This window comes from Paenibacillus macerans (assembly GCF_050565405.1).
Lineage (GTDB): Bacteria > Bacillota > Bacilli > Paenibacillales > Paenibacillaceae > Fontibacillus > Fontibacillus macerans_B.
Map to the genome: position 1 here is coordinate 1 of NZ_JBNYYG010000001.1, position 57,671 is coordinate 57,671.

Consider the following 57,671-nt stretch of genomic DNA (forward strand, 5'->3'; position numbering starts at 1 on the left):
GATGAGTTGGCCGTCAGCTTATAGCCCATGGCTCCGCTCTCAACCCAATGTTCGCCTTCAATTCCCAGTTCGAACAAATCATGATCTCCGGCAAGGGAGGCTACGCCTCCGGGTCGGTCGCCGTCGCCCGCAACGCCCCCGGCGGGTACCGCACCGGGGAGGGCAAGGGCGCCCCGGGCTCGCGGCGGAAGAAGACGTCCGCGAGCGGGGTCTTCGTCGGCGCCCGCGAGGAGGGCGCCGGAGAGGCCGCCCCGGGCCGCAAGCGGGGCGGCGGCAAGGGCAAGAGCGGCGGCGGGAACGCCACCGCCGCGTTTGTCCGCAAGAAGAAAAAGTAATTAAAAGGGTATGACCCCGGTTCGGATGGGGGTCATACCCTTTTTGTTGGGTCGCTTCATGCAGAGGAGGTTCAGCAGCTCGGCTTTCCCGTGCTAAGTAGCGCGGTTATCGAAACGCAGCCCTACCGCAGGCCACGACAACTTCGCTTCCCAGCCCTAAATGTTGCACTTCATACAACATTTTCGCCTGAGTTCCGGTGGAATGGCCGAAATGTTGTATTTCGTGCAACAATTTCGAGTGAATCGGCCTCGCGGCGGCTGAAAAGTTGTACGTTTTACAACATTCTCGACTAAAACAGCCATGCACGGCAGAAATTGTTGTACAAAATGCAAGATTAGCTTGCACCCCATGAACACCCGCTGTTACTTTTGTACAAATATGCAGAAGGAGCAGCCTTAGCGATGAGCAACAACGGCGGTAGCGGCATTGAGAACAATGTTAGTATCACCAACAACGGCAACAGTATCTCCAACAACATCGAGAGTTATCACCAACAACGGCAAATAGTAGTATCAATAACGGTGATAGTAGCATCGACCGCCATTTAACTAGTTATAAAGCACGCATGATGTCATTCCGCAATGGTAGGGGGAACACAGCACAGCCCCTAAAAATCAGCCCGAAACGCCTGCTATCCCGTGATCGAAGCCGTTCCCGAAGCGGCGCCGGAGGCCAGGGCTTCGACTTCCAACTGGGCCAAGCGCTTAAGCAGCTTTTTCAGCATGACGGAGGCTTTGACCTGGAGCGGCAGGCTGTCGGCGATGCGAAGATCGTAAGCGCCGTCGGCGATGGCCTGCTTTAATTCGGCGACCGAATCGCAGGGGCGATGCAGTTCGTTATACAAGCTGCCGTACTGCAGGCATTGGTGGGTGTCGCTCCCGGCGGTCACCGGCTTGCCGAGCTCGGCGGCGAACCGCTCAACGTTGGCGCGATTGGCCTCGTTGCCGTATTCGTACATGTCTTTGGCGTTCAGATCAAAGGCATCCAGGCGACGGAGCTGATCCGGGTCCAGATGATGGAGCGGGGTCGATTCGCGGAACGGATGCGCCCCGATTTTGAGCAGCGGATAGTGTTCGGCCAGCGTCATGAGGTCGGGGAAAGGGATAAAGGATCCTTTTTCGGTATACCCCTCCAGTTCCCGTCGAACGGCTAAAATATGCTCTTTGCGCCCGATTAGCAGGATGTGGCCGGTTTCCCGGATATCCACTTCCATGCCGGGGAAAATGCGGAGCCGGCCGGCTTCGTAATATTCGCCATTGAAGGGATACAGGCGATCCAGGTTTTCGTAGACTTCATAAAAGTTGCGCGTATTGAAATGCTCGGTCAAAGCGAGGGCATTGAGCCCGTTCGCCGCGGCTTCCGCAATCATTTCTTCATAATAGGCCGGCGAGAAGTCGGCGGCCTTGGACAACTTGGCGTGGGTATGCAGGTCGATTCGCATAGAAACAACTCCTTGGTTGGCTTGATGAGTTAAGTAACCCTTGGTATCGGCGTAGGCCGGATGCCGTGGGGGGAATGGGTAAAATGGCGGCGGTTGGCCGGATGCCGGGAAGCATGCATGAAGAAGGCAGCCAATCGTCGAGCCGGTTGACCCGGCAGGTGAGGCGAGGGGAGACCGTGTACCTTTTACCCCCACCAAAACAAAGCCGCGACGTAAAGCGCCGATCCGCCCAGGAAGAGAAAATCTCGCCGCTGCAGCTTAAGATGGGACAGCTTGAGCTTCTTGGAGGCGGGATGGTTCATGCCGTAGGAGAATCCGCGCGTCTCCAGCGCCTCTACCGTGGTACGGGAGCGTTTGGCCGTAACCAGCATCAGCGGGAAAAAGGCGTACACCAGCAGCTTCAGGTAATACGCGCCAAGCCGCCAATACAATACGCCGCCCCGTTCGGGCGCTTTGCCGCGCAGCCGGTAGGACAGCAGGACGTTGCGGAACTCCTCGAACAACACCGGCAAAATGCGGTAGCCGTACGACAAGCTGAACGAAAATGCGGCCGGCACGCCGAGCGCCAGAAGGCCGTCGCTGATTTTTTCCGGATCCATGCCCGAAAATACGGTGATGCTGGCCAGCGATACGATCGACAGCTTGAGCGTCAGCTTGAGCAGCGGCAGCGCGGAGGAAATGTCCCCGCCAAAAAACAGCGAGATGATAAACAGCCACCCCACCTGCCCGATCAGGCCAAGACACAACACGATGATGATGAATGGCGTGACCCGGGACAACACGGTGGTGATGATCATGAACAGGCACATACCAGCCAAAATGACATAGCTGTCGATAAACCACGGGACGACGGCGAAAAACAGATACCAGATCAGCAGTCCCCGCGGGTCGAGCCGGGACAGGGAAGCGTGGCCGCTGCCGTAGGCCGTGTTCATCAGCTCGAGCTGGATGCGGTCGAGCGAGATTTTGTTAAACCAGTTGCGGACGAGCTGCATGCGGGTGAGTCTCCTTTCCGGTGATGATGCGGTGCAGGCGGTCGGCGAGCTTAGCCGGCGAACTGCACGGGGGCTGGAGGCCCAGGGCCGCGGATAGCTCCATGCTTTGCGTCAGCGCCAAGCCGGCGCGGCGGATCAGCTCCGGGCTGGAAAAGATTTGCGCCGCTGTCCCGTCAGCCAAAACCTTGCCTTCGTGCATGACGATCACGCGGGTAGCCCAGCGGTTCACGAGCTGCATATCATGCGTGGCGATGAGGACCGTGCGGACGTGTTGGTCCAACTCCTCCAGCGTGCCTAGCAGCTCTTCGCGCGTGGCCAGATCCAGGTTGGCCGTCGGTTCGTCGAGCAGCATGACCGCGGGCCGGATCGCCGCGCCGATCGCCAGCGATACGCGGCGCTGCTGGCCGCCGCTCAGCAGACGCGCGTCGCGGTCCTGCAGCGGCTCCAGCCGGAAGCTGCGCAGCATGCGTTCCGCGGTGGGTTCGGCATCCGGGTAGCGGCGCCGTTTCAGGCAATAGGCGATCTCTTTCCGCACGCTGTCTTCGATGAACATGTCCTCCGGGTTCTGGAAGACGAAGGCAACGTCCCGCGACAACTGCTCGAGGGAGACGCTGCGGGTATCCTGACCGAGAACGGCAACGCTGCCGGCAGACGGCTTGGCGATCCCGGCGATGAGCTTCAGCAGGGAGGATTTGCCCGCGCCGTTGTTGCCGACGAGCGCGATGCGCTCGCCTTCGCCGAGGCTCAGGTCGATCCCGTGCAGCACGGTCCGCTCGGCTTTGCGGATCGTGCGGTAGTTCAGCGATACGCCGCTGAACCGAATCGCGGGAGGCGGACCGGCATGCTCTTGTTCCTGTTCAAGCACGGCGGCGGGTTGATTTGCGTTGGCGCGGATGGAACCGGCGTTGCCCGTATTGGCGACGGCTCCAAACGGCAGGCTCGGAAGCTGCCGAGCAAAGTAAGGAATTGCGGCTTCGGTCGTAATCGGATAAGGGAGCCGGCGATGCTCCTTCTCGAAGTTAGCGAAGTCGCTATGCGTGTCAGCTTGCCGAATCGCATCGGCGGGGTTTGCGCTGCCCAGAGCGGCTACGCTCTGATCGGCGTCATCATCCTGCATGGCATCGCTTTGTTGCTGCATGGCCCACAGATAGGCCGCCGCCTGAGTAACCTCGGGCGGCTGAATGCCCAGCCGCTCCAGGTCGTCCAGGCTGTTCAGCGCCTCGGATACCGGGCGCTTCCACAGCACCCGGCCCTGTTCCAGCAGGCAAACGTCATGGCAGTAGTCGGCGATGAACTCGGCGTGATGCTCGATGACGATGACGGTTTTGCCGTAGTCTCGGTTAAGCTCCCGCAGTACTTCATACACCTGGCGGGCATGGCTCGGATCCAACTGGGACACCGGCTCGTCGACGATCAGGATGTCCGGGCCGAGCGACAGGGCCCCGGCCAGGGCGAGCAGATGCTTTTGTCCGCCGCTGAGCTCCCAGATGTACCGCTGCTGCAGATGAGTGAGGCCGCAGAGCTCCAAAGCGCGCAGGGCTCGGTCCTGGTAGTCGGGAAACCCGTAGTTCAGCGGAGCGAAGCAGGCTTCGTCCAGGACGGTGGGACGTACGAGTTGGTTGTCAAAGTCCTGATAGACGTAGCCGACTCGGCGGGAGAGTTGGGCGACGGTTTTTTGCGCGGTGGATTGGCCGTGAATGTGCACCTCGCCTTCGAAGTCGCCGGAATAATAATGCGGAATCAGCCCGTTGAACAGTTTGCACAACGTCGATTTGCCGGAGCCGTTGCCGCCGATGATAGCGGTGAAGGTTCCTTGTTCGATCGTCAGGGAGGCCTGATTCAGTACCGGATGCTCCGAACCCGGATAGGTAAAAGTGACGCCCGTGATTTCGATCGCGGGGGCAGGGGCTCCGTCAGGCCGGGACCGGGATAAAGAGGGCTGGCTAACGGATCGGATCGGGATTTGCAGGTCGGCCCGGGATGTCGGCCGGCTATCGGCCTGGGGCCGCGTTTGACCGGCCGGCCGGTCTTGCGTCGGCTTACGCATACGGCAGGTTCTCGGACTCGTCCCCGGCTTGGGCGTTACGCGCTCGTTTGGCCCGCATCGCGAGCAGGACGATGACGGCGACCACGGCGGCCGCCGCAATGCTCAGCCAGGTCGCCCCCGCGCCTAAGCGGTCGGCCAGTCCGCTGTCCCATTCGCCGATGTTCCAGTCCGTTTCGGACAGCGATTCCGCGCCGAAGGCGATCAGCGCCAACCCGATGGCGGTCAGGACCAGCTTGGGCGAAATGATGCCGGCCGCTTCGTATTTGGTGGTCTTTTCGCGCGGTTTGATGCCGAGGAGCGGTTCGATTTTTCCGTACAACCGGGGTACCAGGTAGAGGGTGGGCAGCAGGGCGAACAGGATGCCGGAGAAAAGCACGTCGTTCAGGAAGCTTGCGCCTTCGACGATCACGACGCTCTGCGCCAGACCCGGCACGGCTTCAAATTCTTCGACGCCGATCCATACTTTGCCGATGTCGACCAGGCTGCTGCACAGCTGATGGATGACGACGCCCGTGATGGCGGCGGTGCCGACTTGCCCGCGGTTTTGCGGGTTGCTGACCATCCGGCCGGCGACGTACATGGCGAACGAGAAGGTCAGGAATTTCTCCAGCTCGCCGAGACCGCCGAATTGCCCCAGCATCAGCTCGCCGAAAATAATCTCGCCCAGCGCCGCCCCGATCGCCGCATACAGCGGATGGAACAGCATGCAAAGCGTCAGCGGGATGAACGCGAAATATTCGACGGACAGTTCGATCGGCCCGATTCGAAATTCGGGGATCAGCTCGGTGAACATGTTGGACAATCCGTACAGGGACATGGACAAGACGAAGATCATCATTTTTTGCGAAGACGTGAGGGTGTACAGGGTCTTGCGATTCATGAAAGGGTGGCCTCCTTAAATATAGTGTTGGAGAGGTTTGCATCTAAAGTGTAGAGGCCGAGTATTAAGGGAAGCGGAGGTGTATGTCAACGGATTGTAATATTTTTTACATAGTGAAAATGATGTAATAAAATTTACATAACAAATCTTTGCTAGGATAGGATACGGGATAAGTAAAAACAAGGAGCTGGAGCCCATGCCGATCATCCGTAATCAAGTGTTTGCGAAAAAAGCGAAGTTTTCCGCCGGCCATCTAAAAATCGTCGATTTCATCGAGCGCCATCCGGATGAGGTATTGTTTATGACCGAGCAGGAAATGGCGGACCGGATCGGCACGAGCATTGCCACGGTGTCGCGATTTTGGCGGGCGGCGGGGTACGAGAACGGCAAGGATTTCCGGTTGAAGCTCCGCTTGGCCCTAGATAAGACTCCGGCGCATAAGCTGGAGGCGACCATCTCCCAACTGGACCCTTCCAGCCTGCCGTTGAAGATGCTGGAGCAAACGAACGTCCACATGCGGGAAACGGCGGAGCAGACGGACCCGGAGGAGTTGAAACGCGCCGCTTCGCTGATGGCGGGAGCCAGACGCATTTACGTGTATGCGCCTGGGCCGTCGGTGGCGCTTGGCGAGCTGCTCTTTTACCGTTTGTCGCGATTTGGCATGTCGGTGCGCATGATGGCGGCCAGCGGCCATGAGCTGCTGGAATCGCTCGCGCATGTGCAGCGGGAAGACGCCGTGTTGCTGTTCAATTTCACCCGTCTGCTGCCGGAAACCGAAGTGATCCTCGACTGCGCGAAACGGATCGGCTGCTCGGTCGTGATGGTGACCGACCGTGAGGAGTTCCGGTACGGGTCGCAGGCGGATGCCGCCTTCCACGTAAGCCGCGGCGACATGGGGGAGTTCCACTCGATGGTGACGCCGCTGTTGCTGATCGAACAGATGATTTTGAGCATCGGTCTTTTGAACAAGGAGAAGGTGCTGGCCAAGCTGGAATATTTGGGCGAGCTGCGGGCGAGGTATGCGGATAAGCTGCCGCGGGGGAAGGCGTGATTCATCCATGCCAGGCATGTTTCGGTTACTCCGGATACGCTGTACGTCCTTGCTTTTGACCGCCGGAGTTGGTACAATAAATGTCTGGTAAACTGCCCTGTGGGGCTTCAGGAGGAGGATGAAGAACATGGGTAAGAAAAGTGACGGTAAAGTGCTGGCGCAGAACAAAAAAGCTTCCCATGACTATTTCATCGAAGATACCTACGAAGCGGGCATGGTGCTGACCGGCACGGAGATCAAGTCGATTCGGAACGCCCGGGTGAATATCGGGGATGCGTTCGCAACGATCCGGAACGGCGAAATCCATATCCACAACATGCATATCAGCCCGTTCGAGCAAGGGAACCGGTACAATCCGCTCGACCCGACGCGGACGCGCAAGCTGTTGATGCATAAGGTGCAAATCAATAAGCTTCTTGGCTTGTCCAAGCAGGAGGGGTATTCGATCGTACCGCTCAAGATTTACATTCGCAACGGTTACGCGAAGCTGCTGCTGGGCCTGGGCAAAGGGAAGAAGCAATACGACAAGCGCGATACGGCCGCGAAACGTGATGCTCAGCGTGATATTCAGCGGGCGCTGCGCGAGAAGCAGAAGGTCGCAAGATAACACGTGGCGAATGAAGTTCCCAGTGTTTCCATCAAGTCCATAAACATCGAGTAACGCAAACATGGTATACTAATGAATGTAAGAGATGATCACGTTCCTGATATGGAGAAGGAAATGTGATAACGAACAACAGCAGGCCCTTGCAGGCTGCACCTTGATCCAACACCCTTTTATTTCGGGGGCGTTTTTGGATTCGACGGGGGTAGATCGAGCATGGGTAGCGGGTAGTGGGGACGCGTCCACTTCATCAACGCTAAAGCCAATTAAACGGCAAACAAAACAACAACTTAGCTTTCGCAGCTTAATAACCTGTGAGCTAGCTCTATCTCTGCATCGCCCATGTGCCGGGAATAGGGCCCAACTTTAGTGGGATACGCCGTCTGGTCTCCGCCTGGGGTCAACGGAAGAAGATAATCAGGCTGACCCGAAGGGAATCCGGTGACAGGGAGTCTCTAGGGTGACATCAAATCTGTCACTACACCCGTAGAAACCTATGTGGCGTTGCCTTCGGACAGGGGTTCGACTCCCCTCGCCTCCATTGTTAAAAACCACAACCGAATTCGGTTGTGGTTTTTTGCATTGTTCAGTTGATTGATGTGTACCATTCTCCAGGTAAGGCGCCATGGAGCTCTTTAGCATCCGCGAAGCATCGATCAAATCGTTTCTTTACATTTGCGGTACAACTGTTTGCCGTCCTGGCTCAAGCCGGTTGTTTTTTACCCATTTCTTGCTGTTCTCCCAAACGTGCCGGGTTAAACTATTCTGTGGTTCCACGAATGGGTACATTGTTCAAGCATCAGGCATTGTTTGTAATGCCCCGGGCCCGAGGCATACAGCCGGAAAACCATCCGGTCAGGTTTTAGTTATGTCAAAGGGTGTTCCGCAAGTACAAATATAAATGTTGTTTTCGGCAATATATTTAGACTTCCACAGCTTTTCGAATCAGTCTACTTCAGACTCCCTAAGTAAGTTTTATTCTGAACATAAAAAAAACAGTGGCAGCTAAGGACTTGAAAATAAGATCTCAGTAAGACGATGTGTAAACGGCGCGTGATTCCATATTAATTGGGTAAAATACAATAAACGCAACTGAGCAATGTCAGTTGCGTCCATTTACTTATCTTTACTGTATCAATTTGGTGCTGTTAATGTAGTTTCGATATTAATATCGCTCAAAGATACCGCATATCCACCAGCAGTCTCTTCATAAACTCCTACTTGAGTACCGGATGGGGAGTATTTTTTCCATTGCAACTTTCCGTTTGAATTAGCCGCAACCTGGTAGTTTGTTAAATAAACTGTTGTTTGGGGGTTTACTTTTTGAGTCGCCCCATACTTTATACCTTTCGTCCATCCTCTTTCCATACCCCATGAGCCGCCAATTTGAGCTGACATTTTTGTAAAAAACGGTACTTTAAACTCACCACTTACAGTAAGGTTAGTTGATACATTCCATTTTCCACTTTTGGTATCTTGTTGTTCATATTGGATAGATGCCTCAGCATTGGTACCGTTTACATAGCGGTATATTCCCATTTTATCATAATGCCAATCATATACTGGTTGAGCATTTGGCAAGTACGTATTAAATGTGTATGTGAAACCATCACTAGTGGGGGGCCCAAATGGAGTCACTCTTTGCGAAAGTGGGACAACTTCTTTGGTATTCCCGTTTAAATCCGTCTCCCAAGCCCTAACTTCAGGGATTGGAATTTTCTTGGAAATTTTCGAATCTGCCAACTCCTGAACTGTGCTAGGGATACTGTCTTGAGCGCTGACGATACCATTAGAGGCTGTCATTGTCAGTAGAGCAAGAGCAGCAACTGCAATCTTACGTTTAACCTTAAAGTCCAAAATAATCACCTCTCAATATTATTTACCTACAAATCCAATATATACCAATCTAGCAAATTATGCAACTACTTCAACATTATTTACTATAATATGTATCTAATATATGTAATACGGACTTTACTGCATTTTTTGTAGTTCTGTTATCTGCTTTTGTTTTTGCATTTTGAGTAACGGTAACGATTAGATTTTTATATGTGTACGTTGCCATATCATTTCTATTTGATAATTCAATATCGGCTCCGTCATCTCCAGAAGGGAACTCCCAAGAAACTAAGTTGTTACCCATATCCACTTCTGTATAAGCGAATCTCACATAAATCTGAATAGATTTATCCTTATTTTCAAATATGAATAGTTGTTGTGTAGGATTAAAATCATTCTTTCCACCTCCAAGAGTTATGGTATCTTTCTTATTAAATGTATATTCTCTTTCTATTAAAAAAATTGTTTGAAACGGTGGAATTAATGAGAAACCATCTATAACTATATTGCTTTGAAAATCCTCTAGGAATTTTGTGAAATCATCATAGTTGGGTACGCTTACGGTATCTATTGCTTTCTCGTTTGATGCTTCGGCTTGTGTTTTTTGTTCATTAGTGTCATCATTCCAACAAGCTGATAGAGAAATGGAAATCATCAAACAACCGATCAGTGATAACAGTATTTTTTTCATAACAATTACATCCTCCCAATTAATTTATTACTTTTACAATAATATATTCTATGAATGGAAGCAACTGGATTAATCAGATGAAAATATGCGAACAAGAATATACTCAAGCCGAATTGAAACGGTTGAAGAGGTTACTCAAAGAAAATAAACGTAAGACGACTACTGTCTTAATGCAATAGCAGAATGCGATGATTCGAAAACCACCCTATGAACATATCGCTAAGTTAGAATCAGAAAAGAAAGCTTGGATAAGCAAATTTCAGAAGAACAACTTTTACAAGTTTCACTGTCTGAGTCACAATCATGGACTTTTACAATAACCGACGAATTCACATGAGTTTATATGGCTACTCTCCTGTTGAATTTGCAGTAAAGTTGGAGAGAAACGAAGTGAATGCGTTTAAAATTGCCGTTTAGCTATGCCTAACTAAGGTTTCATCCTGAAGTGTCCAATATTCGGGGGCCTGGCCGTCTTTTGTTATGCTATGGTATCACCCTAACGATCCTGCTCTGCTTTGTGGGGATGTACAGCACGATGGGCTCCTTTCTTGGCAAACCGCCTTATTCGCTAGGCGAAATGGAGATCCTGGGCGTGCGTTCGCTTGGCATGCTCGTCATGGTTCTCTCTTTATTTGCCGGCCGCATCTGCCGTAGATGGGGGGTGCTGCCCGTACTGCGTACCGGATTAATCTTCTCGATTACGGCATTAATGCTGATGTCCTTTGTTCAGGAATTAGGGGTCTACATCGTCATGAGCGTGTTGTTCGTCGCCGGCATCGCCGTGGTCGTGCCTACGCTGATTTCCCTGATCGGAGAGATCGGAAGCGGGAATCGGGGGGTTGCAACCTCCCTATATACTTTCGTTTTGTTTGCCGGAGCGAGCGTAGGTCTGGTCCTTACGGCCTATTTGTTGGAAACCGGTCGGCACGCTTTGCCTTTTCAGGTGTTTGCGGGCATCCTGTCGTTCGCTTTGTTGTGTTCAATCTTTATTCAATATAGAAGAAACTAGGTGCGCTTGTCCCATACGCCCCATCCTTGCTTTTGACCGCCGGAGTTGGTACAATAAATGTCTGGTAATCTGCCCTGTGGGGCTTCAAGAGGAGGATGATGAACATGGGCAAGAAAAGTGACGGTAAAGTGCTGGCGCAGAACAAAAAAGCTTCCCATGACTATTTCATCGAAGATACCTACGAAGCGGGCATGGTGCTCACCGGCACGGAGATTAAGTCGATTCGGAATGCCCGGGTGAATATCGGGGATGCGTTCGCAACGATCCGGAACGGCGAAATCCATATCCACAACATGCATATCAGCCCGTTCGAGCAGGGGAACCGGTACAACCCGCTGGACCCGACGCGGACGCGCAAGCTGTTGATGCATAAGGTGCAGATTAACAAGCTGCTGGGCTTATCCAAGCAGGAAGGGTACTCGATCGTACCGCTCAAGATCTACATCCGCAACGGATATGCGAAGCTATTGCTTGGTCTGGGTAAAGGGAAAAAGCAATACGACAAACGCGACACCGCCGCGAAACGCGATGCACAGCGTGATATTCAGCGGGCGCTGCGCGAGAAGCAGAAGGTCGCAAGATAAGCAATTTTCAAGTTCCACGTTCCCTCTGTTTCCATCAAGTCCATAAACATCGAGTGACGCAAACGTGGTATACTAATTGATGTAAGAACAGATCACGTTCCTTATATGGAGAAGGAAATCGTGATGCGAACAAACAGCATGCCCATGCAGGCTGCACCTTGATCCAACCCCCTTTTTATTACGGGGGCGTTTTTGGATTCGACGGGGGTAGATCGAGCATGGGTAGCGGGTAGTGGGGACGCGTCCGCTTCATCAACGCTAAAGCCAATTAAACGGCAAACAAAACAACAACTTAGCTTTCGCAGCTTAATAACCTGTGAGCTAGCTCTATCCCTGCATCGCCCATGTGCCGGGAATAGGGCCCAACTTTAGTGGGATACGCCGTCTGGTCTCCGCCTGGGGTCAACGGAAGAAGATAATCAGGCTGACCCGAAGGGAATCCGGTGACAGGGAGTCTCTAGGGTGACATCAAAACTGTCACTACACCCGTAGAAACCTATGTGGCGTTGCCTTCGGACAGGGGTTCGACTCCCCTCGCCTCCATTGCTAAATTCCTGTATGTGACTCAGCCCTCAAATCATCTAGATGATTTGAGGGCTGAGTCATTATTTGATCAATAAATTCCCTAAAACACCTCAATGGGTCTGCCTTGTCTGCAGACCCATTGAGGTGTTTTTTGTTTTTTTATTTTAAGCTATCCTCTTCCGAATGAAGCCTTAGGAAAAGGAATCATAAAGTAAAACTCTGGATGTGGGAGCCGATGTGAAGCATTGCAAATCAAGCAACAAAATATCGAATGACTAAATCAAACATTAACATTAGCCAGGAGTTGATTCTGAACATCATCATAAAGAGGAGGAGTTGAGAACTCAACTTTCGCAGCATGAAATCGGCAAATAAGCCTTGATGTAGTTGGGTAAAGCAGCAATCCACTGCTGGAGTTGACGCTGAATGAGAGTCGAAAGTTTCTTCCCAGCTTTGGTGGCGATCTCTTGGATCAAATCGACCAGTTGCTGCAGGGCCAAGGCCCAGTCGAGCGTGCCGACTTCGTCGCAAAGCAAATAAAACAGACCACCGAACGAACGGGCATCCGTACTTTGCCGATGCTGCCAAGCGAGCAGAATATAGCGCGAAAACACAACGGTCGTGTGACTGATGAGCAAGTCGTACGAACGGCCTTGGAATTCCTTTTGCAGCCGCAGTAGCGATTTGGTGCACTTGAAGAATACCTCAATGTCCCAGCGCATCCGATAGATCCGGATGATGTCCGAGGCCGTCAAGCTGAGGTCGGTGGAAAGCAGCGCGAGCCACTCATTCTTCTTGGAACGATGACGAACGAACACCACCACTGCCGGGATACCAGGAGCAAGCGTGGTTCGGATAAGCCGAAGGATGTTGCGATTTTTTCCTTCCACACGCGGGGCCACGGCGTACAGTTCCTTCAGGCTGAGCCGCTGCCCGTTCATGAGATAACGCTTGTTGTCGTTTTTAACCATGCCGATGACATGCAGCCCGCGACGGAGGACTTCTTGAATGAGCGGCGCATGCGTAAACCAGCTATCCATCAAGACGTACGAGGCCGAGATACCGGCTTTTAGCGCACGATCCAGCATGGCTGAGATCACTTGCGGAGCCGAACAAAACGCTTCTTGCCGACGCTTGTAACCGTGGCTTCGTTTGTCGATCCCCTCTGCCATCCCTGTGATGCCGGACTTTGCTGAACTCAGCAGTGCAAAATCGACGGGGACAAACGAATGACCGTCCGACCAGCCCATGGTCAGCATACGGAAGCCTTTGTAGAAAGCCCCTGTGGCATGGTCTTTAAAGCGTGCCAGCATCTCCACAGCCTTGCTTCGGTTGCGTTCAAACATGGAATCGTCGAAGATGAAGGCTGTCTCCCGGTTGGACGAGGTCAGCGGTTCCATTCTGGCAATCGTTTCACCGCTGAGCGACAACAAAAACTGCCGCCAGGCATAGCCGCTATGATTCAAGAAGCGATAGACCGCGTCTTTACCCGGGAACCTTTCGCCTTTGCTGCTTTCCAAGAGACGGAACCAGTTCTTCTGGTGAAACAGCAGGACGAATACAAGGCGGAATAGATAGGCGCACGTGAAGCCGAATTTCTTTTTGAAACCCGCACCACGCAAGTGTTTGAGCACCTTTAGTTCCTGAAAAGCCGGTTTGATTTCGTTTGGCAGTTGATCGAGTGACGGTTGCTGGTTTATCATAGAGAAGACACCTCTTCTGTGTGGTAGTGATTGCTAGTCACCTTCACTTTACCAAACGAAGCGGTGTTTTTCTATTTTCGTCAAGGCAACAACCCATTCGACTTCAAACCTAAGCTACACGTACTGTTGAGCTGATTTTGGCTCTGCGAAAGTTGAGTTGAGAAGAAAACCTCAAATTAATTTGAAGAAAAATCTTTCTAAATTATGGTAGTATAGAATTGATTTGAGATACCACAATTATTTGCGTAGTTCAGAAATAAAACGTTATCTGAAATTACTTAAAGTATATAAAGAAAGAGAGTGATTTGTATGGCCAAATATATTGAATATCTTTGTACTTCAACTACAGCTTTTGTTGATAAAGAAATAGTTGTTAATTTTGATCAGGGAGAAATCACTGCGGTTAAAACGAAACTTTCAACTGAAGGAGATCAACCTAAAAGTGGTCTTGTTAGAATAACAGTTTATTTCAAAGAAACTATTGAATTCGATCAAGCCGAAGAGCTAGGTAACCATAAGGTGAAGCAGATTATCAATAGCTTAGTTTTTGTGAAAGGAAGTCAAATTAACGATCCTTACATTTTTAAAGAAAATATTAAACCCAATTCAACTATTGTTGCTAGGATGCAAGGAAGGTTTAGTATACAATCTGATTTTGGACAGGAAGAGATTGATGAGTTTGTTGAACTGACTAAAAACGAAAAAACGAATCATATCTATTACACCCTGTATAAACAATCAATGAACCATAATGATAATTTGGGTAAATTCATGTTTTTGTATAGCTTGTTAATAGTGATGATAGATGCAAAGAAACAGAAGGATGTAGATTCTTATATTATCTCAAATCACCCTGATGAAGAATTTAATCAGAGACAATCTACAAGAATGGTGAAGAGAGATGGAATTGAAACAAGAAGTGATGAATTAGAAACAAGATTTACTTGGCTCCGAAATCAATTAGGACATACTCAACAAGATAGCGAGATAACAGTTGTTATAAAGGAAATTAATGAATGCTGGAGAGATCTAGATCGTATAGTGAAAAACGTAATCAAAGATAAAGTCAGCGAGTAAGTTAATCACAGCAGAAGTAACTTCAGATAACATAATATTCACGCTGCGGACATGCGTCCTGGGTCCGGCAAAGCCGGACACATCCGACTTCGTCGGACGCCGTGAATACAGGAACGTTATAGGAAATCAGCGCAAGTAATGAAAAAATAAACTACGATAAGTCAGAGAATTTTGAAACATATATTCAGCAATATGTGTTTGTTATATAGAGTGGACATTTTTAAGTGTGGGTGGTTAGTTTAATTGAAAAAAATTATGATATTCATTTCCATGATCCTAACTCTATGTAGTTGTTCAAACAATTCCTCTATAGTTTTTAAAGGTGAGAGTAAAAACTGGTCATCAACATATACAATAGAAAATCCAAATGGTGAATAAATAATACGATATTAAAAATTAAGTACAAAATCTAAAAGATATAGCTGGAATTCAATATACATATAAAGGTGTCAGTGTTGGTGGTAGTGGAGAACAACCGAAATTATTTAGGTACGATAGTAAAATGACTAGAATATGAATTTCGAAGAAGGCACTGACTTCCTTAACACCGTATTCACGCATCGGGGCTATCGCCCCTCGGTTGTCAGATGTATAATCATGGAATAAGTTCAGACAACAAACGACCCAGCCCAAGATAGGAGCTATCTAAGGCTGGGTCGTTTCATGAATTCAAAGACGTTAAGCGAAATTGTCGAAGACCATGAAATTTAGTATGCCAATGAAGTGAATTTTAAAAATCATCAATAAATAAAAGGGGATCATTATGCCACAATGGAAGAAAAACAAAAAAGTTGAAAAGCAAGGAGTCGCTTTTTTAGAACAATTAGTGATCGACCACGGATCAATATATAGAGAAGTGCCAGGCGATAATGATACGGGTATTGACGGTTTTATAGAATTTGTCAAAGACGATATTGTTTCGGGGAAATTACTGGCGGTGCAAATAAAATCGGGGGATTCATATTATAACAATAACCAGGAAAAGTTTGTGTTTTATCCAGATGAAGACCATTTAAATTATTGGGAGAATTATATGTTACCTGTTGTCATGATATTCTATTCTCCCACAAATAAATGTAGTGCATGGATTGGAATAAACGAGCATCTAAATTATTTGCGATATCATAATAAGTCTCTCTTAAGTAAAATCGAAGTACGGAAAAAAGATGGAGTATCAATAAATGAATTGGAAGATTATATAAACATGAAATCTGATTCTAGAATTTTGTTAAAGTGTCTTGATAAGTGTTTTGACGATGATAAAAGTATTATTTTGAAACATTTTGAGATACTAACGAACCATCCCGAATCTAGGGATAGAAAAATAGTAATCAAGGTTGCCAGAGAATTAATTGCTCACAAAGATATTGAAATTAAGAAACAAGCGTTATGGTATTTAGGATATTGTGTTGGGAGAAGTAGATGGTCATGGAATCCCAATAATCTAGAAGAAGAAGAGTTAATGAGTTTTGCAGGGGACATTTGTTCAAATATATCTGAAGCCGAAATATATGAACTTTTATGTATAGTGGATAATGAAAGCTTTTCTGGGCCGATGGGTTTAGGCGAAAGATTACTAGATGTGATCTCCTGTTGTCTCGACAATGCAATTGAAATATTGAAGAAAACTGCAGTTGATGTTTCCGAACCGATAGGTCGAAGAGTGAATGCTTTGTTTTTAATATATGGTTGTGATGAAGAATGGATGGAGGAAGATCTGCTTAATAAGTCCTACGATATAGAATATAAGGATCTGTTTGATTTTCTGTCATCTGATAGTTAATCATTATATTAGCTAATCTATCTAGAATATTCGTGTATATTCAAAGAAGTCGAGAACTTCGCTTAACACTGCATTCACGCGGTGGGCCTTACGGCCCTTGGTCGCCGAGATGTTTATTGCATACTAAAAATGCCGAAGATTGCAGCGTAAAAATGCTCAAGTGAAATGCAAAAAAGAGGCACTTGTCAGCACCTAAATATCATCCTATCGTTAGGTTTGCGAGAACTTGACGAAGGAGACTGGAAGGATGCTGAAAATGCCTCAACAGCAGTATATCAGATTTTTACGCGAAGCAGAAGGATTAACGGTGAGCGAAATTGCTAGGCAGATGGGAGTTCACTGGCGGACCGCAAAACGTTACGCCGATCAGGATAACTGGAACCAAACGATAAATAAACGAAAAAGCCATAGCCCGGTGATGGGTCCCTTCATGGATGTGGTGGACACCTGGCTGGAGGAAGACCGATTACTTCCTCGAAAACAGCGACATACGGGAGTTCGGATTTTTGAGCGGCTGAAAGAGGAATACTCATTTACCGGATGTCAGCGTACGGTACTGGCCTATGTCAGGAAACGCAAAGGTGAAATGGAATTGGCACGTGCCAAACCTACGAGCGATTGGAACATCCTCCCGGAGAAGCTCAAGTCGACTTCACTACAATTCAGGTAAGTAAAGCCCAACAGTTACTCACCTACAAATTGCTCGTCGTCTCATTCCCCTACAGCAATACGCCCTTTGTGTATCCGACACCAGCCGAGAACCAGGAATGCTTCCTGGAAGGAATGAAGCGGTGCTTCGAGCAAATGGGAGGTGTTCCCCAGCGCATCTGGTTCGACAATCTTTCAGCAGCCGTGGTCCATATTGAAAAGCATGGCGAACGGCAACTCACGGAAGGCTTTCAACGCTTCTGTGCTCATTACCGACTAGAAGCCGTGTTCTGCAACCCCTACAGCGGACACGAAAAAGGGCATGTAGAGAGCAAATGCGGCTATGCCAAGCGTAATTGGGCGGTGCCGATTCCCGCTTTTGAAAACCAGGAACAATTGGCGGACTATTTTGCAGAACAAGCCCGGCAGGACACAGAACGCATCCATTATGCCAAAGGAGAGCGAATCGCCGATTTGTGGAAAGCAGATCGTGCCCTGCTGCTCACCTTGCCGGAAACCAGTTATGAGGCCTTTCACATGAGTGCAGCGGTGGTGAACAAATACGGAGAAATTCGGGCAGATGAACACACGATTCCACTGGTAGGCCTGGTTCAGCCCGGAAAAGAGGTGCTGATTCAAACGTTTTGGGACCGTTTAGTGATCCTTACCTCCGAGCAGCAGGTGATCCGGGAAGTGCCACGTCCGTATACAGGTCGAACCGCCGACATCCCGTGGGAGCAGGTTTTCACTAATCTGCTGAGAAAACCTCGGGGCGTCACGCATTCGCAGTTCATCCGTATGTTGCCGGAAGCCCTCCAGCAGTATGTAAAGGTGACCGATCTGACGGAGCGCAAAGAGAGACTGAAGGCACTCATTCACTGGAGCGGTGTGTACGAGATGGAGCAAATCCGGCAAGTGCTAGAGGAGGCAGGCGTGGAGGCGACGGTTGCACAGTTGACCGCAGCGTTGGGAATCCGGCAAACGAACCGGGACATCCCGGCAACATGGGCAGAGACGCTTTCTCCGCCGGGCACTCAGAGCGGAGAGTCGCTTCAGCGCTATGATCGTCTGATGGGGGTGAGCTAAACGATGCGAACTGATCTGACGGAACTTTGTCGGCAACTCCGGCTAGCCCATGTCGTGGACTATGTGACGCAACAGCAGGATGAACAGATGAGCGAGCTTGTGGAAAAACTCTTGCTGGCCGAACGTGAAGGCCGGCGCAGAGCCAAACTGGGGAAGCTTGTCCAGCAGGCTGGATTTCCTCATTTGAAGACATTTGACGGGTATGTGGACGACCATATCAGCTTTCCAAGCGGCAATACACTGGACGTCCTGCGAGAACTAAAATGGCTGGAACAAAAAGAGAATTTGCTGTTGATGGGTGCTGTGGGAACGGGAAAAACCCATATGGCTACAGCCTTGGGGGTTGAGGCTTGCAGACAAGGGCGTGCCGTACAATTCTACCGCGCCTCAGATCTGGTGGCCGTGTTGCAAGAAAAATTCGCAGCCGGTTCGCTTACTAGGTTTCGAGAAAAACTAAGGAAACTGGACCTGCTCATTCTGGATGAAGTCGGTTATGTCCCTTTCAGCCAGACAGGCTCAGAACTATTATTTAACGTGATAGCCGATTGTTATGAGCAACAGAGCGTGATTGTGACCTCCAACCTGGAATTTGGACAATGGACTTCCATCTTTGGGGATACCAAGCTGACGTCCGCTTTGGTTGACCGACTGGTGCACCATGCTCATATTCTTTCTTTCACAGGTGAAAGTTTCCGGCTCAAGCAGGCCATGGAACGTATTCCGTAATAACTATTTTGCTGGCAAGTGACCTCGGCACTTTTCGCAGCAAAACTCAGCATTTTTCACTTGCAAAAAACAGCCGAGAGGCATTTCTGAGAAGTGGACTCAGGCGACAACCCTGCGAACCTAACCGCGTCGCGGCCGCCCCTTTGGGGGCTTAAGGTTCTCGGGTTCGTGAATGCGGAAACGTTATATGACATACCAAAGAATATAAAAGGAGACATTATTCTATGAGTAATAATGAACAAGATATACTTTTCCATTACTGTGGAGGAGAGGCATTTTTTAATATAATCAAAAACTCTACTCTTTGGCTATCAGATGTACTTAAATCTAACGATTCGCGAGAATGTATTTGGCTTAGAGATTTGGTGAAAAAACTTATCTTGCGGAAACAGGTCATGGTAATTTAGAGGCATGGAATACTGGTTATCAAATGAACGAAAACATTGAAGATAACCAGACTATTTATGCCGCCTGTTTCTCAGAAAGTATCGATTCACTCAGCCAATGGAGAGGTTATGCTCAAAACGGAAGTGGAATTGCTATTGGTTTTTCGAAAAAGTACTTACAAGCTGTTAATGGACTATCCCCATATAATCTTAAATTCAATAAAGTTATTTACCAAAATCAAGAGAAATTTATAGATCGTATTGTCGAGGAAAACCTTGAGAATATGAAAACTAAAGGAATTGGTCATGTGGGATTAGAATTGAATCAGAATTACAGTTTAGAGTTTGCTCAATACAAAAATCCGAGCTTTGAAGAAGAAAAAGAGTGGAGAATGATATTAAGATCTAAAGCAGGCGCTCAAAAAATAAAGCGAAATTTTGGAGGAATTGAATTTTCAAAAAGACAATATAGGTACGCAGATGGAAAAATCATTTCGTATTTGGAAATGAATTTCTCGCAGATAAAACAAGATATCATCAAAGAAATATGGATTGGGCCCAAATCTAAAATATCTTCAACGGATATAAGAGATATGTTATTTGAATATGGATATTATGGAGATACTCCTTATAATGCGAGTGAACCAATACCTATTATGTACTCTAAAAGCTCTTATAGATAGAAATATCACATCAAAAACATAATATTCACTTGGAAAGAAAAATATAAACATAAAATACATTTTTGAATTTAGCTCAGGAAGCGCGGTATGTCATATAACAAATATTTACGCATCGGGCATACTCCCTCGGTCCGACAGAGGGATTTCGAGGAAGTAGAGACAATCCTATACACTTGGTACGCCAGGTGTCGTGAATACGAGAATGTTATATGAATAGAAAGAAAAGCCCATAGACTTTTAAAGTTTTGTAATATGTAATTCATTGAAGATATGTAAGGCATCCTTAAACCCTTGCAGATATATTTTTATTTCTAGAATTGCTTGTAATGCGAGTTGAGCGTCTTCATAAAGGAATAGAGTATGCTGGAGGTTGTCGGGTAGGGATTGTCGTATTTTTTTGAAATATTGTACAGATTCACTTGATAATTGCTTAAAATCAGAGTTATTGGATGTAAGCTCACTGTATAATGACTCCAATCGGCTACGAATGAGTGGATCAATCAAGACCTCTAAAGAATTGATCAAGAATTGCACCTCCCGGAGAATTTGTTTTTGCGAAATAAAGTTTAACTTCTTGAATATTATTTTACCACAACGAAATTCAGTGTCAAGAAAACGCAAATATAATTTTGCCTATGTAAAGATTATTTAATATAATTAAAGAAAAATTCAACTACCTTGTGAGGGGGTTGGCAATGATAAGTTATAAACCATTTCAAAAATTACTCATAGATAGAGATATAAAGAAACAGGAGTTATTAAAAATGACTGGAATATCATCAGCAACAATGGCAAAATTGAACACAAATGAATATGTCTCTCTAGAAATAATTGATAAAATCTGTTCAGCATTAAATTGTCAACCTGGTGATTTGTTGGAGCATATCCCTGAATATAAGTAAGGAATAAGACAGGATCCTAAAGTTTATGGTTGTGTTGTTCCGTAAAGAGGCCGTGTGCTATAATTCTGGTATATTCATTATAGATAGACACATAAATAAAACCGCGTCGCGAAGCGCCGCGGGAAGAGGTGCATCTTGGAAAAACGTGAAATATATGAATTTGAAAACCGCTTCTTTACAGGCGATTCCGAAGAAGTCTTAAAAAGCCTTCCTGAAAATAGCGTCGACCTTGTACTCACATCGCCGCCATACGCAGATCGGCGGGACTACGGGGGCAAAGCGGAGATGATACATCCAGACGATTATATCGAGTGGTTCATACCGAAGGCGTGGCAGATCAAGCGTTTGCTCAAGGACAATGGTAGTTTCGTGCTTAATATTTCCGACAAGGTAGTAGGAGGGTATCAGCATCTGTACGTATTCGAGCTCGTCATACGCCTCTGTAAGGAGCTCGGATTCCATCTCGTACGTGATTATATTTGGTACAATCCAGCTACACCACCTAATGTCTTTTCACGTGGTGGATTTGGTCGCACAAAAAAGTCGCATGAGTACTGCTTCTGGTTCGCAAAAGGCGACACGTGGACGTTCAACATGGATCCAATACGTAGGCCTTACAGCAAGGACATGCAGAAGTTTCTCGCTGGTAAAGGAAAAGGTGATCGAGCGCAGAACAGTCGGCCAAGCACTCACAACTTTAATTGTGAAAAAGTGTGGACTGACAAGGGCGGAGCCGATCCCGGTTCGGTCATAGAGATCGGCAATACGAACAGCAACGACGTATTCTCTAAGCTTTGCAAGGAACGTGGAATAGCTCATCCAGCACGCTTTCCTGAGAAACTCGCCGAATTTTTCATATTGGCAGGCACGGAACCGGGTTCGCTTGTACTCGACCCGTTCTCGGGCTCTGGCACAACTGCTGTTACAGCAGCGAAGAACGGTAGGAGATGGATAGGAATAGACGCGAACCCGGACTATTGTGATCTTGCCGCTGCACGCATGCAACTCGAGGTGGAGGGAGTCAGCGCAGATGCTTGACCAGTTAAAAGCCTCTGGATATGTTACGGTATGTTGCGACGGTGCTGAGGGGATGCATCGGCTCCCTGACAAGTCTATCAAACTCATTTATGGGTCACCGCCATATCCGAACGCGGAACGTGATTATGGCGTGTGGAAGGCATCGGAGTATATCGAGAAAATGACGCCGTTTATCGATGCATCTGTTCTAAAATTACGAGATGATGGCTTCATAGTAATTAATGTTAAGGCCAACCGTGAGAAAGCAACCTCGAAAGTGTCGTCGAAAAGATCTCTCATTGTTGAGAAGCTCGCCATATTACTCGAGGAGCACTGGGGCCTATCGTGTGTCGATATTGAGATATGGGTAAAGGAGAATCCAGTGCCGACAGGGCTTAGGGTGGCATGTCAGGATGCATATGAGCAGAACCTATGGTTCTCGAAATCACCGAAATGGACGATCAACCTTGATGCAATCCGTAGACCATACGAGTCACACAGTGTGAAGACGTACGGTGAGTACGAGTACAAACCCCGGTCAAACGGGCTGACGTATGTTCGTAAAAACAAGAGGATCGAACCGCACCCAATCGGAGCATTGCCGAAAAATGTTATCAGCGGGGGAGTATCAGCGCGAATTGGTGATCATCAGGCTACACAGCCGATGTACCTTCCAGAAAAATACATCAAAGCGACAACCGAAATAGGGGACCTCGTCGTCGACCCTTGGATGGGGAGTGGCACAACCGGCTTCACCGCCTTGTCGCTCGGCCGAAGGTTTGTCGGCTTCGATTTGGTACAGAATTACGTCACCACAGCCGATGAGATATTCGAGAAGCTGAATGAGGACGGAACCAGAGTATGAGCATAGGAGAACAGGCATCGAGACTCAGTAAGCAAAAACTTAATCAGATATTCATAGATGGCCTCGGTAGTCATGTGAAACAGCACAGCGGTATGTCTTCTGTACCGATACTCGTTGACCTCGCGTCTCCTTTTCCGCTTCGTATTCGGGCGTATCTGTTCAACTGCACGAACCCACCAGGAGGGCGACCAATCGACGAGTACAAGTTTCAGATCATCCTGCCTGGACAAAGGCGAGGTAGTCGTGGGTCGCTCGACTACTCTGATGGCCGTCTGCCGCTACTCGCAGCGTACGCTCGGATGACGGATGAGATCGAGGGTGGCGTATTCGTTCTGTGGGATCCATATAAACACAAAGACTTTGCATACAGTGCAAATATGCAGGTGCGCGCCGAAACAATCATAAGAGCACTTTATGAGCCGGTGGCTTTAAGCAAGCGCAATAACGGCGAGACGATACTTGCGGCGCGGCCAGATCATGTGGTTGATGCAATAAGAATGAGAGTAGAAATTCTGCGAGAAGAGGCGGAAGAATGAGGCTCGACAGCTTCGAGTTCAAAACTTCATACAATAAAGCCGAGGATAACATCGCGGATGAGTTTTACCTACCGTGTATGAGAACTGCAGTTAAGTACGAACGTATATCCGGCTTTTTCGGCAGTACGATCTACATTATCGCGTGGAGCGCACTCAAGGAGTTCATACAGCGCGGTGGTAAGATTCGTATCATATGCTCGCCATGCATATCAGACGCAGACGAGATGGCTCTCTCTGAAGGATACTCGGCGCGAAACAATGAGATACTCGCTGAATCTATTAAATCTGAGGTCGAAGCATTGTTCGCAAGCCCAGCATTGTCTGCACCAGCCAGGCTACTAGCGTATATGGTCACCGAAGAGATAATAGACGTCAAAATCGCGGTTCCCGGAGTGCACGCGGGTGCCGACGCACGACGGATGTTCCATGATAAGGTAGGAGTGTTTACCGACAATGAGTCGCTTTCCGTGGGCTTCAGAGGCTCCATGAATGAGACATTTAATGGCCTTTCGTCTGACGGAAACATCGAATCAATAGACGTATTCCCGAGTTGGGCGGATACGCGTGACAGAGAGCGTGTAGAGAATGCAATCAGCTTCTTTGGACGTCTCTGGAATGGTTTCGTCCCCGGTGTGACTGTCTACTCCTTTCCATCTGACGTAAAGGCTGTACTGAAGGAAAAAGCGAAAGGTGCTGACTGGGAAAAGCTGCTCGAAGAAATCAAGGTAATCGAGAGCGCGGCTTCCAAGTGGAAGCCAGATAAGGGACTCGGTGGGAAGTTGCCGCGTACACATCAGACGAATGCGTTGGAAGCATGGGTCGCCAACGGCCGAAGAGGTATCCTTGAGCACGCGACCGGTAGCGGGAAGACATTCACGGCGATGTGTGCAATCCGTGATGCTTTCGCGAGAGGCGAGACGGCTCTAGTGCTTGTGCCATCTCGTGATCTACTAAAGCAGTGGTACAGCGAACTCACTGAAACGATCGGAGACATACAAGTTTACTATCTTCTTTGCGGTGATGAGCATACCGAATGGCGTAAGGGCAATACACTTAGTTCATGGACGACCCCGAAATTAAGTCAAAATCGGGTGATCATATCGACGATGGATACAGCGGCTTCACCCGATTTTATTGGAGACCTAACGCAGGGAGATAATATCTTCCTTATAGCAGACGAGGTGCACAGACTCGGAAGTCCGGAGCGTCGAAGGATACTCACGATCAACTCGGGGGCACGGCTGGGCCTCTCGGCAACCCCGCGTCGATATGGTGATCATCTCGGCACGCAAGCGCTTCTAGACTACTTCGATGGAATCATTCCACCACCGTTCACGCTTGAGGACGCTATCAATAGTGGAGTTCTGACGAAGTATTTTTACTACCCCCAGAAGCTTTCGCTCACAAAAGCAGAGCAGGAGCGATGGGATGAAATCACAGACGAGATCAGGAAGTTAGTCGCGAAAGCTGGAAAGAACATCGACTTACAGACACATCCTCGGCTTAAGATGCTATTGATAAGTAGAGCCCGAATTGTAAAAAACGCATCAGGCAAAGTTCCACTTGCAATCGAAACGCTTCGCAAACATTACCGCGCTGGGCAAAAGTGGATTATATACTGCGACAATATAAATCAGTTGAAAGACGTCCTAAGAAGTGCTATGGAAGCGGGATTTGATGCCTATGAGTATTACGCTGACATGGATGGTGCCCGAGATATGACGATCTCTTATTTCGAGAACAACGGTGGAGTTCTAGTGTCGATCAAGTGCCTAGATGAAGGCGTCGACATTCCGTCGACCACACATGCACTAATTCTTGCTTCATCACAAAACCCACGGGAGTTCATCCAGCGTAGGGGACGTATTTTGCGGCGGGCTTCGGGTAAGCATTTCGCAGAACTGTATGACACTATTACCATGCCAGTGATGGCAGAGGATGAGAATGAGAGGAACCTGTCAATTATCTCGGCTGAACTGTCCCGTGCGATACAGTTTGGAAGTAGCGCAGAGAACCCAGCGTGCGTCATTGACCTCAAGAATATTGCAGCTGATTTCCAGATAGATTTTAACAAGCTGACAAACGGAGGAATAGAAGGCGATGAATAGTATTGAAGTCGAAGAACTGCTCAAGGTACTTGAAGCAGTCAGATCGGAAAAATATCCGGGCATCCCAGCTGAACTTATTGAGGCAATTGTGTATGCGCAGTTTGAAAATCAGGACAACCTGGAGCAGGGTAGTAGAATAACGAGAAAGCTCGTCGATGAGTACATGAAAGACATAACACTCGACGAGACAAAGGCGGGGTGAAGTCGTGCTGAGATTTAATAGTCTTACCGTTGAAGATTTTGGCCCATTCAAGGGTAACCAAACAATAGACTTCACAACTGAAAATGGTGTAATTATTTCTTGGGGTAACAATGGGCGAGGAAAAACAAAGCTGTTGAATGCTTTCAGGTATGCCCTCTATGGGAAGTTTCAAAGTAGGCGCGGGGCAAACGTCGATTTGACGAAGCTCTCCAATATTGAGAGCCGCGGTGAGGGGAAGTTTGGATTTAAGGTCGTACTGCGCATGACGGACGGTATCAGCCAATATGAGTTGACACGGCAGTATAAGCCCCGAAAGGGTGTAGTAAAGCCAGTTAAAAACGATGACTACGAGCAGTACGTTTACTTGAAAAAGGACGGTGGGATACTGCCAATTGCAGAGGCTGACCACATTCTCAAGCTGATCATGCCTGAGCAGGTCTCACGGTTCTTCCTTTTTGATGGGGAGCTATTGCAGGAATACGAAGATCTCATCATGGAGGATACCACAGAGGGTGCTGCAATTAAGGGGGCGATAGAGAATATTCTTGGCGTACCGGTCCTTACCAATAGTGCAACAGCCGCAGAGATCGTGCACGAAGATTACATGAAAGCTATGACTAGAGTTGCCAAGAGCAATCAGCAGACCGAGCAGATCGGCGCAACAATCGAAGCGTTCGAGGCAGGACTGCAGAAACATGTCGACGAGTTTGAGCGAATGCGTGCAGAACTTACCCAGGAGCAGTTGAAGAAGGCACAACTCACAGGCGAGGCAGAGCAAAATGAGCACGTGAGATCGCTGCTTAATACGATGAACTCACTCGAAGCGTCCTTAGAGGAGAAGAAGGCTCGCCGTGGTGATTTACTTAGTCAAATCGTCATTACGACAAAAGATGCATGGAAGGGTCTTGTCGGAGCTCAAGTATCTGCTGTATTGTCAGGAATTCAGAGAAGGGTACAGGAACTCGAGGGCAAGGAGAAAGCTCAGCAGGTCGCAAGAGCTTTTGTTGAAGAGATGAAGACTGCGGCTAGTAAAAAACACTGTCATCTTTGCGACCAGAATGTTCCTGACAATCTGATCGAAAAAATCGAAGAGCGTATAAAAAGTGCCGAGAGTAGCTATGGAGGATTAACGGCTGAAGAAGCAGTGGAACTCAAAGGTCTGCAATACCGCCGTACAGAGCTTGAGTCCATGCAGTTTCCAGGTGTCAAGGATAAGCTTGAAGTGCTTGAGCAGCAGCTCGTTCAGGTCCGAGTCGAAATCGGCAACAATGAACGCGAGATTAAAGAAGTTCGGGAGGAGCTCGAGCGGCACGGAGATATTAAGGATTTGTCAGCTGCTACACAGGAAAACATTCGGGCACTCGCCACGTGTCTAAAGAAGATTGAGAACCTGGAAGAGGGCAAACGTCTCGAAAATGAGAAGATCATAAGCATTAAAAACGCAATTGCTGGTCAATATTCAAAGCTAGAGAAGGCTGCCACCAGCGATGACATGCTACTAGCAAAGAAAAAGGCAGACATTTGTGAGCAAATCGTCTCTATCTTTGAAGAAGGTATCACGAAATACCGTAATGAGCTAAAAACTAAAGTTGAGAGGGACGCGTCAAATTTGTTTGTTAAAATTACGAATGACCCGGACTATGTCAAACTCCTCATAAACGATAACTATGGACTTGAAATTGCGCACTCAACTGGTGAGATCGTACCATTAAGATCATCAGGCAACGAGCACGTAGTAGCCTTGGCACTGATTGGCGCCCTACATAAGAATGCGCCGCTTCAAGGGCCAGTCATCATGGACTCGCCCTTCGGTAGGCTCGACCCAATCCATAAGAAGAACATTACGAAGGCACTTCCAGCGCTTTCTGATCAAGTCATTCTTCTGGCGTATACCAGCGAAATTGATGAACAGTTTGCTCGAGATACGCTTGGATCTGCACTGAAAAAAGAATATAGACTCGAACGACGTACATCGTTCGACACACGCATCGAGCCGGAAACGACGGGGGGGGGTTCTTTTGTATGAGTGATTTAATAAACGTCCATCTTTCGAAGGCTGCTAATACGGTGGTAGAGCGGATGGTATCCTCCGGGTGTTTTGAGAATAAAATCATAGCAGCTAAGTTTGCAATGGCATATGCAATAAAGAACCACTTCGACGAATTTGATCCAGCCTCTTACCAGTTACCTGACAGCGATGGTAGTAATTACGGTATCGGTACTGTGGATCCAGACGGTCAGCTTGCAAAACTGCTACGAGCACTATATCCAGAAACGACAACACCTTACTTATACGCACGTGCTCTCATGGTCTTTGGCCTTAATAAGCTTGGAGAGAGGTTTGAACGTGAAGGACTGCAAATGATTAGCTCACTCATGTGATTGCTGAAACTTTGAGTCTTATGGTTAACATTGGTTAATTGAATTGATTATTGCTAAAGACAAATGCCCTAATCCATTGGACTAGGGCATTTTTATATTACTTAAATTCCGGAAAAACGAGGGATGTAGTAGTAGTTCCGGGGTAAATCATTTCAATTTTTCTCCGTTAGCCATGTTATAGTGACCCTAGAGTTATCTTTACTCTATGCAACTACACTAAACATTCGAAACTAGATATTGCGGCGGGTTGTGATTTTGAACAACCACGATTCGACTCCATAACTGCTATTTAAAAGAGACGCCTGATAAAGGGTCTTTTTCATAGTTGTAATATCTCAGATATTTTATGAAAAGGAATTCTTCATCTACATGGTGAAGTAGAATAGTACTTGGTCAAGAAAGAAAACTACCAGAAACGAGGTTCAACATGCCAATTCAAGTAAGAAGCTGGACACACGATGCTTCAATTCCAAATTTAATCGGAATAAAAAAAGTGGACTGGTCTATTTTTGAATATGGATCGACGATACCGAACGATTTCGTTAGATTTTTCAATCAGGCTAATCGAGGCGAATTGGTTGAGGTAGGTGAAGGAAAACAACTAACTCTTATTTATAATGGGGCTCATTATCAAGCCTCATTAAGAAATGTTGATCAATCGAGTGTAGGAAGAGCTACGATTCAAATACGTTATCACTCTCCAGAGATTAAGGAGCTTATGCAATCCGTTTTTAAAGCTTCTTATGACTATATCATTAAGCGAAAACCTCAGGATCCTGGCAACAAGAAACAAGTGCCTGTTCCAGACGAAATAGCAGAATTTATCGAGTTTTACTCAACAGATGAACCATTTAAGTATGAAATGAGACTGATACCTACTAAGGGTACTAAATCCCCTAACATCTGGTGGGTCAACCAAGGCGCGACTCTTAATGCGGAAAGGGAAGAAGGTCTACTGTGGGCGCCTTTGTTTGGAAAAGGAGGACGCTCGCAATATCATTGGGATACGATGGATGAAGTGAGAAAAGGCGATATCATCTTACATTACGCGAATGGATCATTGCGGTTTGTAAGTAAGGCGATTGAAGACCCTGCTCATGCTCCGAAGCCCAGTTCGATGGCAAGTTCGAGTTGGGAGGAGCAAGGTAGGCTTATTCGTGCGGAGTACTTCGCAATTGAGCCGAATATTCCTTTGAGTAATTTTGCTCAAGAAATTTTGAAGTTAAATATTCATCAAGGTCCCATTCATTCAGGTGGTGGGGTGAAGCAAGGTTACCTATTCCGGTTCTCCGTCCCGGGGTTAAAAGTCATCCAAGATCAATCACCTCAAGTGAAATGGCCAGATTTTACGCAAATAAAGGGAGATTACAATATGGATGATGTAGAAGTTAGCCCAACTCTTATTGAGGATACAGGGGTAGTAAAAGTTTTGAGTAGGATCAAAGCTTATATCAGTGAGAAGGGTTTTAATTACCCACCGCACCTCATCGAAAACTTCTACCTCTCCCTCAAAACCAAACCTTTCGTCATCCTAGCAGGCGTATCGGGAACCGGGAAAACCAAACTGATCAAGCTCTTTGCGGAGGCGATGGGGGCGACTTCGGAAAATGGCCAGTTTACGCTGATCCCGGTTCGGCCAGATTGGAGTGATCCGTCGGATTTGATTGGCTATAGTGACTTGTCTGGCAAGTTTCGGCCTGGGCGTGTTACCGAGGTATTGTTGGGGGCATCCCATAACCCAAGCAAACCTTATTTTATCTGCCTTGATGAGATGAACCTGGCACGAGTAGAACACTATTTCAGCGATATGCTCAGTATTCTGGAGACTCAAGAATGGCGCGATAGACGTATTGCTACTGATCCGATCATTCAGCGCAGCTCACTTGTGCAGGAAGAGGATCAAGAGACTTATGGCAATCTGTCGATTCCGGAAAATGTGTACTTGATTGGGACCGTCAATATGGACGAGACAACCCATCCTTTTAGTAAAAAGGTACTCGACCGGGCAAATACAATTGAGTTCAATGATATCTTCTTGGCTCAATTTCCTGACGAGGAGACAGGGGGCGAGCAACGAACAGACGCCATGCCAAATCTGTTCCTAAGAAGTGACTATCTGCAGCTAGTAGATGCCTACCATGCGGAATCTAAAGCACTGATTACGAAGACGACCGATATATTGGTGCGTATCAACGGCATTTTGGAGGAGATCCATGCGCATGTCGGTTTTCGGATTCGGGATGCGGTGTGTTTTTATATGCTCTATAACCAGCGGTTTGGGTTGCTTACCGAGGATGAGGCGTTGGATCACCAGTTGCTCCAGAAAATATTGCCTCGCATTCAAGGCAGCAGCGCTTCGATCCGGAGAGTTCTTCTGAACTTGATACGGGAGTGTGTGGGTTCCTCTTTTGCCGTCAATGAGTATATAGAGGATACGACTTCATTGTTCGAGGGGAGTAAGCTCAAACCCCTTCTCGATCAGGCCAAGTATCCACGTAGTGCAAGGAAAATCGCTTCGATGTTACGGAGGCTTGAAGAAGATGGATTCACCTCTTACTGGTTATCGTAATGCGCCAATTGAGTTGCTACGCATTGAGACCAATCTGTTTGATCTAAGTATCAAAGGGAAGCCATTTCATCCGACCGTTGAGACGATGCAGCTTCATCGGCAGGCGGATGAGGTGTGGGTGGACGCCCATTTTCAAGTAGAAGTCCCCTCGCCGAAAGTGGAGATGAACTCGCTTCAAGTCTTTTCGCATGAGTCCTCGGGCCTCCGAACTTGGAATCCTGGTGATCCGGCAGATCCCTTGTTTTATGAAACACAAGCTTATGAGTTCGTAGTGGAGAAGAGACAGGAGGATCTGCCGATCGTCTTCTTCCATGAAAATCTTCACTTACGGCAAGCGGTTAACCCTGTAGGCCGTCATGGCCGTGTTTTGTCGGGAATCCTTAACTTTCAGAATGAGGTTGGCCTCTCGGAGCTGGAGCTTCGCCTGCATGGCGAGGTGATCTTTAAGCTGCAGCTTGAAGTGTTCCCATCCAAAATGGATTACAAGCGCGATTACGAAGTGATTTTGCGAGAGGTGAATGAGCAGATTTATAATCTGTCTTTTGACTTTTTGCGCAAGACGTTTCATCTTACCGGGTTAAGGGAGACACGGCATCAGAGTGTGACGGAGTTTTTTACGATATTACAGCAGGTTTTTGGGCAACTGACCCAAGGGATCGATCGGATCAAAAATGCCCCTCACTATAAAATGCGCCGTGAATCTCATCTTGTAGAGGCGTCGAAGGCGAAGCGCGTGGGGAAGGAGAATATCGCCTTTTTGCGCAAAAGGCCGGAGCTGTTTGTTCCGGGGCAGGAGCTGCCTACGCATGTGCTTGAAACCCGGCGGTATATGGACTTCGATACGGCGGAGAATCGGTTCATCCGCTGGGTGTTGCTGCGCATTACCTCGAAGCTGAAGGAGCTACGGTCCTACGCAGCAAAAAAAGGAACCGCGGATCCCGTCTTGCTGAAGAAAATTGACGTGATGAGTTCGCAGTTGCAGCGGCTGTTACAGCAGGATTTTTTACAAGTCGGGGAGATGAAGCAGGCTTCGATCACGCTGGTCCTGCAGATGGCTCCGGGGTATCGGGAGGTCTATCGGATTTACCTCTTGCTGATGAAGGGGCTCTCGATTCAAGGGGATCTGTTCCGGTTATCGATGAAGGATCTGGCGCAGTTATATGAGTACTGGTGTTTCCTGAAAATCCACGATTTGATGCGGCGGAAATATGAGCTGGTGAGCCAGGATTTGATTAAGGTGAATCGGAAGGGTCTTTTTGTGACGCTGGATCGCGGGCAGAAGGCGAAGATGGTCTATCGGAACCCGCGAAATGGGGAGGTGTTTACGCTCTACTACAATTCCCTGCCTCAGGGAGACGGCCACTCTACGTTGGCGCAGAGACCCGATAATGTGCTGACCTTGAAAAAGAATGACGCGGCGATTGAGTATAAGTATATTTTTGATGCGAAATACCGCTTGAACCCAGCCTATGAGGGGACGCCTTACTGGAAGAAGTACAAGCAGCCGGGGCCTGAGGAGGACGACATCAACACGATGCACCGTTACCGGGATGCGATTGTGTACCAGGATCAACGGAACGGCGAGTATGAGCGGAGTATGTTTGGGGCGTATGTGCTGTTTCCGTATCCGGATGAGGCGAAGTTTAGGGAGCATCCTTTTTACAAAAGCATTCAGCTCGTCAACATCGGGGCAATCCCGTTTCTGCCAAATACGACGGATTTGATGGACCAACTGCTGGAGGAGATCATCCAAGACAGCCCGGAGAAAGCCTACGAACGTTCCACTCGCCCTCGCGGGACGAAGGAATATTACTACAACAAGTTTGCGGGCAAAAATGTTCTGGTGGGTTCGCTCAGGGGGCCCTCCCAGCTGGATATGGCGTTGAAGTATCAGTTCTACCATATGCCGCTGAAGAATATCGTCGACCACAAGTTGCTGACTCAAATCGAATACATCGCCATGTGCCAGTCTCGCAAAAAGTTCCAAGGCCCCGGGAACACGGGGATTCATTGGTATGGACGGGTTCGGGATTGGAAGGTGGTCCGGAGACGGGAAATCACGGAACGTCCGGCTCGGCCCGGGACGGAAGAGGAGCTTTATGTGAAGTTTACGATCGAACGATGGGAGCGGCGGGACCAGCCGATTGCTTTAGGAGGACAAGGGATTTACACCTGCCTCTACACGAGTAAGTACATGTTTGATCGGGCCAGTGAGATTGCGGAATTGAAGCTGGAGAATGAGGAAGACCTGAGGGAATGGCGCGAAGCTCGCAGACTGGGCAAGGTGAAAGTGCAACTGGATCATACGGATGTGGACTTGGCCGAGAAAGTGGTGGGGATTCGGGTGGAGGAGTCGTAGGGGCGTGGCTCACCATTATGAACACCATCCGCAAGAGGAGGGTGTTTTGCATTTTATGAATTGGGAACCGTGATGCAGTGAGCCTCAATAATCGAAACCATCTCTTGAAAATGAAAGCGATGATTAACCATATCTACAGTAAAATCCTCGGCTTTCTTTGTGTCCATCTTGAAGAGCAGGTCATTATAGCGCAGGAATACAACCAGTGCTGTAAAGGCAGTCCGTTTGTTTGCGTTGTGAAAAGGATGGTTTTGGCCGAGGGATTCGAACATAGCTGCGGCTTTTTCGAAAATTGTAGGATAAGCATCTTCGCCAAAGGCAGAAGATTGAGGTCGATGGACAGCCGATTCGAGCAATCCAGGTTCTTTAACTCCAATGTGTTCCCCCGGGCTATATCGTTGAATCATGGCAACATTGATTGCTATTACTTCTTGGACGGATAAATAACGGATGGATGTCATCTGTCTTTAAGTCCTCGAAGCGTTTGATCGTATTCTTCAATGACATCCGTCAATGTATCCATGAAGTCCGCACTTATTCCTTCAGGCAAGGAGACTTTTGTTGACTTCTTAATAATAATTTCTCCTGTGGCTGGACTAACATCAATGGTGACGGTGTCACCTTGATCCAGTCCAATTTGCTTCAAGGCATCCGTCATGGTTATACCGAGGCTGTTGCCAAATTTGGTCACTTTCCGTTCCATCTCAATCATCCTGTTCATTAGGTTTCCTCCTTATCATCATATTCAATTGTTATAACAATTATACAGTTATAAAATCGAGAAGACAATCAGGCTGACCTGGAATTGAGCCGATTACGGGGCGTCCCAGTATCGCATACGATGCTTAGGTTAGGTGACATCAAAACCGTGACTACACCTGTAGAAGCTTGTGTTGTCTTCATTCATACGGATGATAGAAGACCCTATGCGAAACGGTCAGCTCAAGCCGTGGCGGAAAGCTTGTCAACTCAGGTTGATAAGCTTTCTTTTTATTTCTATACTATTGATAATCGTTATCACTCGTGGAGATCGATAGATTTTCGAGATTGGTCGAAGGGACTGCGTATTAACATGAATCAGAATAGATCAGCCGGGATTCCATTTCGCGATCTGCATTTTTCGATGACCGGCATCCACTATCGAAAACTAACAACCGGGTTAACGGATGAGCTGACAGGTACGCATACGCTGTTGCTGATTGCAGGAGGACAAGGAAAGCTTGAGGGGAGCGGCCTCCATGTCGAGATGAATCGGGGGAACAGTCTATTGTTGCCTCCGGTAACCACAGCGAGGATCCATCAAGAGGGGAAGCAAACGCTTCTCTATTATTTGCTGTCCTTCACGGTGTATCGTATGGAAGATGCACGAGGGAATGGAGAGGTTCGTCTGATACCAAGCAGCCAAGAAGAGGCGCTTCCATATGGAGATATGGCGGCAACGGCGTTCAGTCGGCTAGAGGAAATGATGATGGAATTGTACCGGCATGCTGACGAACATGAGGGTCAACTTCAGATGGCCGATCACTTCCGATTTCAGAATTTGATGTATTTTATTCTCGAACGGAAGGTTGACCCAGCGGGGAAGGAAAGTCCGGAAGCGGCTGTGGGCCGGACGATTCAGTACATCCAGCAGCATTATCAAGAAGCGATAAACGTGGAGCAACTGGCGCAAATGGCGGGCATAAGCCGGCGCTGGTACAGTTCCTTATTCAAGGAACAAACAGGGCAAAGCCCAAACCATTATTTAACCGATCTTCGAATCCGCCGTGCGAAGGAAATGCTTCATATGACCGGCAACCGTTTCTATGACATCGCGCGGCAAGTCGGCTTTCAGGACGAACACTATTTCAGCAGGCGTTTCAAGCAGACCGTCGGACTTTCTCCACGGCAGTATGTTACGAACCGGCGATATCTGGATGTCCGTCACGTATCCGGAGCTTCTGTATTCGCTTGGCATTACGCCAGTCGCCGCCCTCGTATTCCAGAATGATTTCCCCTCCTATCTTAAAAGTGAGTTTTCAGGTGTCTATCGCTTGAACGGTTCGAAGAAGCCCGATTATGAATCCATTCGGTCAGCAAGGCCCGACTTCATACTGGCACCGGCCTGGCAGGACCAGCATCACTACGAGGAGTTGTCCCGAATAGCTCCGACCGTATTGCTGCCTGAACAAGAGGATTGGCGAGATGAATTGCGGGATATGGCGGAAATTTTGGGAAAGAGAAAAGAAGCCGAACGAGTCATACAGGATTATGAGTCCAGAATCGCTGTTGCGAAAGAGCATTTGCAGTCGATGATCGGAGACGAATCGGTCATGTATGTGCGGATATCGGGAGATGAAGCCTATATCCATGGCATGCATTCGCATAGAGGAAAAACCATTCACCGGGAACTGGGATTAAAGCCTGCCGCGTTATTATATAACGAGAATCCGGGTATCGCTTTGTCCAGCGAGACCTTAAGGCGATTAAGTATCGATCATATCATTCTGCATATCGACGAACAGATACAAGCTAGGGAATTCTATGAGGAATTGTCGCAAAGCGAGCAGTGGAACGGTTTGACGGCGGTCATGAATAAGCAGGTATATCCTGTAAGAGGCAGGGATTGGTATAACTTTTCTTTTTCTCCAATCGCTACATGTTATGCCGCGGAAGAAATGGTTCGGATTCTTGAAAAAAGGCAACGCAATCCTCGACATTCCTAAAACGGAAGATGCACTTCCCAATTCTCCAAGCGGTCGTTCTCATTCCTCCATAGGCTGAGTCCAGTGGTTTCTTTATAATGAGAATGAGAATTATTATTAATTAGACCATAGACTTGGAGGAAAGATGCGAATGAAACGGACAAGAAGCAGGATGGCCTTATTCGTATCCTTAGGGGTACTTTTGTTGTGCGCAGCTTGCGGTGCGGGGGGCAATGAGCCGGCTCCTGCGGCCGAAGAAACATCGAATACAGCATCAAATGCGACCCAGACAGTAACGCCATCGGCAGCAGATAAGCAGCGTGTCGTCAAAAGCATGAAAGGGGATATTACGGTGCCCGCCGATCCTGCAAGAGTGATTGGCACTACGGTGACCTATCCGGAGTTCTTATTTGCGCTTGGCATAACGCCGGTTGCAGCTGAAAATTATCATGAGGAATTCCCTTCGTATTTCAACGGGGCCTTCAAAGAGGTTATAGATCTGGGAGCTGTGGATAGCCCTAATTTCGAAGCCGTACTTGCTGCCGAACCGGATCTCATCCTTGCGCCGGCTTGGAGGGATGAGAAGAGCTACGACCAGCTTGCGAAAATCGCCCCAACGGTGCTGCTGCCGAACCGGGACGATTGGCGCGATGAGCTTCGGGATATCGGGGAAGCGCTCGGAAGAATGGAGAAAGCCGAACAAGCCATTCAGGAATATGAACGTACAACAGGAGAGGCGAAAGAAAAGCTCCAGACGTTAATAGGGGACGAAACCGTTGCTTATATGAGAATAACTCCAAAGGGAGTCTTTATTTATGGGGCAGTTTCAAGCAGAGGGCGTATTATTCACGAGGAGCTTGGCCTGAAACCGGTTGAAGCTTTTCCGAATGAAGAGAGCACCGTGCAGATTTCTTTGGAAATACTGCCGGAATACAATCCGGATCATATCATTCTCCAGGTGGATAGCGGCTCGGAAGCGGAACAAGCGAGAACAGAATATGAAAATATGGCAATCAGTTCAATATGGAAAAATTTGAATGCAGTCAAAAATGGCCATGTTTATCTTGTAGGAGACAATGAATGGTTTAACTTTGGTTTTTCGCCTGTAGCCAACACCTATGCCATTGACGAGATCGTGAAAGTCATTGAACAGAACAACTAACCGGAACGGGGGCGAACCAATGAGCGATGAACTGTCCCGCGTGATCCGGGAGAGGAGAACCGTCAGGAGATACAGCCAGAAGGAAATCACGGATGAGCTTATTCTGGAATTGCTTGACGATGCGGTTTGGGCTCCTTATCATTCGGCCAGGGAACCATGGCGTTTCATCCTGTTTAAAGAAGAAGGACGGAGAACATTTGCGCAGGCCGTTCTCCAAACCTATACCAGGGAAGAGCTCGAGCAATATGGCGAGTCAGCGGAACGGGATTATTGTGATAATGCTGTCGCGCATCTGATTGTTGTCGCCAAAGAAGAACCGCGTCCGAGAGAGGCCGAGGAGGCTCTTCTGGCATGTGCGGCACTGATTCAGAACTTTCAGCTTCTGGCATGGAGCCGAGGTATCGGGGTTGTATGGAAAACTAACGAGTACAATTGGGATCCGCGATTCCGCAAGGCTGTCGGGGTTCGGCCGGGGGAGAAGGTTGTCGGCACGCTTCATATGGGGTACTACCCTTTGGACAAATTACCGAAGCCGCGCCCCCGCCATAGGGCTGAGCAATTAATAAGCTGGCATAAATCGTAAAGTGGAGAGGGCAATCTCTCTCCTTTAGTTAAGACGCAATGAAAACCCGCTCCCTGAGCGGGTTTTTGCTTTTAAAGCTCATATATTTTAACTTTACATTCTGTTACAAAAGGTCAACTTATATCGTTTATACGTTAGAACAGGTTTGTCTGGATTTTATCCGCAAAGAAGTACACCGCTCGCAACGATCTTTTTCGATAACAGCATTTTTTCTGGAGGGAAATGATGAAAACAGTGAACATCGTGATATGTTTTTTATTCGCCTTACTGTTACCCGCGTGTAACAATCAACAAACTGTATCCGAACAATCTCCAATCATGGACGAGAAAGCAGAAATTTTGGAGGTATCCATGGATTTGCCGAAGAATGCCGGGTGGTGGATTGTTCACCAAGATGTGAATACCATGACCATTCGGGTAGAGGCTAAAAATATCGAAACCGTTCTATTTTGGATTACTCCGACGGGTACGGAAACTTGGGGGGAAAGAGAACTCATTGGTTATGATAAGGATGGGAGTGACGGCTGGTCTTTGACATGGAACTTCGGTAACCGGAGTTTTCACGACCGTATTTATGTTCAAGCCTTAGGAAGTGATGGGGCTACTCAGAACACAGAGATCATTAGTATTACTTCAGAATGAAAATGATAGAACTACATGCTCAGTCATTTTATTGTATTTGCTATTTCAGTTAATGTTTAGTAATCGTATAACGGTTCAAGATTGTTATTTTTCCCTGAAATAAGAGAGTAAGTTAAACCCTCGTTTCTCCAATAGATGGCACTTACATGTTCATCTCCTTGGTCCCATGTTTGCGAACCGTTAGCTAATTTTTGACCTTTCTTCCCACTCGGAGGCGTATCAGCTTTTGAGTTTGTAATCATAAGGATCAGGTTCAATTCGTCATCGGCATTTGCATACGTGATTTCTACTGCATCAAACTTACCATCGGTATCTAAAAGCCTTGCTGATTTTTGAGTAACTGGGAAAGGAACGGATGGTTGTTTGATTTCAAACGGGACCTTATTTTCCGCCTCTTCAATTGAAATTTCGACTGGAGGACGTAGATCCAAATTAGTCGTAGGTGGCTTACTTTCCGTATTTTGTGAGCAGGCAGACAATAAAAGTGGCACCATACATAGGAACAGCAACTTATGTAAAGGTTTCATTTAATCACCTCGTAAAAAGATTAGTTACTTTCATTACGCTTCCATTAGCTGGGAAGTTGCATTAGAATGTACATGTAATCAGTCCTATTCATTTACTAGTCAATAGAGGCGACACCCTCGCCTCCATGAAACAAGACGAATGAGCCTTCAGCCCAATGATGTGGTTGAGGGCTTTTTTATTGTGTATGATAATGTAAAGCAATGAACAGAAAACAGAAGGAGGTCCTTGTTATGGCAGTCGATCGAGAACAGCTTCAAAGTATACTTAAGAAGGCCAGCCAACGTGCTCGTCAACAAGCCAAACAATCGGGAGCATCCCTGTACTATATTAAGGATAACCGACGTATTCGCGAGGATGCTGAGGGGAATAAATTCGAGATCATTTTCGATTCACAGGGAAATCGGACGGAGCGGAAGTGTATTGAATAACCATCAACCTGTCATGACGATCTTCGCGGGTACTAACGGTGCTGGTAAAAGTACAATTAGCTTGCAAATGAGGGAGTTGACCGGAGAGGTTGTTGATCCTGATCAAATGGCTATGCGACTAAATCCTGAAAATCCTCGAAGTGCAGATTTGTCGGCAAGGAAGCAATCAAACGAATCTATCGCAGACCAACTCATTATTATTGATAATACGTTTGAGCCTACCATTATTGCAGAAATTCAGGATAATCAATTAATTTATAAGATGGACCAGATACCGGAATGGTCAAAGAGTGTCCTCGATTTATTTAGAATCGGTTGACATCAAAACTGTCACTACTCCCGTAGAAGCCTATGTGGCGTTGCCATCGGACAGGGTGGCGACTCCCCTTGCCTCCATATGTAGAATAAAGGCCCTGACCGAATGGTCAGGGCCCTTCTTCTATCTAAAATTTAAAATCAAAGCTACCCTCTTCACTCCATTCAAACGGACCGGGCGTGACATCTGCATCAGGTCTCTTTGTTCCGAAAAAGTCGGAGTCAAAACGATAAGGAGTGCCGTCCGGCTCCTCATACTTCATCTCGGCGTGATAAGTCTTGCCAAGCAGATCGGTGGTCACCAATAGGGCAGAGGCCCCTCGAAGCCATTCGGGTGCATGGACCTGAATTTGCACGCGGCCTTGCGCAGGATGAACCTGAACGGTGATGCCTTTCTGCGCATCAATTTTCGCATGGGGTTCATGACTGCCTGGAACCGCATGGTTAAGATATACATTTCCACCCATCGCCACCGGAAGAACGGCATTTCCGATAAAGAAATCCTTGGCGGCATCGCCAAGCTCAGCAAGCTCCTCTTTGGTGTATTCCCACCATTTCTTATCTTTGGCATCAGGATGGTTGTCGTAGCCCCCCAGTCCCACAGCATGGAGATAGCAGATGGAATCGTCCGGAACCCCATCCATGACCGTCTTCCCGTTCTCTCCAACTTCATCCCTTGGTTTAAGCGGAAGATGCTCGAAAAAGGTGATGGGAACCGGCTCCTGATTCGCACCATCATCCCCCAAAAAGATGTTGTTGTAGTACCTGTCATCGCCCCCGGTGATATTGGAGTACCCTGCCATTGCCGTCTCGTGAGGGAAGTGATACGGCGTAGTACGGGTAATCTCGGAACGAACGACAAATCGGCCTGCAAACAAATTATGGACAAATGCTCCGCCCTGCGCCATATTTCGGAAGTTCATAGGAGAGAGGAACAGATTATGATCCGCCATATACGGACCATGGCAGACCTCAACGAACAAGTCTTCGGATAGGTTGTCAAAAAATACATTGCGGCTGATGCGGGTGCCCTGTGCCTGCCAGTCAAGCCAAAGTGCTCGGTAACAGCTATAGATGATATTTTCGCTAATTTGAGTATCCAGGGAAGCATGCAGTTTGATTCCTGCGACTTCGGCACCGTGTCTGAGCCGTTTGTGGTGAATATTGTAAATGCGGTTCTGATAAATGCGGCTGAAGGCTGCTCCCATATGGCCCACAATCCCTGCCTGTTCGCAATCATGAATCACATTACCTCGAACGATGTGACTGCCGACTCGATCCTTATGCCAACCGGAGCGTAAGGCGCGCAAAATAACTTCCTGCTCACGTTGAGTACCACCCTTGATATGCTTCCCCGAAGACTGGGTGTGACCTGTACCAATTTCGGTACCCAGGCTGATCCCCACGCATTTGGATTCACTGATGATATTGTTTTCAATAATCCAACCCTTGCTCCAGTGAGGCCCGATCAAACCCTCCTGGTAGTCCGTAGGCGGCGCCCATTGTGGAGAGGCTTGGCGAAGCGTGAATCCGCTTACAGTTATGTAGTTAAGTCCTGGTTTCTCAGGCCAGAAGCAGTAAGGACGGACATTGATTTCTACATTTTCCTTGCGAGGATCTTTTCCGCCAAAATTGGCCCAGATCTTGGTTGTCGCAGATCCAACTTCGGCATACCACGTTAACAGGGAGTCTTTGGGATATTTGGCTTCGGGCCAAACTTCGGGCTGGTGAACCTTCTCGACACGATCGCATTCATACAGAGATTTGCCATCCAAATAGACATCCCCGAGGTGGACCGGGAAGGGCCCGTCAAATACCCAGTCTCCACGGAGCTCCTCTTCAAAGGGATTACGAACGGAAAATAGGGAGTTGGGTACTTCTGTACTCCAAACATGGCCTCCCTCCGACTTCCAGTCGGTAATCCGTTCAGCTCCTGTTATGACGACTTCCCCGTCGCCTGCGGATCGATAGAGGATTCGATGCTCCTCCGTTCCTCCATTAGCCGGGTTCACCCATTCCCGGTATACTCCGGCATGAACGATAACCGTATCCCCGGCCATGGCAAGAGCCGCAGCGCGTGATATCGTACGAAAGGGTTGATCGATTGTTCCACTTGCCTGATCCTTCCCATGCATGGATACATGGTATTCCATAAGAATCTCCTTCTTCCTGCCTATCGGATGTCGCCGGTTCTAACGGCTATAAATATTGTACAAATGATGGCCGGAATGGTCAAAAAGAGTCCTCGATTAATATAGAACCGGCTGATACGAAATTGCCCTATACATTGTGAAAACCCGCTCACCGAGCGGGTTTTCACTTTCAAGCTCCTATTTGATTATTGCACCGTACCAAACTCATACCTCACCTGCGTCATCTCCTCCGAAACCGTCCATAATCTCCGCGCGGCGGCTTCGTCATGCGAGCGAGGACTCGATTCGACCTTCTTGGGGAAGCCGCGCAATTCGAGAAGGCTTGGCCCAAAGTAATCGCCGCCTCGGACATCTGGCGCAGTGGCTGCGTAAAGGGTCGGCAAGGCGCCCATTTTTGGGGGCTGCGCGAACATCGGATTCAGGCGTCGCATGAAGTTGGAATGCCGCAGCGCATTGGTCGCGGACCAGCCCGGATGTGCCGCTACGGCTAGCGTAGATTGGCCTGCGGCCACAAGCCGACGCTGCAGCTCATAGGTGAACAGCAGATTCGCCAGCTTGCTCTGAGCATAGCCGAGCGATGGCTTGTAATTCCGTTCCAGGTTCAGGTCATCAAAGTGAATGACTCCCGATCGATGCGAAATGCTGCTTACGGTCACAATGCGTGCGCCTGGCGTCGCGCCAAGCAGATCCAGCAGCAGACCGGTCAGCGCAAAATGCCCCAGGTGGTTCGTCCCGAATTGCTGCTCGAAGCCCTGTACGGTTTTCCCGTAAGGGGGATGCGCTACGCCGGCGTTGTTGATCAGGAGATCCAGCCGTTGATAGTTTTGGCGAAAGGCCGTCGCAAAAGTGCGGACGGAGGCCAGATCGCCCAAATCGAGCGCCATCACTACGACTTTGCCCGACGGTTTTAGTGCTTGAATCCGGTCAGCGGCAAGGTCGGCATTGGCGATACTGCGGCAGGCCATAATGACCGTCGCCCCTTTGCTGGCTAGCGCCCGCGCCGCTTCCCAGCCAATCCCGCTGTTGGCTCCGGTTACGATAGCCACACGTCCCGTCTGATCCGGCATGTGGTCTTCTGTCCAGGATGTTGTCATAGGGTTTCGTCCTTCCTTTAGATCTGAGAGCCGCCTCCATCCACGGGGAATTCGGCTCCGGTTGTGTAAGTCGCGTCGAACGCAAGGAATGCGACGGCTTTGGCAACCTCGATAGAGTCGCCGAAACGCAGCATGGGGATCTGCTGTTCCATCTGCGCTTTGGTCTGTTCCGCCGCTTCCTTCGGCATCGACTTCTCCATGATGCCGGTGTCGATCGGGCCGGGGCTGACCGCGTTGACGCGAATCTTCCGCGGCAGCAGCTCGCGGGCCAGGCTGCGGGTCATCGAGCGCAGCGCGGCTTTACTGGCCCCATAAGCACTGAGCATCGGGATCCCTACGGTGTTCGCGATCGAGGTGGTGAGCACCACGCCGCTTCCTTCGTTGAGCAACGGGGTCAGTTTCTGCACGGTGAAGTACGGACCTTTGGCGTTGATCGCCAGCAACTCGTCGTACATTTCCTCGGTCGTCAATTCGAAGGGAACAAAGCCCGTGATGCCGGCGTTGACGAACAAGGCATCGATCGTTCCGAATTCGGCCTTGACCCGGTCGGCCAATTCGTCGATATCCGTTAACGACGCGGCGTCGCTGAGCACAGCGACCGCGTTGCTGCCAAGTTGTTCGCGCGCGGAGTCCAGCTTCGCCTGGGTACGCCCGGTGATCAGGACGCTTGCGCCTTCATCCGCCAGTAGCTTTGCTGTCGTAAGGCCGAGCCCGCTGCTTCCTCCCGTAATCACGATTTTTTTGCCTGCATATTTATTTCCCTGATTGTGATCCATTCTCCTCTTCCTCCCTTGGTTGAAACGATTTACGGCTTTCATAGACACCCTGTCTGTGCTAATCTTATCTAAGCGATTTGGCTCATACAACCAATAAACCGGCGCATTCGTGGCTTATCCAACACATGCTCGGATTTGTTGTTTTTTTATATCCTGATAGAGAGGAGAGGCTTAACATGCTCACGAACCCCGACGATCCCCGTGTGAAACGGACGCGTCAGCTCCTGATGCAAGCTTTTATGGAATTGCTGGAGCAGAAGAAGAATGTCTCGTCGATTACCATACAAGATATTACGGCCTACGCGACCGTAAATCGCTCTACGTTCTATGCGCATTTTGAAGACAAATTCACGTTTCTGGAGAGCTGGATGAGGGAGAAATTCCTGGAGAAGCTGAAGGATGAGCTGCCGAATGCGGCTTTATCCGATATCGGGAGCCTGCGGACGCTGATTTTGATCGTTTTCGATTTTCTTTTCTGTACGCGTCCTTACATGTCTTTGGCGGATCGCCAGTATGAGACCTTGTTTGAGCTCGTGATGCAAAAAGAACTCTATGACCTCTTATTTGCCTGGTTAAGCGAACAAGCGGAACCCTCCGTTTCGCGCAAGACGGTGGAGACGACCGCCCGGATCGCAAGCTGGGGCATCTTTGGAGCGGCCATGGAGTGGAGCAGGCAACCGCAGCAGAGTTCGGCGGAAGACACGGTGAAAGACGTTCTGGTGGTCGTTGCCGCAGGTTTAGCCCCCGTCACCGGATAATAGAAGAGCAGCATTCCGAAATCCCCCTCGTGCTATAACTTTAGTGAAACCGAAGGGGTCTGCTGAAAAATAGCAAGGGAGATGAGGACATGAGCAAGTTGACGGGTAAGGCAGCATTGGTAACCGGCGCGAGCCGCGGGATCGGGCGTGCCATCGCATTGCGATTGGCTGCAGAGGGGGCATTAGTGGCAGTTCACTATGCAAAGAATCATGGCGCTGCGGAAGATACGGTGCGTGCGATCGGGCAGCAAGGGGGTTCCGCGTTTGCGATCGGTTGAGTAAAACGAGTCATTATGATGCATATCGTAAGCTCCCTCACTTCAACGACTGTTTCACCTCATACGGAGATATGATAAAATAGAGGTGAAATTAGGGAATGAACGAGGCCATTTCGTCTTTCCCGGAAAAGGATGCTGCCCCTACCACTTGCCGCGAGCTGCATCCAAAAAAACCACCGGTGTGAATGAAGTGACCCCCAATTGTTAGATACCATCTAACGATTGGGGTGCAGTTCAGAAAGCCGGTGGTTTTAATCATTAAGATTATTTTTATTTAGGTTATTTCATCAAATCCAGATCCAGGTTGTGAGCGTTTAAAATCCCCCTCCGAGCCTGGTCACCGGTTATCTCATTTCTGAACTGGCGCATGGCCAATTCTTCGACCACCGGATGCACGGTAATCCCTTCAACTTCTGCAGATCTGCGGTTTGACGCCAGCCCTCTTTTGAATTTTTCTTCGGCCAACCGCGTCCTGGCTTCCAGCGTTATAAACTGCCTGGATATTAAGTTCCCCAACGGTCTGAATCTCTGAAGCATGAATATCAATCGTATACGATTCCAAAGTATTTTTCCCCTTGTCCAAGCTCATCGCTCAGCCCCCATATCTTTATTAATAAGGGCATTATAAGTACAACTCAATTATTTTAACACAATATCGGTCGAATACCTGCCGAGGTTTAATCCTTTAAAGCAACTGCCCCATTATCAGGGGAAGTTTTTATTATGCGACGGTTTTCTCTTCGAGAAAATCCAGATAAGCTTCATTCTCTTTATATAGTTGCGCTAATGGAAATAGTTTTCAAAAATTAGGTAATTAGAGGGAATAAATAGACTCGAAAACCGGAACCTATTTAGTACAAGCACTCTGGGACTTCACTGGTACTAATTGGGATTCAACATCATCTGCAGCATATGACATTATAGGTATTGCTGTTACAGATGAGTACGGAAAGGCTGTTAATTCTCAAGGAACGAACGGCGATATAGTTATGCAAGATAAAGATTACAATAGATTTTCTAGTGGCGCTTCTCTTTATAGTTATCAGGATTCAGGTGCAACCTATACGTTTCTTGATTACGAGAATAAGGGATAAGGTACGCACGGTTTCGCATGGTTTTATATCAGTAAACCGACCAGCGGAACAAAGTATTATATGAAATCTCAATGGATTCACACTTGGAATAGTTCAAGTGCAACACTAACAAGTCTTACTTTAAAATACCCCTTTGAGGTAAGTGCATCATTTACAAAAACTCCATTACAATGGGGTACTTCTGACCAAGATCAGATCGTTTTTAACTAATTAATTATTATTTAAGCAAGTATGATCGAAACGCCCCTAAATTGCTAATTAGCAACGTTAGTAGATTTATCTTTTTATAGTTTTATAAATAAGGATTATTGTGGAATAAACTACTAGTATTAATCCCACAATATTTAAAATATGTAAAATATACATTTCGATCTCGGAAAAGAAGGAACCAAAAAATATCTTAAACAAAAATAATGGTTCTAATGATGGAGATAAATTCAGCAAACAATACCCTGTTATAAACAAGATTATAGAACTAACATACTTTTCCAAATAATAACCTCCATTTTTATAATATAATTAGAAAATTATTCCTATGTTATAGGGTACATTGTTTCTAATTTTAGTCAAGTTATTTAGTTGAGATAAATAATATCCTTTCTAAAAACTTAAACATATGCACAGGGGAGCCTCACTTTGATATTTTAGTAAACAATGCCGGGCTTCCCCTAACCACATCGATTGAGGAAACCACCGAACCCAGCTTCGATGAAGTGATCGCCATCAATCTGAAAGCCCCATTCTTTGTGACGAAAAAAGCGCTGCCGCGTATTCGGGAAGGCGGCCGGATCATCAACATTTCGTCCGCCACGACCCGAATCTCGCTCCCGGCGGTTACCGCCTATAACATGACCAAGGGAGCCGTGAACGCGCTAAAGCTTTCCCTCTCGAGTCAGCTCGGCCCCCGCGGGATTACGGTCAATGCCATCTTGCCCGGATTCGTGGCCACGGACATGAATGCGGCCATGCTGCAGCACCCGGAGAGCCGGAAGTTGGGCGCCGAGTTTTCGATTTTTGGAAGATGGGGGGAGCCGGAGGATGTGGCCGATATCGCCGCTTTCCTCGCCTCCTCTGACAGCCGGTGGGTGACGGGTCAGCTCATTGATGTCAGCGGGGGATCCCATTTGTAACCGGTATCGATGAGGTTAGCGATATTGTTACCGGTACAAACTCAGCCCTCAAATCATCCAAATGATTAGAGGGCTGAATTATTATTTGCTCAACCAAATCCTGAAGGGTTGAAAAAAGCCGCAGGTCTTTAAAGTTTAGTGATATGTAATTCATTAAAGAGATGCAAGGCATCTTTAAACCCTTGCAGATATATTTTGATTTCTAGAATTGCTTGTAAGGTGATTTGAGCGTCTTCATAAAGGAATAAAGTTTGCTGGAGGTTGTCAGGAAGGGATTCTCGGATTGTCTTGATATAAAGATAATTTTGCCTATACAAAGTTTATTAAAAAATTACTCATAGATCGGGAAATAAAGAAACATGAGCTATTAAAAATGACGGGCATATCATCAGCTACAATGGCAAAGTTGAACACCAATGAATATGTCTCTCTTGAGATCATTGATAAGATCTGTTCAGCATTAAATTGTCAACCCGGTGATTTGTTGGAGCATATCCCTGATAACAAAGAATAAATGGACATGAAAAGGAGTCTTTGTTATGACAGTCGAACGAGAACTGCTTCAAAGTATACTTAAGAAGGCCAGTCAACGTGCTCGTCAACAAGCCAAACAAGCTGGTGCATCCATTTACTATATAAGGAATAACAGACGTATTCGTGAAGATGCGGACGGGAATAAGTTCGAGATCATTTTCGATCCACAGGGAAAGCGGACAGAGCGGAAGTATTTTGAATAAACATCAACCTCATGACGGTATTTGCGGGCACCAACGGTGCTGGTAGAAGTACAAATAGCTTGCAAATGAGGAAGTTGACCGGAGAGGTTGTTGATCCTGATCAAATTGCAATGCGACTTAATTCCAAAGCTCTCGAAGTGCAGATTTGTCGGCAGGCTAGGAGCAAACAAACGGATTTGTTTGCTGGTTAACACCAATCATCATTCAGAAAAAGCGACCTTAATTGGTCGCTTTTTGCGTAAGTGATGCTCGTAGACTTGGCATGGTGAAAGTGCAACTGGATCACATCGATGTGGACTTGGCCGAAAATCTGGTAGGGATTCGGCTGGAAGAGTAGAGGGAGGCTGCCTCCCTTAAACGGGTATAGCATCTAGTCTACCGCAACCCGAAAAAATATCGTTGACATATTCGCGTACATAAAATAACATACGTAATATAACAGGTGTTATTTTACATCAGTGAGGAGGAGGTCATTTGCCCCCAAAACCGAAGGTGACGCGGGAAATCGTATTGGATGCGGCGCTAGAGCTGTTGCGTGAAGAGGGAATGGATGCCGTCAACGCGCGAAACGTCGCGAAGAAGCTGGGCACCTCCACGCAGCCGATCTTTAGCCACTTTGCTTCGATGGAGGAATTGAGGGAAGCGCTCTATGCTTATGCCGAGCATCTATACAATACGGCCATGCTGACGGCGATGCAGGGTGGCGGGAACGGCTTCCTGGAGATGGGGCTTGCTTATATCCGGTTTGCACGGACGGAGAAGAAGCTATTTCAGCTTCTATTTATGTCCAACCGGCTGCAGCAGGAGAAGGTGACCGAGATTGCCGGCTCCACCGAAGGCGACGACCAGGTGATTGCGATGATCGGAAGCATGACCGGACTTTCGCCTGATCTATCGCGCAGATTATATGCCGGGATCTGGTACACGACCCACGGCATTGCCTCTTTGGTCGCAACGAATGGCAGCACGATGGACGACGCGGAGGCGCGAGACGCATTAGGCAACGTATTTAAAGGCTTGCTGGTTGTACTCAAAAAAGAAGGTGAGGAGCTTTAACCATGTCCGAGAAATTCATCACCAAACATCCCTATATCGCCGCCGTCATCGCGGCACTGATCTGCACCTTCCTGACCGCTGTCGGCTCTGCAGCGGCCCAAGTCGCCGAATTGGCGGAAGTTCTGGCTTACCTCGTCATGACGGCGTCCGTGATTTTATCCATTTTGGCGGGCCTGTGGATGCTGCGCCGTTCCCGGATTTCGGCCGAAGCGGCTGGCTTTCGCCGCCCTGCATTCCGCAGCGTTCGTTTCATTTGGTTATGCGTGCCGCTGCTGCTGATGGAGGTGATTCCGTTTGTAGCCTATGGGCCCGATGCATTTACCCGTCCGGGCGCGGAATACGCAGTACTGGCTCTGTTCACCATTATGGTTGGCTTTAACGAAGAGCTCTATTTTCGGGGATTGGCCTTCTCCTTCCTGTCGCGAAGAAGCCGTAAACAGGCCGTAATCGGCTCGTCCGTAGTCTTTGGCGTGCTTCATGCCGCTAACGCCCTAAGCGGAACCAACCCTGCCGAGGTGCTGCTGCAGATTGTCTTTGCTTTTCTCGTCGGAATCGTGCTTGCACTCATCGTCAGTGTTACCCGCAGTCTTTGGATCGGTATTGTGTGGCATGCCGTCCATAACTTCCTCTCCTTCAGCACGGAGCTGGTCTTCGACCAAACGGCGTTGGTCGTGGTTTCGGCCCAGGTATTGATTTTGTTGATCCTCACGGTCGGTTTATGGAAACGCGGAACGGCAGCGGCCTGAACAGAACCAAGGGCCGAGCGGGTTACGGTCATCCGGAACAACATACATAAGAAATCCCCCCAACCCTAGCCTAAAGTCTAGCTTCAAACACCCCCTAGGACGGTTATGTCGCGCAAATAAGGTAGTTATAATGGGTTTATAAACTTAGCGCGTGACTGATGAAGTTAAAGGAGTGTTTGAAAGTGAAAGCAGTAGAAGCGACGAATGTGGCGAGAGCGGGGAAGGTCAATTGGGTGCTGTTTAATCCCAAAACTTATGCAACGATGCTCTATCTCTTGCTCTCTCTCCCGTTGGGGATTATCTATTTAACGCTGGCGATCACGGGGCTTGCCCTTTCCATTGCGTTGACTCCGGTATTTATCGGGATCCCGCTGTTTTTTGGAGTAGCTAAGCTGTTGAATGGGATTGTGAGTTTTGAGCAAAGTCTGATTCGGCATATCTTGGGATTGCCAGTCCCGCCTGTTTCGGCTGCCAACCATCCGCAGACGGAAGCTGGACAGAATTGGTTCAAGCGCATGGTGAAGGGGTTTGACGGTGAGCTATTCTTCCGAAATCTGATGCTCGTCATCCTTCGGTTTGTCACCGGCATTGTCTTCTTTGCGGTGATGGTGACGGCGCTGGCCTTGGGACTCGGATTTATTGCGCTTCCGGTTGTGCATATCATTCTGATGAATGAAATGAAGCTGGATATTTTGGAAAATACCCTGTTTACGTATTTTCAGATCGATTGGACCTATAATCAGCAGTATCTGCTCTCCGTAGGCGTTGGCCTTGTGTTGTTCTGGATCGCGCTTCGCGTCGTGAATGGTCTCATGCAGGTTCAGCGCAGAATCATGTATGTGGACGAGGCTTATCTGCAGCCGGCGCCAGAGCCGGCCTCAGCTCAATTCCACGCGCCAGTTCAGCCGCAATATGAGGAGTACCCAGGCGAGCAACCTACGCAAGAGAAATTGTGGCTCGCATAAAGAGCGCTTTAGAAGCTAGTAATAAGTCTCAGCAGATCGGTAAAACCGCAAGACAAAAATGAGTTCTGTCGCTCTGACAGAACTCATTTTTCTATCACCCGCTGCAACCGCGTCGCCGTATCCGCTGAAGCGGTATAAATCATGATCTTCAGATCCGGTTGGGCCGGCGGTTGTAACGTTACATGTTCAAATTCCATTTCTCCGATTCGGGGGTCGTATCTCCGTTTGTGGCGAGCGTTCACGACCTGGACGTCATGCAGCGGCCATATTTCGCGAAATAACGGGCTACTCTGCATCAATTCCTCAATCAGCCCCTTGAACCTTGCCTCATGAGGGAAGTGTGCGTAATCCGCACGAAACTGCGCAATTAAGACTCGTACCCCGGCTTCCCAATCCTTAATGTTTGACCCGAGCTGGGCGTCCGTCAACAGATGTCTCATCCAATTGAGTTTCTGCGACCTGTGATTTACAAATGGCGGTAATCGGAATACGAACTCGGCCGCCTTGTTCCACAGCAGCAGATCCCAACATCTTCCGAGCACAAATGCCGGATTCGGATCAAGAGCTCGGATCGTCCGTTCCAAGCCTACATTTATTTTCTGATCCTCGACCGGTTCCGGTTGTGCCGGCCTTGCAAGAAGGTGAAGATGGCGACGCTCATCCTCAGTCAATCGCAGCGCTTTGGCGATGCTATTGAGTACCTCCTCGGATGGATTGACATTTCTGCCTTGTTCCAAGGAGGTATACCACGAGGTTCCGATATGGGCAAGTTGGGCCACTTCTTCCCTGCGAAGACCCGGGGTCCGTCGTTGTCCATAGGAGGCTAACCCTACCTCCGCTGGAGTCAGACGCTCTCGACGTGATCGCAAAAATTCGCCTAACGACATTTTGGCTGGAATGTCATCCATGTATGATTCCCCCTTAAGCCTGACACTCCCAATCCTACGATCCACGCAGGAAGGAAGCTGCTCGCACACTCTATTATACTGCCAGTGTAGCGTCTAAAAAAACTTGGGGGGATTGGAACATGAACTTTTTTGTCACCGGAGCCACAGGCAAAGTAGGAAGCCGCTTTGTTCCGCGTTTACTGAAACATGGTTACAACGTGAAGGTGCTGGTTAGGGACGCCGCCAAGGCGGAATGGCTTATTCAGCAAGGGGCTGAGGTCGTAGAAGGCGATCTTCTGCAGCCGGACAGCTATCTGGAGGCACTCCGGGGTACGGATGTTGTGGTTCACTTGGCAGCTCAGTTCCGCGGCGTAGACGAGAACACGACAAGAATAGCAAACATCGATGGCAGTGTAGCTTTAGCTCGTGCTGCCTTAAAGGCGGAGGTGCCACGGTTTGTATTCTCCAGCACGAATAACGTATACGGATCTGGGGGGCCTTCGAGACCGAAGCATGAAGATGACGAACCCCGGCCTGCCTTTGCTTATCCGCAAACGAAAGTTGAAGCCGAAGCGGCGCTGTTAAAGCTTCATCGGGAGAAGGGATTAGGTCTGCGCATCGTGCGGTTTCCATTTGTTTATGGCGAGCGCGATCCTCATATCGCAGAAGTTCTGCCGATATTTTGTAATTGGAATCCGGCGAAACGAATCCATATGGCGCACCATGCCGATATAAGTCAAGCGCTAATGCTCGCGGTTTCGACACCTAATATAGATGGGCGAATCTACAATGTTGCCGACGATGCGCCGATCTCCATCGCGGAGCTGCTTCAGCTGCATCATTACGAAGCATCTCCAGAAGCGCAGCAGCAGGACTTTGACCCATGGGACATGGTCGTCGATACGATGCGGATCAGAGAGGAATTGCATTATCGGCCGATATATCCGTCGTTCTATTCGGCAAGAGATGCAGGTGCTCTTTAACAAAAAAGGTACCGCATGACGCTCAGCTAAGCCCCCATACTAAAAACCCGCTCTGTGAGCGGGTTTTTGCTTCCTCTATAGTCAGTTTACGATAATAGCTCTTCTTCATCGACCGTAACAACAACCCCGTAACGCTCCAAAACCTTCATCGAGGCTTCAAGCATTCTTTGTTTCAAATAATCACCCTCGAAAACCCGGACCCGCTTCCCAAGAAAACGGATTTTCGAAAGTAAATACTCCTGTTCATCTCTAGGCAGGGAGACCCGGACCCGGTAGGTGTCGCTCGCCGTATGTTCTTTCGATCTCCTTCAGGAGGGTTTCCGCTGCCGCCGGGTCCATAGGTTCTGATGCGGAAGAAAGGATCTTCCTCAGCCGGGTGCTCATCAAGGCGTGATGCCGGGTATGATACCAGAGCAAATACCATTCCAAAACTCTGATGTTGTTCAAACAAGTAACTCTGGAAGGGACCCGTTTCGGTGATGGTCAAGTCGGTTGACGGAAGACAGCAGCAAATGGATCTCATTGGCCAAGGTATGAAAACGACTGATGGGGCCCAAGGTCGGCAGCTTGATGATTTGTTCCGCTCCGTTCTAAGAGAGGTATGGCAAAAAGGTGATAAAAACGATGCCTATGTTCTTCCATAAAGCGGAACGATCCCTTTGAATCCCAACCGTTCCCGCCTTCTATAACCGAATCTATAACCGCGGTTAGATTCGATAGCCAACGAGATCTTTTATAATTTTAGAATAAGTATTATTTGGTATAGGAAATGAGAGGAAGGGTTGAACGGAATGAAGCGCGTTTTCGTATGGGTGATGGTTCTGTCGTTGGCGTTGGGTGTCCTGCCAATGACTGTTTTTGCGGAATCGGAAGGAACGGCGATGGCTGGAAGCGGGACGGCGGGGGATCCCTTTATCGTCACGACGCTGGATCAGCTTGACGCCGTACGGGATAACTTGACGGCCCACTATCGGCTTGGCGCGGATATCGACGCGTCGGCGGCGGAGGGTTGGGACGGCGGAGCGGGCTGGATGCCGATCGGGGAAAGAGGCAGCGGAGACGGCTCCACGCAGTTCACGGGGGTGTTCGACGGTGGGGGGCATGTCATCCGCAACCTGACGATCAACCGGCCGTCTCAGGATGGCGTTGGACTGTTCGGAATGATCGGTTCGGGAGGGATGGTCCGCAGCCTGGGCATGGAGGGCGGTACCATAACGGGCGGTAATGATACCGGGGCTTTGGCAGGGAACAATAACGGGACGATCGAGCAGTCCCATGCCGGGGTCGATGTACAGGGATCTGGAATGGTTGGAGGGCTGGTTGGTTACGAATACGGCCAGATTCTCGCCTCGTATGCCACGGGGGATGCCAGCGGCACGAATAACGTTGGAGGATTGGTAGGACGCAGCGATGGAACGGTAACGGAATCGTATGCGACGGGCCTTGTGGAAGGAAACGACTCGGTTGGCGGACTCGTCGGAATAAAGGAAGGGGGAGAGCTAAATCGATCCTACTTTGCCGGCACGGTTCATGCGAGTGGTAATTACATAGGCGGTTTGGTGGGGTATCTGTCCGGTGGAATCGTTAGTCGGTCCTATACCATCGGATCCGTCGGCGGAGATCAAATCGTCGGTGGGCTGGTCGGCATGGCGGTAGATGGCTATATCGGCAAGTCCCATGCCTCCGGTGAGGTTACTGCCGTCGCAGGCGATGCCGGCGGCGTGCTTGGTTCCAATAACGGCACCGTGATGGAAAGCAATTACTGGGATGCAGAGACTTCAGGGCTGGCGGACGGATGCGGCTACAATAACGCTGATTACGGGGTTTCGTGTGTCGCGTCAAGCCTTACAACCGCAGAGGCGCTGAGCCAAGCGAACTACACGGGGTTGGACTTCGCGGCAGACTGGTTCATGATCGAAGGTTCTTCGCGGCCCTTCCTCCGTTCGGAATGGTCGCAGGTCATCGGCAACGCCCATCAGCTGCAGTTGATGGCGATGGATCTGACGGCGGCTTATTCGCTGGCAGGCGATATGGATTTCGGCACGGTGTTTACGGACGACAGCCGGGCCGATATGTGGGCCACCAGCGCCGGAGCAGGGGCGGGTTTCGCGCCGATCGGCGACGCGACGCTGGGCCCCTTCACCGGCCAGCTCGATGGCCAAGGACATGCGGTTCGCGGATTAATGATCAATCGCCCGGGAACCGGCCAAGTCGGGTTGATTGGTTATCTCGGCGACGGAGGCCGCGTACACGGCATCGGGGTGGACGGCGGACGCATCAGCGGAGACTATTCCATCGGCGGTTTAATCGGCGATAACCGCGGAGGTACGGTCGAATTGTCTTATTCGACGGCCAGCGTAAGCGGCATTGACAATGTCGGGGGGCTGGTGGGCAATATGTTTCCCGGCGTCATCACGAAATCTTTCGCGGGCGGCGATGTCTCCGGTTCGATTGCGGTTGGCGGCCTGGTGGGCCGTGCCGATCTGGGCAGCTTGGTCGAGGATGCTTACGCCACCGGTTCCGTGGTAGGGGCCTCCGAATCCGGCGGTCTGATCGGACGACATGTCGGAACGGTCAACCGGGCTTATGCCGCAGGTGAAGTACAGGGCTCCGGTTCAGAAATCGGAGGGTTGGTAGGTCGGGATTTCAGCCCGACCTCCACCGTCACCTCCGGATACTATGATGCAGCAACATCTGGCCATGGGGGCGGGAAGCCGACCGCGGCCATGAAGCGCAAGTCAACGTTCGAGACGTGGGATTGGGGTGGGACCTGGACGATCGAGGAAGGAAGAACGTATCCCGCCTTGCAAGGAATTGCAGCGAATCTCGGCATCGACACAGCTCCTCCGGCGATCGTGAACCTCCGGGTCGAATCTCCGAATCGCCTCCTGGTGACTTTTGACGAAGAGGTAAACCTGCTTGCAACGGGGGGATTTTCCGTACTCGCAGACGGCATTGATATTGGGGTTGTTGATCTCGTAAAGACCGGGGCGAAGACCTTGGAGTTGACGGTCGGCGAGGAGTTGCACAGCGGCCAGGACGTCCAGCTGTCCTATGACTCGCAAGCGGGAGGTGTCTCGGACTTGGCGAATCATCCGTTGCTCAGCGTGGCGGATCAACCTTGGCCGCCGGAACTCACGATTACGATGACAACGTCAAATGGCGACGAATACCCAGACGGAACATGGACCAACCAGCCTGTGACGGTGAGCGCCTCGGTTTATGGCAATTCTGCGGACGTCACCGAGTTTGTTTACTCGTTGGATGGCGGGGATACCTGGACGGCGTACGCGTCAAGTATTGAACTGCAGGATGACGGCGTACATGTCATCGATTTCAAGGCGGTTGATCAGGCGGGGTTGGAAACGACGATGCAGCGCACGGTGAAAATCAGTGCCGGCGGGCTGACTTTGACCCCGGAGATGGTTCAAGGGGATGGCAGTCCTTATGGGGAAGGGGAGTGGACGAACCAGAGCGTTACCGTCAGTGTCTACGCCGTGGCGGGATTCGGCGAGATCGTCTCCTTTACCTATACGGTAGATGGCGAATCGCCGCAAGCTTATGCGAACGGGACTCCCCTCGAAATCACCGGGGACGGGGATCATAGGGTTGTCTTCCAAGCGGAGGATGAAGCCGGCCATCGTCTGTCTGATGAGCTTAGGGTGAGGATCGATCAAACGCCTCCAGCCGTCGATTTCTCCCCGAACGGGCGGGAATTCGCGGACGTATCGGCTTCATCCCGAACGACGGTAGGGGATACCGGAAGCGGGGTTGATGCTTCAACACTCCAATATGCGTGGACTACGGATCCCTCTGCGCCAACGGAAGGCTGGACATCGTTCGTCAATGGCGCCAATTTGACGAAGAGCGAAGCGGACGGCGACTGGTACCTGCACGTGAGAGCGGCAGATCAGACGGGCAACGAGACGAACGTCGCATCCAATCGGTTCCGGCTGGTCCAGAGAAGCAGCAACCCGGCGCCATTGCCGGGCAATACGTCCTCCAGCAGCGGAGCGCCGTCATTGCCGAACAACGTATATCCGATCGGACCTGCCGGCGGCTCGGCGAAGTTTGGTGGAGGAGAAATCCGGTTTCCTGCGGGTGCGATGGATCGCCCGTTCCAGGTGACGATTGAAGAGATGACGGATACGAGTACCCTGCCGTTGTCCGATCAGGAACGTCTGGTCAGCCGGGTATTCGAGTTCAAGAAGAACGTACCGGGAAATTTTCTTCTCCCTGTGACCATCCAACTGCGTTTGAACGCCGACGTTACGCGGGAGGATGGCAACCCGATCCTGCTAGTCTGGCTGAACGAGGAGACGGGGAAATGGGTGGCGTTGGACGATCTGCACATGGACTACGAAAACGGCACCGTCAGCGGCACCATCGATCATTTTACTAAATTCGCGGCCATCTCCCGAACGGTTGATATCCAAGAGCCGGCGGTCGTATTAACGGATATTCAAGGCCATTACGCCGAAGAAACGATCCGGGATCTCACGAAGAGCGGGATCGTTAGCGGGTATCCGGACGGCACCTTCCGGCCGAACCGTCCGATTACGCGGGCGGAGTTCGTTTCGATCCTGAGCTCGATCATGCCATGGGAACCGGCGGCGGATAAAACGTTTGCCGACACGGAGAAGCATTGGGCCCGGTCGGCGATCTCCATCGCCTACGCCAACGGAATCATCCGGGGCGTTGACGACCATCTTTTTGCGCCGGACCAGCCGATTACAAGGGAGCAGATGGCGGTGATGGCGGCGAACGCCCTGCATTTGGAGAAGCCGAAGGCCGGTCTATCCTTCGCGGACGGGGAACGGATCTCGAGTTGGGCGAAGGATGCCATCGAAGCGGTGACGGAGCGGGGGATCTTCTCGGGGTATCCGGACCGCACCATACGCCCCCAAGCCCAGGCAACCCGTGCGGAAGCGGTGATGGTCATCGGCAGAATCATGAACATGACGGAAGGAAAATAGAAGTCGGCGGGACGAACTCCGTGTCGGCGCTTGTAGATAAGCGAGGGAACGAGATTTCGACAAGTAGACGACTTCGGATGGAGTTCCCAAATCGCGGACGATCGACGGGTCCAGGTGGTAGGTCGCACTCTTTAAGCAATATGTTTCAGACCCCGAGGGGCTTTGCGTAGAATACGTGAAGCCCTTCATTTTTTATAGGAATGTTGAAAAAAATCCTCCTTGATATGGTCTCCTCCTTCCTGCACAATACAGACAGAGCGAAGCAAGAAGAGAAGAGGGAGGGAACTTGAATGGCCTCAGGCAAGCCGGTTTATCATTTTACCCCGTCTGCGAATTGGATGAACGATCCGAACGGACTCGTTTATCACGAAGGTCAATATCATTTGTTTTATCAATACAACCCGCATGGGGATCAGTGGGGTACCATTCACTGGGGGCACGCGGTTAGCGCGGATATGGTGCATTGGCAGCATCTGCCGCTGGCGCTGGCGCCGTCCGCCGGGCTTGGCGAACAGCACTGTTACTCCGGTTGTGCGGTGATCGATGATCGGGGGGTGCCGACCATTTTTTACACCAGCGTTGGTGACGGCGAGAGGAATGCCGAAACCGGTGCGGAGCAATGGATGGCCACCAGCCCCGACGGATTACGGACATGGGTCAAG

General features: G+C 49.1%; 54 protein-coding genes, 2 other RNA genes and 2 pseudogenes (1 of these 58 running past the window's edge). 42 read left to right on the top strand and 16 right to left on the bottom strand.

Annotated elements, in window-relative coordinates:
* Positions 1-47: 47 nt before the first annotated feature.
* Together ACQ4N8_RS00005 and ACQ4N8_RS00010 are read left to right on the top strand one after the other, a co-directional pair.
* The gene (locus ACQ4N8_RS00005) at positions 48-335 is read left to right on the top strand and encodes a hypothetical protein (protein ID WP_430702263.1); all 288 of its coding nucleotides are present in this window, start codon (positions 48-50) and stop codon (positions 333-335) included.
* A gap of 402 nt (positions 336-737) precedes the next feature.
* Entirely contained in the window at positions 738-884 is a 147-nt protein-coding gene (locus ACQ4N8_RS00010) for a hypothetical protein (protein ID WP_430702264.1), read from the top strand.
* Between the two features lie 83 nt (positions 885-967).
* Here ACQ4N8_RS00010 and ACQ4N8_RS00015 read toward each other — a convergent pair whose 3' ends face one another.
* The 4 genes from ACQ4N8_RS00015 to ACQ4N8_RS00030 form a co-directional block, all read right to left on the bottom strand.
* Positions 968-1,777, bottom strand: coding sequence for a PHP domain-containing protein (locus ACQ4N8_RS00015; RefSeq protein WP_430702265.1), 810 nt, complete (start codon positions 1,775-1,777; stop codon positions 968-970).
* 185 nt (positions 1,778-1,962) lie between these two features.
* Positions 1,963-2,772 carry an energy-coupling factor transporter transmembrane component T family protein gene (locus ACQ4N8_RS00020; protein ID WP_430702266.1) on the bottom strand — a complete coding sequence of 270 codons (810 nt, stop codon included), beginning with the start codon at positions 2,770-2,772 and terminating at the stop codon, positions 1,963-1,965.
* Positions 2,747-4,819, bottom strand: a complete 2,073-nt coding sequence (locus ACQ4N8_RS00025) for an ABC transporter ATP-binding protein (protein WP_430702267.1) — start codon at positions 4,817-4,819, stop codon at positions 2,747-2,749. The genes ACQ4N8_RS00020 and ACQ4N8_RS00025 overlap by 26 nt, the downstream gene beginning before the upstream one ends.
* Positions 4,812-5,699 carry a cell division protein FtsQ gene (locus ACQ4N8_RS00030; protein ID WP_430702268.1) on the bottom strand — a complete coding sequence of 296 codons (888 nt, stop codon included), beginning with the start codon at positions 5,697-5,699 and terminating at the stop codon, positions 4,812-4,814. Before ACQ4N8_RS00030 ends, ACQ4N8_RS00025 begins: the two co-directional genes overlap by 8 nt.
* Positions 5,700-5,895: 196 nt before the next feature.
* On the opposite strand from ACQ4N8_RS00030, the gene ACQ4N8_RS00035 reads away from it, so the two are divergent.
* The 3 genes from ACQ4N8_RS00035 to ssrA (ACQ4N8_RS00045) all read left to right on the top strand — a co-directional run bounded on the left by ACQ4N8_RS00035 (position 5,896) and on the right by ssrA (ACQ4N8_RS00045) (position 7,898).
* A complete protein-coding gene (locus tag ACQ4N8_RS00035) occupies positions 5,896-6,750 on the top strand; it encodes a MurR/RpiR family transcriptional regulator (protein WP_430702269.1) in 855 nt (284 codons plus the stop codon).
* Positions 6,751-6,877: 127 nt separating this feature from the next.
* Positions 6,878-7,357 carry an SsrA-binding protein SmpB gene (gene smpB, locus ACQ4N8_RS00040; RefSeq protein WP_178024351.1) on the top strand — a complete coding sequence of 160 codons (480 nt, stop codon included), beginning with the start codon at positions 6,878-6,880 and terminating at the stop codon, positions 7,355-7,357.
* Between the two features lie 177 nt (positions 7,358-7,534).
* Positions 7,535-7,898: a transfer-messenger RNA gene (ssrA, locus tag ACQ4N8_RS00045) on the top strand.
* A 590-nt stretch (positions 7,899-8,488) separates the two neighbouring features.
* Here ssrA (ACQ4N8_RS00045) and ACQ4N8_RS00050 read toward each other — a convergent pair.
* Together ACQ4N8_RS00050 and ACQ4N8_RS00055 are read right to left on the bottom strand one after the other, a co-directional pair.
* Positions 8,489-9,211, bottom strand: a complete 723-nt coding sequence (locus tag ACQ4N8_RS00050; protein WP_178024369.1) for a hypothetical protein — start codon at positions 9,209-9,211, stop codon at positions 8,489-8,491.
* A 76-nt stretch (positions 9,212-9,287) separates the two neighbouring features.
* Entirely contained in the window at positions 9,288-9,884 is a 597-nt protein-coding gene (locus ACQ4N8_RS00055) for a hypothetical protein (protein WP_430702270.1), read from the bottom strand.
* 535 nt (positions 9,885-10,419) lie between these two features.
* Between ACQ4N8_RS00055 and ACQ4N8_RS00060 the strand changes: the two genes are divergently transcribed.
* The 3 genes from ACQ4N8_RS00060 to ssrA (ACQ4N8_RS00070) all read left to right on the top strand — a co-directional run bounded on the left by ACQ4N8_RS00060 (position 10,420) and on the right by ssrA (ACQ4N8_RS00070) (position 12,023).
* The gene (locus ACQ4N8_RS00060) at positions 10,420-10,893 is read left to right on the top strand and encodes an MFS transporter (RefSeq protein ID WP_430702271.1); all 474 of its coding nucleotides are present in this window, start codon (positions 10,420-10,422) and stop codon (positions 10,891-10,893) included.
* Between the two features lie 104 nt (positions 10,894-10,997).
* Positions 10,998-11,477 (top strand): SsrA-binding protein SmpB, encoded by a 480-nt coding sequence (smpB, locus tag ACQ4N8_RS00065; RefSeq protein ID WP_178024351.1) that lies wholly within the window; start codon positions 10,998-11,000, stop codon positions 11,475-11,477.
* A gap of 182 nt (positions 11,478-11,659) precedes the next feature.
* Positions 11,660-12,023, top strand: a transfer-messenger RNA (tmRNA) gene (gene ssrA / locus ACQ4N8_RS00070).
* 323 nt (positions 12,024-12,346) lie between these two features.
* On the opposite strand, the gene ACQ4N8_RS00075 is transcribed toward ssrA (ACQ4N8_RS00070), so the two are convergent.
* Positions 12,347-13,705: an IS4 family transposase gene (locus tag ACQ4N8_RS00075; protein WP_430702272.1), complete on the bottom strand. Its 1,359-nt coding sequence runs from the start codon at positions 13,703-13,705 to the stop codon at positions 12,347-12,349.
* Positions 13,706-14,014: 309 nt separating this feature from the next.
* Here ACQ4N8_RS00075 and ACQ4N8_RS00080 point away from each other — a divergent pair, with 309 nt between their 5' ends.
* The 6 genes from ACQ4N8_RS00080 to ACQ4N8_RS00105 all read left to right on the top strand — a co-directional run bounded on the left by ACQ4N8_RS00080 (position 14,015) and on the right by ACQ4N8_RS00105 (position 20,094).
* Positions 14,015-14,782: a hypothetical protein gene (locus tag ACQ4N8_RS00080; RefSeq protein ID WP_193417405.1), complete on the top strand. Its 768-nt coding sequence runs from the start codon at positions 14,015-14,017 to the stop codon at positions 14,780-14,782.
* 763 nt (positions 14,783-15,545) lie between these two features.
* Positions 15,546-16,565, top strand: a complete 1,020-nt coding sequence (locus ACQ4N8_RS00085; RefSeq protein WP_430702273.1) for a DUF4365 domain-containing protein — start codon at positions 15,546-15,548, stop codon at positions 16,563-16,565.
* Between the two features lie 247 nt (positions 16,566-16,812).
* On the top strand, positions 16,813-17,235 hold the full coding sequence (locus ACQ4N8_RS00090) for a hypothetical protein (protein ID WP_430702274.1): 423 nt from the start codon (positions 16,813-16,815) through the stop codon (positions 17,233-17,235).
* Entirely contained in the window at positions 17,184-18,299 is a 1,116-nt protein-coding gene (gene istA / locus ACQ4N8_RS00095; protein ID WP_430702275.1) for an IS21 family transposase, read from the top strand. Before ACQ4N8_RS00090 ends, istA begins: the two co-directional genes overlap by 52 nt.
* A 3-nt stretch (positions 18,300-18,302) precedes the next feature.
* Positions 18,303-19,025: an IS21-like element helper ATPase IstB gene (gene istB, locus ACQ4N8_RS00100; protein WP_430702276.1), complete on the top strand. Its 723-nt coding sequence runs from the start codon at positions 18,303-18,305 to the stop codon at positions 19,023-19,025.
* A gap of 430 nt (positions 19,026-19,455) precedes the next feature.
* The gene (locus ACQ4N8_RS00105; protein ID WP_430702277.1) at positions 19,456-20,094 is read left to right on the top strand and encodes a DUF2971 domain-containing protein; all 639 of its coding nucleotides are present in this window, start codon (positions 19,456-19,458) and stop codon (positions 20,092-20,094) included.
* Between the two features lie 237 nt (positions 20,095-20,331).
* Here the strand turns inward: ACQ4N8_RS00105 and ACQ4N8_RS00110 are convergent, their stop codons facing one another.
* Positions 20,332-20,619 carry a hypothetical protein gene (locus ACQ4N8_RS00110; protein WP_430702278.1) on the bottom strand — a complete coding sequence of 96 codons (288 nt, stop codon included), beginning with the start codon at positions 20,617-20,619 and terminating at the stop codon, positions 20,332-20,334.
* Between the two features lie 170 nt (positions 20,620-20,789).
* Here ACQ4N8_RS00110 and ACQ4N8_RS00115 point away from each other — a divergent pair, with 170 nt between their 5' ends.
* The 10 genes from ACQ4N8_RS00115 (at position 20,790) to ACQ4N8_RS00160 (ending at position 33,034) form a co-directional block, all read left to right on the top strand.
* Positions 20,790-20,996 (top strand): helix-turn-helix domain-containing protein, encoded by a 207-nt coding sequence (locus ACQ4N8_RS00115; protein WP_430702279.1) that lies wholly within the window; start codon positions 20,790-20,792, stop codon positions 20,994-20,996.
* 135 nt (positions 20,997-21,131) lie between these two features.
* Positions 21,132-22,034 (top strand): DNA-methyltransferase, encoded by a 903-nt coding sequence (locus ACQ4N8_RS00120; protein ID WP_430702280.1) that lies wholly within the window; start codon positions 21,132-21,134, stop codon positions 22,032-22,034.
* Positions 22,027-22,878, top strand: a complete 852-nt coding sequence (locus tag ACQ4N8_RS00125; RefSeq protein WP_430702281.1) for a DNA-methyltransferase — start codon at positions 22,027-22,029, stop codon at positions 22,876-22,878. Before ACQ4N8_RS00120 ends, ACQ4N8_RS00125 begins: the two co-directional genes overlap by 8 nt.
* Positions 22,875-23,414, top strand: a complete 540-nt coding sequence (locus tag ACQ4N8_RS00130; RefSeq protein WP_430702282.1) for a hypothetical protein — start codon at positions 22,875-22,877, stop codon at positions 23,412-23,414. Before ACQ4N8_RS00125 ends, ACQ4N8_RS00130 begins: the two co-directional genes overlap by 4 nt.
* Positions 23,411-25,522 (top strand): DEAD/DEAH box helicase family protein, encoded by a 2,112-nt coding sequence (locus ACQ4N8_RS00135; protein WP_430702283.1) that lies wholly within the window; start codon positions 23,411-23,413, stop codon positions 25,520-25,522. Before ACQ4N8_RS00130 ends, ACQ4N8_RS00135 begins: the two co-directional genes overlap by 4 nt.
* Entirely contained in the window at positions 25,515-25,724 is a 210-nt protein-coding gene (locus ACQ4N8_RS00140; protein WP_430702284.1) for a hypothetical protein, read from the top strand. The genes ACQ4N8_RS00135 and ACQ4N8_RS00140 overlap by 8 nt, the downstream gene beginning before the upstream one ends.
* Before the next feature lie 4 nt (positions 25,725-25,728).
* Positions 25,729-27,750: a hypothetical protein gene (locus ACQ4N8_RS00145; protein ID WP_430702285.1), complete on the top strand. Its 2,022-nt coding sequence runs from the start codon at positions 25,729-25,731 to the stop codon at positions 27,748-27,750.
* Positions 27,747-28,106 (top strand): hypothetical protein, encoded by a 360-nt coding sequence (locus tag ACQ4N8_RS00150; RefSeq protein ID WP_430702286.1) that lies wholly within the window; start codon positions 27,747-27,749, stop codon positions 28,104-28,106. The genes ACQ4N8_RS00145 and ACQ4N8_RS00150 overlap by 4 nt, the downstream gene beginning before the upstream one ends.
* 427 nt (positions 28,107-28,533) lie before the next feature.
* The gene (locus ACQ4N8_RS00155) at positions 28,534-30,675 is read left to right on the top strand and encodes an McrB family protein (RefSeq protein ID WP_430702287.1); all 2,142 of its coding nucleotides are present in this window, start codon (positions 28,534-28,536) and stop codon (positions 30,673-30,675) included.
* Positions 30,676-30,946: 271 nt separating this feature from the next.
* Complete coding sequence (locus ACQ4N8_RS00160) at positions 30,947-33,034, top strand: DUF2357 domain-containing protein (RefSeq protein WP_430702288.1); 2,088 nt, start codon at positions 30,947-30,949, stop codon at positions 33,032-33,034.
* Between the two features lie 53 nt (positions 33,035-33,087).
* Here ACQ4N8_RS00160 and ACQ4N8_RS00165 read toward each other — a convergent pair whose 3' ends face one another.
* Both ACQ4N8_RS00165 and ACQ4N8_RS00170 read right to left on the bottom strand, forming a co-directional pair.
* Entirely contained in the window at positions 33,088-33,495 is a 408-nt protein-coding gene (locus tag ACQ4N8_RS00165) for a type II toxin-antitoxin system death-on-curing family toxin (RefSeq protein ID WP_270406024.1), read from the bottom strand.
* A complete protein-coding gene (locus tag ACQ4N8_RS00170) occupies positions 33,492-33,755 on the bottom strand; it encodes an AbrB/MazE/SpoVT family DNA-binding domain-containing protein (RefSeq protein ID WP_055107140.1) in 264 nt (87 codons plus the stop codon). The genes ACQ4N8_RS00165 and ACQ4N8_RS00170 overlap by 4 nt, the downstream gene beginning before the upstream one ends.
* A 147-nt stretch (positions 33,756-33,902) precedes the next feature.
* Between ACQ4N8_RS00170 and ACQ4N8_RS00175 the strand changes: the two genes are divergently transcribed.
* The 5 genes from ACQ4N8_RS00175 to ACQ4N8_RS00195 all read left to right on the top strand — a co-directional run bounded on the left by ACQ4N8_RS00175 (position 33,903) and on the right by ACQ4N8_RS00195 (position 38,105).
* On the top strand, positions 33,903-35,024 hold the full coding sequence (locus ACQ4N8_RS00175; RefSeq protein ID WP_430702289.1) for an AraC family transcriptional regulator: 1,122 nt from the start codon (positions 33,903-33,905) through the stop codon (positions 35,022-35,024).
* A complete protein-coding gene (locus tag ACQ4N8_RS00180; RefSeq protein WP_430702290.1) occupies positions 34,951-35,739 on the top strand; it encodes an ABC transporter substrate-binding protein in 789 nt (262 codons plus the stop codon). Before ACQ4N8_RS00175 ends, ACQ4N8_RS00180 begins: the two co-directional genes overlap by 74 nt.
* A 130-nt stretch (positions 35,740-35,869) precedes the next feature.
* Complete coding sequence (locus ACQ4N8_RS00185; RefSeq protein ID WP_430702291.1) at positions 35,870-36,880, top strand: ABC transporter substrate-binding protein; 1,011 nt, start codon at positions 35,870-35,872, stop codon at positions 36,878-36,880.
* A gap of 19 nt (positions 36,881-36,899) precedes the next feature.
* Positions 36,900-37,463: a nitroreductase family protein gene (locus tag ACQ4N8_RS00190; protein ID WP_430702292.1), complete on the top strand. Its 564-nt coding sequence runs from the start codon at positions 36,900-36,902 to the stop codon at positions 37,461-37,463.
* A 225-nt stretch (positions 37,464-37,688) separates the two neighbouring features.
* Positions 37,689-38,105 carry a hypothetical protein gene (locus ACQ4N8_RS00195; RefSeq protein WP_430702293.1) on the top strand — a complete coding sequence of 139 codons (417 nt, stop codon included), beginning with the start codon at positions 37,689-37,691 and terminating at the stop codon, positions 38,103-38,105.
* A 56-nt stretch (positions 38,106-38,161) separates the two neighbouring features.
* On the opposite strand, the gene ACQ4N8_RS00200 is transcribed toward ACQ4N8_RS00195, so the two are convergent.
* Positions 38,162-38,632 carry a hypothetical protein gene (locus ACQ4N8_RS00200; RefSeq protein WP_430702294.1) on the bottom strand — a complete coding sequence of 157 codons (471 nt, stop codon included), beginning with the start codon at positions 38,630-38,632 and terminating at the stop codon, positions 38,162-38,164.
* Between the two features lie 231 nt (positions 38,633-38,863).
* Here ACQ4N8_RS00200 and ACQ4N8_RS00205 point away from each other — a divergent pair, with 231 nt between their 5' ends.
* Positions 38,864-39,061 carry a hypothetical protein gene (locus tag ACQ4N8_RS00205; RefSeq protein WP_430702295.1) on the top strand — a complete coding sequence of 66 codons (198 nt, stop codon included), beginning with the start codon at positions 38,864-38,866 and terminating at the stop codon, positions 39,059-39,061.
* Positions 39,054-39,380 (top strand): hypothetical protein, encoded by a 327-nt coding sequence (locus tag ACQ4N8_RS00210; RefSeq protein ID WP_430702296.1) that lies wholly within the window; start codon positions 39,054-39,056, stop codon positions 39,378-39,380. The genes ACQ4N8_RS00205 and ACQ4N8_RS00210 overlap by 8 nt, the downstream gene beginning before the upstream one ends.
* A 124-nt stretch (positions 39,381-39,504) precedes the next feature.
* On the opposite strand, the gene ACQ4N8_RS00215 is transcribed toward ACQ4N8_RS00210, so the two are convergent.
* The 3 genes from ACQ4N8_RS00215 to ACQ4N8_RS00225 form a co-directional block, all read right to left on the bottom strand.
* Positions 39,505-41,529, bottom strand: coding sequence for a DUF1565 domain-containing protein (locus ACQ4N8_RS00215; protein WP_430702297.1), 2,025 nt, complete (start codon positions 41,527-41,529; stop codon positions 39,505-39,507).
* A gap of 185 nt (positions 41,530-41,714) precedes the next feature.
* On the bottom strand, positions 41,715-42,623 hold the full coding sequence (locus ACQ4N8_RS00220; protein WP_430702298.1) for an oxidoreductase: 909 nt from the start codon (positions 42,621-42,623) through the stop codon (positions 41,715-41,717).
* A gap of 17 nt (positions 42,624-42,640) precedes the next feature.
* Positions 42,641-43,399, bottom strand: a complete 759-nt coding sequence (locus ACQ4N8_RS00225) for an SDR family oxidoreductase (protein ID WP_430702299.1) — start codon at positions 43,397-43,399, stop codon at positions 42,641-42,643.
* Positions 43,400-43,575: 176 nt separating this feature from the next.
* Here ACQ4N8_RS00225 and ACQ4N8_RS00230 point away from each other — a divergent pair, with 176 nt between their 5' ends.
* Positions 43,576-44,157: a TetR/AcrR family transcriptional regulator gene (locus ACQ4N8_RS00230; protein WP_430702300.1), complete on the top strand. Its 582-nt coding sequence runs from the start codon at positions 43,576-43,578 to the stop codon at positions 44,155-44,157.
* A gap of 89 nt (positions 44,158-44,246) precedes the next feature.
* Positions 44,247-44,432: pseudogene (locus tag ACQ4N8_RS00235) on the top strand (SDR family NAD(P)-dependent oxidoreductase); the annotation flags it as partial.
* A gap of 282 nt (positions 44,433-44,714) precedes the next feature.
* Here ACQ4N8_RS00235 and ACQ4N8_RS00240 read toward each other — a convergent pair.
* The gene (locus tag ACQ4N8_RS00240; protein WP_430702301.1) at positions 44,715-44,900 is read right to left on the bottom strand and encodes a hypothetical protein; all 186 of its coding nucleotides are present in this window, start codon (positions 44,898-44,900) and stop codon (positions 44,715-44,717) included.
* Between the two features lie 1,225 nt (positions 44,901-46,125).
* Between ACQ4N8_RS00240 and ACQ4N8_RS00245 the strand changes: the two are divergent.
* The 6 genes and pseudogenes from ACQ4N8_RS00245 to ACQ4N8_RS00270 form a co-directional block, all read left to right on the top strand.
* Positions 46,126-46,659, top strand: a pseudogene (locus ACQ4N8_RS00245) (SDR family oxidoreductase); the annotation flags it as partial.
* Between the two features lie 322 nt (positions 46,660-46,981).
* The gene (locus ACQ4N8_RS00250; RefSeq protein WP_430702591.1) at positions 46,982-47,173 is read left to right on the top strand and encodes a helix-turn-helix domain-containing protein; all 192 of its coding nucleotides are present in this window, start codon (positions 46,982-46,984) and stop codon (positions 47,171-47,173) included.
* A 25-nt stretch (positions 47,174-47,198) separates the two neighbouring features.
* Positions 47,199-47,396 (top strand): hypothetical protein, encoded by a 198-nt coding sequence (locus ACQ4N8_RS00255; RefSeq protein ID WP_430702302.1) that lies wholly within the window; start codon positions 47,199-47,201, stop codon positions 47,394-47,396.
* Positions 47,397-47,870: 474 nt separating this feature from the next.
* The gene (locus ACQ4N8_RS00260) at positions 47,871-48,452 is read left to right on the top strand and encodes a TetR/AcrR family transcriptional regulator (RefSeq protein ID WP_430702303.1); all 582 of its coding nucleotides are present in this window, start codon (positions 47,871-47,873) and stop codon (positions 48,450-48,452) included.
* Between the two features lie 2 nt (positions 48,453-48,454).
* Positions 48,455-49,198, top strand: coding sequence for a CPBP family intramembrane glutamic endopeptidase (locus ACQ4N8_RS00265; protein ID WP_430702304.1), 744 nt, complete (start codon positions 48,455-48,457; stop codon positions 49,196-49,198).
* 182 nt (positions 49,199-49,380) lie between these two features.
* Positions 49,381-50,163: a sensor domain-containing protein gene (locus tag ACQ4N8_RS00270; RefSeq protein ID WP_430702305.1), complete on the top strand. Its 783-nt coding sequence runs from the start codon at positions 49,381-49,383 to the stop codon at positions 50,161-50,163.
* 83 nt (positions 50,164-50,246) lie between these two features.
* On the opposite strand, the gene ACQ4N8_RS00275 is transcribed toward ACQ4N8_RS00270, so the two are convergent.
* Positions 50,247-51,071 carry a helix-turn-helix transcriptional regulator gene (locus ACQ4N8_RS00275; RefSeq protein WP_430702306.1) on the bottom strand — a complete coding sequence of 275 codons (825 nt, stop codon included), beginning with the start codon at positions 51,069-51,071 and terminating at the stop codon, positions 50,247-50,249.
* Positions 51,072-51,190: 119 nt separating this feature from the next.
* Here ACQ4N8_RS00275 and ACQ4N8_RS00280 point away from each other — a divergent pair, with 119 nt between their 5' ends.
* The 3 genes from ACQ4N8_RS00280 to ACQ4N8_RS00290 all read left to right on the top strand — a co-directional run.
* Positions 51,191-52,033 carry an NAD-dependent epimerase/dehydratase family protein gene (locus tag ACQ4N8_RS00280; protein WP_430702307.1) on the top strand — a complete coding sequence of 281 codons (843 nt, stop codon included), beginning with the start codon at positions 51,191-51,193 and terminating at the stop codon, positions 52,031-52,033.
* A 791-nt stretch (positions 52,034-52,824) separates the two neighbouring features.
* Positions 52,825-57,009, top strand: a complete 4,185-nt coding sequence (locus ACQ4N8_RS00285) for an S-layer homology domain-containing protein (protein ID WP_430702308.1) — start codon at positions 52,825-52,827, stop codon at positions 57,007-57,009.
* Between the two features lie 290 nt (positions 57,010-57,299).
* Positions 57,300-57,671 carry the start of a glycoside hydrolase family 32 protein gene (locus ACQ4N8_RS00290; protein WP_430702309.1) on the top strand. It continues 1,023 nt past the right edge of the window, so 372 of the gene's 1,395 nt are visible here — the first part of the coding sequence; the start codon lies at positions 57,300-57,302; its stop codon lies off the right edge, out of view.

Coding starts and splice junctions, on each gene's coding strand:
- istB (WP_430702276.1), top strand. CDS start 18,303: ATGCGAACTGATCTGACGGAACTTTGTCGGCAACTCCGGCTAGCCCAT.
- smpB (WP_178024351.1), top strand. CDS start 6,878: ATGGGTAAGAAAAGTGACGGTAAAGTGCTGGCGCAGAACAAAAAAGCT.
- ACQ4N8_RS00030 (WP_430702268.1), bottom strand. CDS start 5,699: ATGAATCGCAAGACCCTGTACACCCTCACGTCTTCGCAAAAAATGATG.
- ACQ4N8_RS00140 (WP_430702284.1), top strand. CDS start 25,515: ATGAATAGTATTGAAGTCGAAGAACTGCTCAAGGTACTTGAAGCAGTC.
- ACQ4N8_RS00130 (WP_430702282.1), top strand. CDS start 22,875: ATGAGCATAGGAGAACAGGCATCGAGACTCAGTAAGCAAAAACTTAAT.
- ACQ4N8_RS00005 (WP_430702263.1), top strand. CDS start 48: ATGTTCGCCTTCAATTCCCAGTTCGAACAAATCATGATCTCCGGCAAG.
- ACQ4N8_RS00275 (WP_430702306.1), bottom strand. CDS start 51,071: ATGGATGACATTCCAGCCAAAATGTCGTTAGGCGAATTTTTGCGATCA.
- ACQ4N8_RS00170 (WP_055107140.1), bottom strand. CDS start 33,755: ATGAACAGGATGATTGAGATGGAACGGAAAGTGACCAAATTTGGCAAC.
- ACQ4N8_RS00200 (WP_430702294.1), bottom strand. CDS start 38,632: ATGAAACCTTTACATAAGTTGCTGTTCCTATGTATGGTGCCACTTTTA.
- ACQ4N8_RS00280 (WP_430702307.1), top strand. CDS start 51,191: ATGAACTTTTTTGTCACCGGAGCCACAGGCAAAGTAGGAAGCCGCTTT.
- ACQ4N8_RS00075 (WP_430702272.1), bottom strand. CDS start 13,705: ATGATAAACCAGCAACCGTCACTCGATCAACTGCCAAACGAAATCAAA.
- ACQ4N8_RS00105 (WP_430702277.1), top strand. CDS start 19,456: ATGAACGAAAACATTGAAGATAACCAGACTATTTATGCCGCCTGTTTC.
- ACQ4N8_RS00190 (WP_430702292.1), top strand. CDS start 36,900: ATGAGCGATGAACTGTCCCGCGTGATCCGGGAGAGGAGAACCGTCAGG.
- ACQ4N8_RS00035 (WP_430702269.1), top strand. CDS start 5,896: ATGCCGATCATCCGTAATCAAGTGTTTGCGAAAAAAGCGAAGTTTTCC.
- ACQ4N8_RS00215 (WP_430702297.1), bottom strand. CDS start 41,529: ATGGAATACCATGTATCCATGCATGGGAAGGATCAGGCAAGTGGAACA.
- ACQ4N8_RS00285 (WP_430702308.1), top strand. CDS start 52,825: ATGAAGCGCGTTTTCGTATGGGTGATGGTTCTGTCGTTGGCGTTGGGT.
- ACQ4N8_RS00195 (WP_430702293.1), top strand. CDS start 37,689: ATGAAAACAGTGAACATCGTGATATGTTTTTTATTCGCCTTACTGTTA.
- smpB (WP_178024351.1), top strand. CDS start 10,998: ATGGGCAAGAAAAGTGACGGTAAAGTGCTGGCGCAGAACAAAAAAGCT.
- ACQ4N8_RS00165 (WP_270406024.1), bottom strand. CDS start 33,495: ATGACATCCATCCGTTATTTATCCGTCCAAGAAGTAATAGCAATCAAT.
- ACQ4N8_RS00125 (WP_430702281.1), top strand. CDS start 22,027: ATGCTTGACCAGTTAAAAGCCTCTGGATATGTTACGGTATGTTGCGAC.
- ACQ4N8_RS00135 (WP_430702283.1), top strand. CDS start 23,411: ATGAGGCTCGACAGCTTCGAGTTCAAAACTTCATACAATAAAGCCGAG.
- ACQ4N8_RS00155 (WP_430702287.1), top strand. CDS start 28,534: ATGCCAATTCAAGTAAGAAGCTGGACACACGATGCTTCAATTCCAAAT.
- ACQ4N8_RS00055 (WP_430702270.1), bottom strand. CDS start 9,884: ATGAAAAAAATACTGTTATCACTGATCGGTTGTTTGATGATTTCCATT.
- ACQ4N8_RS00225 (WP_430702299.1), bottom strand. CDS start 43,399: ATGGATCACAATCAGGGAAATAAATATGCAGGCAAAAAAATCGTGATT.
- ACQ4N8_RS00185 (WP_430702291.1), top strand. CDS start 35,870: ATGAAACGGACAAGAAGCAGGATGGCCTTATTCGTATCCTTAGGGGTA.
- ACQ4N8_RS00205 (WP_430702295.1), top strand. CDS start 38,864: ATGGCAGTCGATCGAGAACAGCTTCAAAGTATACTTAAGAAGGCCAGC.
- ACQ4N8_RS00150 (WP_430702286.1), top strand. CDS start 27,747: ATGAGTGATTTAATAAACGTCCATCTTTCGAAGGCTGCTAATACGGTG.
- ACQ4N8_RS00220 (WP_430702298.1), bottom strand. CDS start 42,623: ATGACAACATCCTGGACAGAAGACCACATGCCGGATCAGACGGGACGT.
- ACQ4N8_RS00090 (WP_430702274.1), top strand. CDS start 16,813: ATGCTGAAAATGCCTCAACAGCAGTATATCAGATTTTTACGCGAAGCA.
- ACQ4N8_RS00255 (WP_430702302.1), top strand. CDS start 47,199: ATGACAGTCGAACGAGAACTGCTTCAAAGTATACTTAAGAAGGCCAGT.
- ACQ4N8_RS00010 (WP_430702264.1), top strand. CDS start 738: ATGAGCAACAACGGCGGTAGCGGCATTGAGAACAATGTTAGTATCACC.
- ACQ4N8_RS00265 (WP_430702304.1), top strand. CDS start 48,455: ATGTCCGAGAAATTCATCACCAAACATCCCTATATCGCCGCCGTCATC.
- ACQ4N8_RS00085 (WP_430702273.1), top strand. CDS start 15,546: ATGCCACAATGGAAGAAAAACAAAAAAGTTGAAAAGCAAGGAGTCGCT.
- ACQ4N8_RS00060 (WP_430702271.1), top strand. CDS start 10,420: ATGGGCTCCTTTCTTGGCAAACCGCCTTATTCGCTAGGCGAAATGGAG.
- ACQ4N8_RS00080 (WP_193417405.1), top strand. CDS start 14,015: ATGGCCAAATATATTGAATATCTTTGTACTTCAACTACAGCTTTTGTT.
- ACQ4N8_RS00020 (WP_430702266.1), bottom strand. CDS start 2,772: ATGCAGCTCGTCCGCAACTGGTTTAACAAAATCTCGCTCGACCGCATC.
- ACQ4N8_RS00015 (WP_430702265.1), bottom strand. CDS start 1,777: ATGCGAATCGACCTGCATACCCACGCCAAGTTGTCCAAGGCCGCCGAC.
- ACQ4N8_RS00180 (WP_430702290.1), top strand. CDS start 34,951: ATGTCCGTCACGTATCCGGAGCTTCTGTATTCGCTTGGCATTACGCCA.
- ACQ4N8_RS00230 (WP_430702300.1), top strand. CDS start 43,576: ATGCTCACGAACCCCGACGATCCCCGTGTGAAACGGACGCGTCAGCTC.
- ACQ4N8_RS00025 (WP_430702267.1), bottom strand. CDS start 4,819: ATGCGTAAGCCGACGCAAGACCGGCCGGCCGGTCAAACGCGGCCCCAG.
- ACQ4N8_RS00115 (WP_430702279.1), top strand. CDS start 20,790: ATGATAAGTTATAAACCATTTCAAAAATTACTCATAGATAGAGATATA.